At 58.1% G+C, this 57,671-nt stretch carries 54 protein-coding genes and 2 tRNA genes (1 of these 56 running past the window's edge); 16 read left to right on the top strand and 40 right to left on the bottom strand.

Going from position 1 to position 57,671, the window contains the following annotated elements; genetic code table 11:
• Positions 1–434: the final stretch of an iron-containing alcohol dehydrogenase gene (locus BM344_RS00290; protein WP_091984618.1), read on the top strand. The gene continues 754 nt to the left of window position 1, outside the view; the window shows 434 of its 1,188 coding nt (coding positions 755–1,188); the start codon falls outside the window, past its left edge; its stop codon occupies positions 432–434.
• A 183-nt stretch (positions 435–617) separates the two neighbouring features.
• The gene (locus BM344_RS00285; protein WP_091984616.1) at positions 618–1,388 is read left to right on the top strand and encodes a substrate-binding periplasmic protein; all 771 of its coding nucleotides are present in this window, start codon (positions 618–620) and stop codon (positions 1,386–1,388) included.
• Positions 1,389–1,422: 34 nt separating this feature from the next.
• On the opposite strand, the gene BM344_RS00280 is transcribed toward BM344_RS00285, so the two are convergent.
• Both BM344_RS00280 and BM344_RS00275 read right to left on the bottom strand, forming a co-directional pair.
• Positions 1,423–3,909 (bottom strand): ABC transporter permease, encoded by a 2,487-nt coding sequence (locus tag BM344_RS00280; RefSeq protein ID WP_091984613.1) that lies wholly within the window; start codon positions 3,907–3,909, stop codon positions 1,423–1,425.
• Complete coding sequence (locus BM344_RS00275) at positions 3,909–4,643, bottom strand: ABC transporter ATP-binding protein (RefSeq protein ID WP_091990627.1); 735 nt, start codon at positions 4,641–4,643, stop codon at positions 3,909–3,911. Before BM344_RS00275 ends, BM344_RS00280 begins: the two co-directional genes overlap by 1 nt.
• Positions 4,644–4,715: 72 nt before the next feature.
• Here BM344_RS00275 and BM344_RS00270 point away from each other — a divergent pair, with 72 nt between their 5' ends.
• Positions 4,716–5,351, top strand: coding sequence for an arylesterase (locus BM344_RS00270; RefSeq protein WP_091984610.1), 636 nt, complete (start codon positions 4,716–4,718; stop codon positions 5,349–5,351).
• Here the strand turns inward: BM344_RS00270 and BM344_RS00265 are convergent.
• Positions 5,348–6,259, bottom strand: a complete 912-nt coding sequence (locus tag BM344_RS00265) for a YheT family hydrolase (RefSeq protein ID WP_228143510.1) — start codon at positions 6,257–6,259, stop codon at positions 5,348–5,350. The genes BM344_RS00270 and BM344_RS00265 overlap by 4 nt on opposite strands.
• A gap of 129 nt (positions 6,260–6,388) precedes the next feature.
• On the opposite strand from BM344_RS00265, the gene BM344_RS00260 reads away from it, so the two are divergent.
• Positions 6,389–6,464 (top strand) — tRNA-Asn (locus tag BM344_RS00260).
• A 56-nt stretch (positions 6,465–6,520) separates the two neighbouring features.
• Here BM344_RS00260 and BM344_RS00255 read toward each other — a convergent pair.
• Positions 6,521–7,810: a M18 family aminopeptidase gene (locus BM344_RS00255; protein ID WP_091984608.1), complete on the bottom strand. Its 1,290-nt coding sequence runs from the start codon at positions 7,808–7,810 to the stop codon at positions 6,521–6,523.
• A gap of 133 nt (positions 7,811–7,943) precedes the next feature.
• On the opposite strand from BM344_RS00255, the gene BM344_RS00250 reads away from it, so the two are divergent.
• Both BM344_RS00250 and BM344_RS00245 read left to right on the top strand, forming a co-directional pair.
• Positions 7,944–8,432 (top strand): hypothetical protein, encoded by a 489-nt coding sequence (locus BM344_RS00250; RefSeq protein ID WP_091984605.1) that lies wholly within the window; start codon positions 7,944–7,946, stop codon positions 8,430–8,432.
• A 104-nt stretch (positions 8,433–8,536) separates the two neighbouring features.
• A complete protein-coding gene (locus BM344_RS00245; RefSeq protein WP_091984603.1) occupies positions 8,537–9,157 on the top strand; it encodes an outer membrane beta-barrel protein in 621 nt (206 codons plus the stop codon).
• Positions 9,158–9,179: 22 nt separating this feature from the next.
• Here the strand turns inward: BM344_RS00245 and rlmKL are convergent, their stop codons facing one another.
• Positions 9,180–11,354 carry a bifunctional 23S rRNA (guanine(2069)-N(7))-methyltransferase RlmK/23S rRNA (guanine(2445)-N(2))-methyltransferase RlmL gene (gene rlmKL / locus BM344_RS00240; RefSeq protein WP_091984600.1) on the bottom strand — a complete coding sequence of 725 codons (2,175 nt, stop codon included), beginning with the start codon at positions 11,352–11,354 and terminating at the stop codon, positions 9,180–9,182.
• Positions 11,355–11,694: 340 nt separating this feature from the next.
• On the opposite strand from rlmKL, the gene rmf reads away from it, so the two are divergent.
• Positions 11,695–11,907, top strand: coding sequence for a ribosome modulation factor (gene rmf / locus BM344_RS00235; protein ID WP_091984597.1), 213 nt, complete (start codon positions 11,695–11,697; stop codon positions 11,905–11,907).
• A gap of 173 nt (positions 11,908–12,080) precedes the next feature.
• Here rmf and BM344_RS00230 read toward each other — a convergent pair whose 3' ends face one another.
• On the bottom strand, positions 12,081–13,100 hold the full coding sequence (locus BM344_RS00230) for a quinone-dependent dihydroorotate dehydrogenase (RefSeq protein WP_091984595.1): 1,020 nt from the start codon (positions 13,098–13,100) through the stop codon (positions 12,081–12,083).
• Positions 13,101–13,511: 411 nt separating this feature from the next.
• Here BM344_RS00230 and BM344_RS00225 point away from each other — a divergent pair, with 411 nt between their 5' ends.
• The gene (locus BM344_RS00225) at positions 13,512–14,672 is read left to right on the top strand and encodes a cation diffusion facilitator family transporter (protein ID WP_091984592.1); all 1,161 of its coding nucleotides are present in this window, start codon (positions 13,512–13,514) and stop codon (positions 14,670–14,672) included.
• A gap of 15 nt (positions 14,673–14,687) precedes the next feature.
• Here BM344_RS00225 and BM344_RS00220 read toward each other — a convergent pair whose 3' ends face one another.
• Positions 14,688–16,187: a RimK family protein gene (locus tag BM344_RS00220; protein WP_091984589.1), complete on the bottom strand. Its 1,500-nt coding sequence runs from the start codon at positions 16,185–16,187 to the stop codon at positions 14,688–14,690.
• A 199-nt stretch (positions 16,188–16,386) separates the two neighbouring features.
• Here BM344_RS00220 and rimI point away from each other — a divergent pair, with 199 nt between their 5' ends.
• On the top strand, positions 16,387–17,499 hold the full coding sequence (rimI, locus tag BM344_RS00215; RefSeq protein WP_091984586.1) for a ribosomal protein S18-alanine N-acetyltransferase: 1,113 nt from the start codon (positions 16,387–16,389) through the stop codon (positions 17,497–17,499).
• Positions 17,500–17,668: 169 nt separating this feature from the next.
• Here the strand turns inward: rimI and uvrB are convergent, their stop codons facing one another.
• On the bottom strand, positions 17,669–19,726 hold the full coding sequence (gene uvrB / locus BM344_RS00210) for an excinuclease ABC subunit UvrB (RefSeq protein ID WP_091984584.1): 2,058 nt from the start codon (positions 19,724–19,726) through the stop codon (positions 17,669–17,671).
• A gap of 198 nt (positions 19,727–19,924) precedes the next feature.
• Here uvrB and BM344_RS00205 point away from each other — a divergent pair, with 198 nt between their 5' ends.
• Both BM344_RS00205 and BM344_RS00200 read left to right on the top strand, forming a co-directional pair.
• A complete protein-coding gene (locus BM344_RS00205) occupies positions 19,925–21,109 on the top strand; it encodes a pyridoxal phosphate-dependent aminotransferase (RefSeq protein WP_091984581.1) in 1,185 nt (394 codons plus the stop codon).
• A 71-nt stretch (positions 21,110–21,180) separates the two neighbouring features.
• Positions 21,181–21,256: transfer RNA gene (locus tag BM344_RS00200), tRNA-Asn, on the top strand.
• Between the two features lie 467 nt (positions 21,257–21,723).
• Here BM344_RS00200 and pyrF read toward each other — a convergent pair.
• From pyrF to purU, 12 genes are all read right to left on the bottom strand, one after another.
• The gene (pyrF, locus tag BM344_RS00195) at positions 21,724–22,434 is read right to left on the bottom strand and encodes an orotidine-5'-phosphate decarboxylase (protein WP_091984578.1); all 711 of its coding nucleotides are present in this window, start codon (positions 22,432–22,434) and stop codon (positions 21,724–21,726) included.
• A 31-nt stretch (positions 22,435–22,465) separates the two neighbouring features.
• On the bottom strand, positions 22,466–23,635 hold the full coding sequence (gene lapB / locus BM344_RS00190; protein WP_091984576.1) for a lipopolysaccharide assembly protein LapB: 1,170 nt from the start codon (positions 23,633–23,635) through the stop codon (positions 22,466–22,468).
• Complete coding sequence (locus BM344_RS00185) at positions 23,635–23,937, bottom strand: LapA family protein (RefSeq protein WP_091984573.1); 303 nt, start codon at positions 23,935–23,937, stop codon at positions 23,635–23,637. The genes lapB and BM344_RS00185 overlap by 1 nt, the downstream gene beginning before the upstream one ends.
• 59 nt (positions 23,938–23,996) lie before the next feature.
• Entirely contained in the window at positions 23,997–24,293 is a 297-nt protein-coding gene (locus BM344_RS00180) for an integration host factor subunit beta (RefSeq protein WP_008172061.1), read from the bottom strand.
• Positions 24,294–24,427: 134 nt separating this feature from the next.
• On the bottom strand, positions 24,428–26,122 hold the full coding sequence (gene rpsA, locus BM344_RS00175; protein WP_091984571.1) for a 30S ribosomal protein S1: 1,695 nt from the start codon (positions 26,120–26,122) through the stop codon (positions 24,428–24,430).
• A 128-nt stretch (positions 26,123–26,250) separates the two neighbouring features.
• Positions 26,251–26,931 carry a (d)CMP kinase gene (cmk, locus tag BM344_RS00170; RefSeq protein WP_091984568.1) on the bottom strand — a complete coding sequence of 227 codons (681 nt, stop codon included), beginning with the start codon at positions 26,929–26,931 and terminating at the stop codon, positions 26,251–26,253.
• The gene (locus BM344_RS00165; protein WP_091984565.1) at positions 26,931–29,159 is read right to left on the bottom strand and encodes a bifunctional prephenate dehydrogenase/3-phosphoshikimate 1-carboxyvinyltransferase; all 2,229 of its coding nucleotides are present in this window, start codon (positions 29,157–29,159) and stop codon (positions 26,931–26,933) included. Before BM344_RS00165 ends, cmk begins: the two co-directional genes overlap by 1 nt.
• A gap of 28 nt (positions 29,160–29,187) precedes the next feature.
• Entirely contained in the window at positions 29,188–30,312 is a 1,125-nt protein-coding gene (gene hisC / locus BM344_RS00160; RefSeq protein WP_091984562.1) for a histidinol-phosphate transaminase, read from the bottom strand.
• A gap of 23 nt (positions 30,313–30,335) precedes the next feature.
• The gene (gene pheA, locus BM344_RS00155; protein WP_091984559.1) at positions 30,336–31,433 is read right to left on the bottom strand and encodes a prephenate dehydratase; all 1,098 of its coding nucleotides are present in this window, start codon (positions 31,431–31,433) and stop codon (positions 30,336–30,338) included.
• Positions 31,434–31,435: 2 nt separating this feature from the next.
• Entirely contained in the window at positions 31,436–32,518 is a 1,083-nt protein-coding gene (serC, locus tag BM344_RS00150) for a 3-phosphoserine/phosphohydroxythreonine transaminase (RefSeq protein ID WP_091984556.1), read from the bottom strand.
• Between the two features lie 47 nt (positions 32,519–32,565).
• Complete coding sequence (gene gyrA, locus BM344_RS00145) at positions 32,566–35,157, bottom strand: DNA gyrase subunit A (protein WP_091984553.1); 2,592 nt, start codon at positions 35,155–35,157, stop codon at positions 32,566–32,568.
• 126 nt (positions 35,158–35,283) lie between these two features.
• On the bottom strand, positions 35,284–36,138 hold the full coding sequence (purU, locus tag BM344_RS00140; protein WP_091984550.1) for a formyltetrahydrofolate deformylase: 855 nt from the start codon (positions 36,136–36,138) through the stop codon (positions 35,284–35,286).
• 143 nt (positions 36,139–36,281) lie between these two features.
• Here purU and ggt point away from each other — a divergent pair, with 143 nt between their 5' ends.
• From ggt to ftsH, 3 genes are read left to right on the top strand one after another with little or no spacing between them, the layout of a single operon-like run.
• A complete protein-coding gene (gene ggt / locus BM344_RS00135) occupies positions 36,282–38,045 on the top strand; it encodes a gamma-glutamyltransferase (protein WP_091984548.1) in 1,764 nt (587 codons plus the stop codon).
• 53 nt (positions 38,046–38,098) lie between these two features.
• Entirely contained in the window at positions 38,099–38,347 is a 249-nt protein-coding gene (locus BM344_RS00130; RefSeq protein ID WP_091984545.1) for a thiamine-binding protein, read from the top strand.
• Positions 38,344–40,257: an ATP-dependent zinc metalloprotease FtsH gene (gene ftsH, locus BM344_RS00125; protein ID WP_091984542.1), complete on the top strand. Its 1,914-nt coding sequence runs from the start codon at positions 38,344–38,346 to the stop codon at positions 40,255–40,257. Before BM344_RS00130 ends, ftsH begins: the two co-directional genes overlap by 4 nt.
• 9 nt (positions 40,258–40,266) lie before the next feature.
• On the opposite strand, the gene BM344_RS00120 is transcribed toward ftsH, so the two are convergent.
• The 5 genes from BM344_RS00120 to cysP form a co-directional block, all read right to left on the bottom strand.
• On the bottom strand, positions 40,267–40,992 hold the full coding sequence (locus BM344_RS00120) for a ZIP family metal transporter (RefSeq protein WP_091984539.1): 726 nt from the start codon (positions 40,990–40,992) through the stop codon (positions 40,267–40,269).
• Positions 40,993–41,073: 81 nt separating this feature from the next.
• A complete protein-coding gene (locus BM344_RS00115) occupies positions 41,074–42,165 on the bottom strand; it encodes a sulfate/molybdate ABC transporter ATP-binding protein (protein ID WP_091984536.1) in 1,092 nt (363 codons plus the stop codon).
• 9 nt (positions 42,166–42,174) lie between these two features.
• Positions 42,175–43,005: a sulfate ABC transporter permease subunit CysW gene (gene cysW, locus BM344_RS00110; RefSeq protein ID WP_091984533.1), complete on the bottom strand. Its 831-nt coding sequence runs from the start codon at positions 43,003–43,005 to the stop codon at positions 42,175–42,177.
• A 1-nt stretch (position 43,006) separates the two neighbouring features.
• Positions 43,007–43,879 carry a sulfate/thiosulfate ABC transporter permease CysT gene (gene cysT, locus BM344_RS00105; protein WP_091984529.1) on the bottom strand — a complete coding sequence of 291 codons (873 nt, stop codon included), beginning with the start codon at positions 43,877–43,879 and terminating at the stop codon, positions 43,007–43,009.
• 18 nt (positions 43,880–43,897) lie between these two features.
• Positions 43,898–44,932 carry a thiosulfate ABC transporter substrate-binding protein CysP gene (gene cysP, locus BM344_RS00100; protein ID WP_091984526.1) on the bottom strand — a complete coding sequence of 345 codons (1,035 nt, stop codon included), beginning with the start codon at positions 44,930–44,932 and terminating at the stop codon, positions 43,898–43,900.
• 499 nt (positions 44,933–45,431) lie between these two features.
• On the opposite strand from cysP, the gene BM344_RS00095 reads away from it, so the two are divergent.
• On the top strand, positions 45,432–47,066 hold the full coding sequence (locus tag BM344_RS00095; protein WP_167363193.1) for a sensor domain-containing diguanylate cyclase: 1,635 nt from the start codon (positions 45,432–45,434) through the stop codon (positions 47,064–47,066).
• Between the two features lie 444 nt (positions 47,067–47,510).
• Here the strand turns inward: BM344_RS00095 and BM344_RS00085 are convergent, their stop codons facing one another.
• The 8 genes from BM344_RS00085 to BM344_RS00050 all read right to left on the bottom strand — a co-directional run bounded on the left by BM344_RS00085 (position 47,511) and on the right by BM344_RS00050 (position 51,664).
• Positions 47,511–47,774: a Txe/YoeB family addiction module toxin gene (locus BM344_RS00085; RefSeq protein ID WP_091984517.1), complete on the bottom strand. Its 264-nt coding sequence runs from the start codon at positions 47,772–47,774 to the stop codon at positions 47,511–47,513.
• On the bottom strand, positions 47,771–48,013 hold the full coding sequence (locus BM344_RS00080) for a type II toxin-antitoxin system Phd/YefM family antitoxin (protein ID WP_058092928.1): 243 nt from the start codon (positions 48,011–48,013) through the stop codon (positions 47,771–47,773). Before BM344_RS00080 ends, BM344_RS00085 begins: the two co-directional genes overlap by 4 nt.
• Before the next feature lie 156 nt (positions 48,014–48,169).
• The gene (locus tag BM344_RS00075) at positions 48,170–48,523 is read right to left on the bottom strand and encodes a hypothetical protein (protein ID WP_091984513.1); all 354 of its coding nucleotides are present in this window, start codon (positions 48,521–48,523) and stop codon (positions 48,170–48,172) included.
• A 66-nt stretch (positions 48,524–48,589) separates the two neighbouring features.
• Positions 48,590–49,429 carry an IS3 family transposase gene (locus BM344_RS00070; RefSeq protein WP_265734096.1) on the bottom strand — a complete coding sequence of 280 codons (840 nt, stop codon included), beginning with the start codon at positions 49,427–49,429 and terminating at the stop codon, positions 48,590–48,592.
• Positions 49,430–49,440: 11 nt separating this feature from the next.
• Positions 49,441–49,812: a transposase gene (locus tag BM344_RS00065; RefSeq protein ID WP_091984507.1), complete on the bottom strand. Its 372-nt coding sequence runs from the start codon at positions 49,810–49,812 to the stop codon at positions 49,441–49,443.
• Between the two features lie 101 nt (positions 49,813–49,913).
• Entirely contained in the window at positions 49,914–50,561 is a 648-nt protein-coding gene (locus BM344_RS00060) for a class I SAM-dependent methyltransferase (RefSeq protein ID WP_167363192.1), read from the bottom strand.
• Positions 50,562–50,571: 10 nt separating this feature from the next.
• Positions 50,572–51,231: a hypothetical protein gene (locus BM344_RS00055; RefSeq protein ID WP_139229610.1), complete on the bottom strand. Its 660-nt coding sequence runs from the start codon at positions 51,229–51,231 to the stop codon at positions 50,572–50,574.
• Between the two features lie 127 nt (positions 51,232–51,358).
• Positions 51,359–51,664 (bottom strand): NIPSNAP family protein, encoded by a 306-nt coding sequence (locus tag BM344_RS00050; protein WP_091984497.1) that lies wholly within the window; start codon positions 51,662–51,664, stop codon positions 51,359–51,361.
• A gap of 169 nt (positions 51,665–51,833) precedes the next feature.
• Between BM344_RS00050 and BM344_RS00045 the strand changes: the two genes are divergently transcribed.
• Positions 51,834–52,877, top strand: coding sequence for an IS110 family RNA-guided transposase (locus tag BM344_RS00045; RefSeq protein WP_091984494.1), 1,044 nt, complete (start codon positions 51,834–51,836; stop codon positions 52,875–52,877).
• Between the two features lie 477 nt (positions 52,878–53,354).
• Here the strand turns inward: BM344_RS00045 and BM344_RS00040 are convergent, their stop codons facing one another.
• The 7 genes from BM344_RS00040 to BM344_RS00005 all read right to left on the bottom strand — a co-directional run.
• Positions 53,355–53,729, bottom strand: a complete 375-nt coding sequence (locus BM344_RS00040; RefSeq protein WP_091984490.1) for a hypothetical protein — start codon at positions 53,727–53,729, stop codon at positions 53,355–53,357.
• Positions 53,730–53,801: 72 nt separating this feature from the next.
• Positions 53,802–54,281 (bottom strand): hypothetical protein, encoded by a 480-nt coding sequence (locus BM344_RS00035; protein ID WP_091984487.1) that lies wholly within the window; start codon positions 54,279–54,281, stop codon positions 53,802–53,804.
• A gap of 103 nt (positions 54,282–54,384) precedes the next feature.
• Positions 54,385–54,753, bottom strand: a complete 369-nt coding sequence (locus tag BM344_RS00030; protein WP_139229609.1) for a hypothetical protein — start codon at positions 54,751–54,753, stop codon at positions 54,385–54,387.
• Between the two features lie 102 nt (positions 54,754–54,855).
• Complete coding sequence (locus BM344_RS00025; RefSeq protein ID WP_091984482.1) at positions 54,856–55,302, bottom strand: hypothetical protein; 447 nt, start codon at positions 55,300–55,302, stop codon at positions 54,856–54,858.
• A 243-nt stretch (positions 55,303–55,545) separates the two neighbouring features.
• Entirely contained in the window at positions 55,546–55,860 is a 315-nt protein-coding gene (locus BM344_RS00020) for a hypothetical protein (protein WP_091984479.1), read from the bottom strand.
• Between the two features lie 989 nt (positions 55,861–56,849).
• Positions 56,850–57,116 (bottom strand): hypothetical protein, encoded by a 267-nt coding sequence (locus tag BM344_RS00010; protein ID WP_091984473.1) that lies wholly within the window; start codon positions 57,114–57,116, stop codon positions 56,850–56,852.
• Positions 57,117–57,215: 99 nt separating this feature from the next.
• Positions 57,216–57,671: hypothetical protein (locus BM344_RS00005; RefSeq protein WP_208603358.1), on the bottom strand; the 456-nt coding region annotated here is incomplete at its 5' end.

The following is a 57,671-nucleotide window of genomic DNA, read 5'->3' as shown; positions in this document are numbered from 1 at the left end:
CCATGGCCGGTATTGCCTTCTCCAACTCCATGGTCGGCCTGGTGCATGCGCTGGGGCACGCCACCGGAGCCATCTGCCATCTGCCGCACGGGCTCTGCATGAGCCTCTACCTGCCCTACGTGCTGGAATACAACCTGGAATCGGTTCGGGCGCCCCTCGGCGAACTTTTGCTTTATCTGGAAGGCCCGGAAGTGTACGCGGCCACTCCCGCCAGCCGTCGCGCGGAGGCGAGCATCTCGGCCATCCGCAAGCTTCGCGATGCCCTTTACAAGCGCTGCCAGTTGCCACGTACCTTGAAAGAAGCCGGCAAAGTAACCGAGTCGCAACTCGACCATATCGCGGAGATGGCGCTGGACGACGGTTCCATCATGTTCAATCCCAAAGAAGTGACTCTGGAGGATGCCCGTTCGGTCCTCCGACGGGCCTGGGCGTAACGGATACCAAGGCGTCCCGGGGAAGTTGAAGCCGAGGGCCTCTGACCCGGGACCGCGCCGTTAAGATAGAACTGAAATCATTGAAATTGGCCCGTAAAGCGGGGACAATCACGTTTTCTGGCAGGGATGTTAGCCGGGTTCGTTTTCCAACTACAGTTCTGATCCGTAGAGAGCCCCTTCAGCATGAAGAACCGAACATCCCGACTTGCGCCCCTGTTCGTCAGCGCCCTCCTCGTTCTGGCGTCGCCCTTCGTGAGCGCAAACGGAAACACAGATCAATTCCGCGTCTTTCACTTCAATATTTCTCCCAATGGCTACCCGCCGTATCTGATCGTGGATGGAAACGAGCCCTCGGGCATCATGTGGGATGTAGTGGCCACCATCTGCCAACGTCTTGGCTACGGGGTGAAGCCGGAGCAGATTCCCCGCAAGCGGGTAGACCAGATGCTTCTGGAAGGCTATATCGACGGAACGCCCAGGGCCAGGGAGTGGGTTGAGAATCCGGAGCGCTTCCTGTTCACAGACCCGGTAGTAGACATTGAAGAGGTTTTCTTTGTACCTGGCTCCGCCCCGTTTTCCTACTCCAGCCCGGAAGACCTGATTTCAAAAACCATTGTGACTCACCTGGGCTACCGGTATCCGCCACTGGAGCCGTACTTCGAGGACGGCAAAATTCGCCGTTTCGACGTATCCAGAGACCGGGACATGTTCACCTTTGTGCTGCATGGAGAACGCTTTGACGCCGCTGTGGCCGACAAACTCGTTGGCAAGTGGATCCTTCGCAACGAGGGTCTTCAGAAGCAGTTCAGTATTACCAGCGAAAGCATCAGCAATTACGGTTTCCGTTTGATGCTGCGGAAGGATTGGCAGGCCTTCGCCAACGATTTCAATGCCGAGCTCGCCCGCATGAAAGCGAACGGAGAACTGGACGCCATTCTGGCCAACTACCGTTAATCTACCTGCAAGCCCGGGCTCAGGCCTCCTGGAGTCATTCCAGGCGCCTGAGCAGGAGCATCGGCGACACGCTCAGTACCGGCCTGAGCTGCCAGCGTCCGAAAATGGCCAGCACCAGAGCACTGACCAGAGGAATCGGCAGCACCACATGCCAATGCCACTGGAACGTACCCTCGAACATCCGGAACTGGAGCGCCCACACCGCAGCCTCGGCGGCCGTCACCCCCAGTAGTCCGGCAAAGCCCCCCAGCAAGGCAAACTCCAGCATGGTGCTACGCACCAGCAGATTCTGGCGGCCGCCCAGGGTTCTCAGCAATGCGCCTTCCCGCTGTCGGTCTCTCAGGGTAGCGCTGACGACCGCCGCCATAACCACAAGCGCGGCGGCCAGGATCAGCGCCAGGATGGCTTCGATGGCCTGGGTCACCTGCCGGACGATTTCCTGGATACGCTCGATGATGTGATCAATCTCCAGGACCGACACCGTGGGGAACTGCCGGGAAAACTCGTTGAGAGCATCCTTGCGCTCCCGCGGCAGGTAGAAACTGGTAATCCAGGTGGCCGGCATGTCTGTCAGGCCACCCTCCGGCGGAAAAGCCATGTAGAAGTTAGGCTTCATACTGTCCCACTGCACGGTGCGAATGCTGGTCACCTTCTCGGTCACTTTCTCCGAGCCAATGGTGAATGTCAGCTCGTCACCCAGCACCAGTCCCAGCCGATCGGCCAGTTCGGCTTCCACCGACACGCCACGGGCCTGGCCGGGATCAAACCACTGCCCCTCGACAATCCGGTTATCCTCGGGCAGCTCCGACATCCAGGTAAGGTTCAATTCCCGGTTGAGAGCACCAACGTTTTCGTCCTTACTGACGGCCTCCTTGACCGGTTGCCCGTTCAGCTCGGTCAGCCGGCCACGAACCATCGGGTACAGCTTGTCCAGTGGCTGGCCCCGCTCCTGCCAGAAATTGTCCACCTGTTCCACGGTGTCCGGCGCGATGTTGATCAGGAAATGGTTGGGGGCGTCGTTGGGCAGTTGCGCCTGCCAGTCCGCCAGCAGGGAGGTGCGTACCAGGATCAGGGTGGCAGCCAGCATCAGAGTCATGGCGAACACGGCGATTTGCGACAGGCTGGCTCTGCGGTGCCGATACAGCCCCACCAGGGCCAGCCGCCAGGCGTTGCCACCGCCTCGAACCTTGCGCAGCGTGGCTACCAGCAACCAACCCACCAGGCCCAGGGTGCCCAGCAACAGCGCCAGACCGCCCAGCAGGGAGACCACCAGGGCCAACTCCCCGGCGTACATCCACACCAGGCCAAAGACGGCCACGATGGCGATGATCAGATCCGGCAAGGCCTCCCGGCCCGTTTCCCCGGGCTGGCTTCGCAATACCCGCATGGCCGGCACATTCCGCAGCCGGCGAACCGGCGGGTAAGCAAAGGCGAACAGCGACACGAGGGCGGTCAACAGTGCGGGAATCAGGGCGGCCGGGTCCAGCTGGAAGTCGACTGCCCGATCCAGCATCTCGCCCAGCATGCGCGTAAGCAGCCAGTACAGTGGCAGGGCAATCGCCAGTCCGCCAGCCATGCCGGCGAGGCCCCACAGCGCCAACCGCCGCAGATACAGACCGCCAATGGCGGCGCTGTTCAGGCCCAGGGTCTTGAGGAGCGCCACCGTATCTCGCTGGGAGAGCACGTACTGGCGGCTGGCCACGGCCACGGCCACTGCAGCCAGCAGCACCGCCAGGCTGCCTCCGAGCAGCAGGAAGCGCTCCGCCCGCTCCAGGGAACGGGAAAAGGTTTCGCCATCGCGCACGCCTTCCCATTCATGGCTCGGTTCCAGACGCGGCTGCAGCCATTGATAGTAGGATTCAAGAACCGACTCCTCGCCAGCAAACAGGTAGACATACTCTACCCGGCTGCCTTCCTGAATGACGCCCGTGGCCGCCACATCATCGACGTGCATCATCACCCGGGGCGCCAGGGCGGAGAGCCGGAAGCCACCATCGGGTTCGCGAAGCAATAGACCCGACACGGTGAGACTCAGATTACCCACGTCAAGAGATTGCCCGATCTGCAGGTCCAGCAGCCTCAGCAATCGTGGGTTGATCCAGACTTCGCCCGGACGGGGCCCCTGCTGAACCAACTCCCGGGGCGCAGCCGGGTCGCGCTGGATCTCAATCTCGCCTTTCAGTGGGTAGGCGTCACTGACAGCCTTGACCGACACCAGCTGGAAGTTGTCGGCACCAAAGACCATGGTGGAGAACTCCACCATTCGCCCGGTTTGCAAATTGCGGTCCGCCGCTTCCTCCAGCCAGGCGTCCGGAATCGGTCGGCCATTTTCCGCTTCCAGCTGCCGATCGGCGGCCAGGAAGGTACTGGCCGAGGACACCAGGGTGCGCTGAAGCTGGCTGGCAAACAGGGCTATGGTTGCTACCGTAGCCACGGCAATCATCAGCGCCGCCAGGACAACACGGACATCGCGCTCACGCCAGTCCCGGCGAACGGACATGAGTTTTCTTGCTGCCGCCATCAGTGCGCGACCTCCCCGGCGGTCTCGGGCTCACTGAGAATGCCGGCCTCAATCTGCAATTGCCGGTTACAGCGAGCCGCCAGATGTTCGTCATGGGTCACCATGACCAGGGTGGTGCCCTGCTCCCGGTTAAGCGCCATCAAGAGATCAGAGACCGCTTGGCCCGTTCGGTTGTCCAGGTTACCAGTTGGCTCATCGGCGAACAGGATAAGCGGATCGGAGGCAAACGCCCGGGCGATCGCAACCCGCTGCTGCTCACCACCCGAGAGCTGTCTGGGTGTGTGCGACAGACGCTCGCCAAGGCCCACGCGCTCAAGCAGCTCACGCGCCCTTGCTTCCGGCGATTCCAGCCCCGCCAACTCCAGCGGCAACATGACGTTTTCCAACGCCGTAAGGGCGGGTAGCAGTTGGAACGACTGGAACACAAAGCCGACCCGATGAGCACGCAACCGTGCCCGCTCATCCTCACTCAGTTGACTGATCACTGCGCCGTCCAGCTCCACAGTGCCATCACTGGGGGTGTCCAGGCCGGCCAGCAGCCCCAGCAGGGTGGTTTTGCCCGAACCCGACCGGCCGACGATGGCTACGGATTCTCCGCGATTGATTTCAAGATTGACCCCCTGCAATATCGTCAGCGTATCGGTTTCAAGGCGCACGCGATGCGTCAGATCCCGGACCCGCAACATGGGCCCCTGGCCATCCTGGGTGTCAGTCTCCGGGGTAACATTGGTCATCTGGTTCACGGAAGCTCCCGTCCTGGGTCAGTAAGTGGTTGTGACACACGTAAAGAGGTGTATTAGTTGTCTATGCATACGGCATTGGTGTTCGTCAGATCAATTGTTTTTCTCGCTGCAGCGCTGTTCGCGGTGCCCGTCCTGGCCAGCCAGAACACTCTTCTTATTGTGGGCGACAGCCTTAGCGCCGCCTATGGCATACCGTCCGAGGCGGCCTGGGTGCAGCTGTTGCGGAACCGTCTCGACAAGAACGGCCTCGGTAACTGGACCGTGGTAAACGCCAGCATCAGCGGCGAAACCACCGACGGCGGCGCCCGCCGCCTGCCCGAGCTGATCGAGGAAAACGCCCCTGAGGTGGTGGTCATCGAGCTCGGGGGCAATGACGGCCTGCGCGGCTTCCCGCCCCAGGTAATCCAATCCAACCTCGCGTCCATGATTGAGCAGGTTCAGGATGCCGGTGCCCGGGCGGTGCTGGTTGGCATGCAGATACCGCCCAACTACGGTCAGCGCTATACCGAGATGTTCGCCAACATCTACCCGACGCTTTCAGACCGTTACAACACGGCCCTGGTTCCCTTTTTCCTGGATGGCATTTACAACCAGGAGGGCATGATGCAGGACGACGGCATTCACCCCTCTGAACAGGCCCAGGGCAAACTGCTCGACAATATCTGGCCGGTTCTCAAACCCATCCTTACGGAGCGCTAGCCGGCAACCCCCTGAACGAACGCCAGGGCACGGCGTTCCGACCAATAAGAACCGTCACGTGCGTGCTCCACAAAACCCACGTGTCCTCCCCAGCGCGGCGCTTCCAGTCGCACATACTGTCCGAGCTGGCGTCGTGATTCCGGGAAGCAGGCAGGCGAGAGAAACGGGTCGTCTGAGGCGTTCACCATAAGTGCTGGCACGCGTATGTCCCTGAGCCGGCCCAGTGCGGAACACCGGGCCCAGTATTCCCGGGCACTTTCAAATCCGTGCAATGGGGCCGTGTAGCGATCGTCAAACTCGTGAAAACGTTGGATATCGTCGAAGCCCGATACGTCGATGAGATCGGGAAACCGCTCTGCCTTTTTCTCCATCTTCGCTTTCAGGTCACGTAGGAACCGCTGCATGTAGATTTTCCGGCTGGGTAGCGCCAACATGTCGGCACTGCCCGCCAGATCGCAGGGTACGGAATACCCCACGGCGCCGCAGATCCGACTGTCTACCCGCTCGCCCTGCTCGGCCAGGTACAGCAACGTCAGGTTACCTCCCATGCTGAAACCGGAGAGAAACAGGGCCTGATAGCGGTCAGCCAGCGCGCGATTGACAACCAGCTCCAGGTCTCCCGTTGCGCCGCTGTGATAGAACCTGGGCTGCAGGTTCATGACGCCTCCGCAGGAACGGAAATTCCACGCAAGTACATCCCAGCCTTCTCTCAGCAACGCCCGCGCGAGACCCAGCACGTAGGGTCGCTGACTGTGCCCCTCCAGTCCGTGAGAGACAATGGCCAGACGATCATTGCCCTGCCGGTACCAGTCCAGATGCAGTTCGTCGTCGTCCGGCGTCGCCAGAACTTCACACTCAGGCTCGGCCATCGGAACCTTGCGGAACAGCGTCGGCCACACTGATTGCACGTGGCCGTTCCGCAACCAGAGCGGTGGTCGATACTGGAGGATCGTGCTTTCGTACAATTTTTAGCCTTTCAGATCAGGGGCTTGACCCCGCTAGTTAAAGCGCTTAAGATGCGCGCCACTTGATGCTGTTCCCCGATAGCTCAGTTGGTAGAGCAACGGACTGTTAATCCGTTTGTCGCTGGTTCGAGCCCAGCTCGGGGAGCCACTTATTCCGAAATGCCGCCCGGTTGAAAGACCCGGCGGCATTTTTCGTTTCCGGCCTCAGAAAACCTGTTCACGCTGCATGAACTCGGTCAGCACCCGGAACAGGGTATAACCGTCTTCGGTACCGATCAGTTCACGGATGGAGTGCATGCCAAACTGGGGCACGCCGATATCCAGCGTGGTTACCCCGAGGTTACCCGCCGTCAGCGGGCCAATCGTGCTGCCGCAACCCATGTCACTGCGCACCACGAAGGTCTGGTGGGGCAGCCCCAGTTCATCGCTGATGTGGCGGTAAACCGCTGCCGAACGGCTGTTGGTGGCATAGCGCTGGTTATGATTAACCTTGATCACCGGCCCCCGGTTAAGGATGGGTCCGTGGTTCTCGTCGTGCTTGTCCATGTAATTCGGGTGGATGCCGTGGGCGTTGTCAGCAGACACCATCATCGAACGGGCGATGGCCTTGCCCTTGCCTGCGCCGGCCCAGCGGTCCAGCACGGAGGTCAGGAACGGCCCCTGTGCACCCTCGGCCGACATGCTGCCAACCTCCTCATGGTCGTTACACACCAGCAGCGCCGCTTCATCACCTGAGGTTTGCAGCAGCGACTGCAGGCCAATATAGCAACTGAGCAGATTGTCCAGGCGGGCGGAGGCGATGAATTCGTCCCTCAGGCCCACAAACGAGGCCTCCCGTGCATCGTAGAAACTCAATTCGTAACCCAGCACCTTGCGGACCGCGAGGCCCGACTCAGCCTTGATCTGCGCTGACAGCAGATCAACGAAACGGGTGGTGTCGCTTTCCGATACCTGCATGACCACTGGCGGCAAGTCGGTCTGGGCGTTGACAGTGCGGTTGCTGTTCGCTTCACGATCGAGATGAATGGCCAGGCTTGGAATAAAGGCAATCGGTTTGCGGAAGTCCACAAGTGTGTCCCGCACCTGACCATCTTCGTCGAGCACGGTTACCCGACCGGCCAGGGACAGGTCACGGTCAAACCAGGGGTTGAGGAGGACGCCGCCATACACCTCAACGCCCACCTGGAAAAAGCCCTTGCGGCGAAGCTCGGGATTGGGCTTGACCTTCAGGCAGGGGCTGTCGGTGTGTGCGCCGACCATGCGAACGCCCGATGTGGCTACATCGCGGCTGCCGGTTCGAAAGGCAATGATCGACGAGCCATTGCGAATCACGTAATAGCCCTGCCTGGCCGCAAGGGACCAGTCTTCACGCTCGTCAAGCGCCTGGAAACCGGCGGCATCAAGCCGCTTTTTCATGGTATCTACCGCGTGCCAGGGGGTTGGCGATGCGTTCAGAAACCTCAGTAAATCTTTGTTGAATTCAGCGTGTTCCATGATGCCCCTGATTTGAAGATAATGGCCGCAACAGTATGGCATGAAGCCGCAATGGCTTATAGCACGTCAACGGACATCACCTATTGGCCGCTAACGCCACCCTCACCTTACCCAATACAACCGGGAGCCAAACGTGCCAGCACCGAGATTTCTCGATATCGAATACTGCCAGACGGACGATGTGCTGTTTCCCACGGCCATGGCCTGGTCCCTGGAGGACGGGCGGATGAAAACCGTGGTGATAGCGCCCTCCGACGACTGGTTGCCGGACGATGGCGACCTCGGCGATGTCGACCTGTTCTACCTGGAGGAACAGGGCGTGCCCCTGATCGAGCTTGCCCGCGAACTGCATCAGGATCTGCCTGACCAGACAGTTTACGTGGATGGCCTGGATCCGGACGAAGTCCTGGTGGACCTCATCTTCACCGCCGTAGGCCAGGAAGCGCCGTTTGAGATTGCGCCGGTCACCGAGCTGATTACCGGGCTGGACAGCGACACCCTGGAAGATCGCAGGCGCGAGCTTCTGTTCGAGGAGAGCCTTGAGCCCCAGTTGCCGGAGAACGGCGTATATGCCCTGCTCTTGCTGGCGCGGGAAGAAGGCCTGTTCGACGAGGAGTTCTGAACGGCCCCGCCCGAGACGGGGAAGTGTGACACGGGTCGACGTAACAAACCGTTACACAAGGCAGAATCAGCCCCTATTCGCCCATGTCTGGAAGCCCGATAACAATGAACAAGGCCGTGCGAACTTCCCTGGTCACCGCTGTAATCTTTACATCCGCATCCGCCCTGCTGGTTTTTGCCCCGACGGTTCTGGCCCAGGAAACGCCCAGGGCTGACAAACATTACATTGGCCTGCTGGCCACCACCTACAACCATCGGACCATCGGTGAAAACATCAAGGAGTCCGCCTGGGGGACCGGCGGCACCCTGATTGTTGGCGGCCATATTACCGACCGGTTCCACGCCGAACTGCGCGCCGGTGGCGGCTTCAAGGACGCCGAGGTACCGGATTCCGACCTTAGCCTGGCAATCGACTACTACGCCAGCTGGTACATCGGAATGCATTACCCGATCACCGAGTACGCAAACGTATACGGCCAGTTCGGCTTTTCCTACATCCACGGCGAGGGCGACATCAGCGACCCGGACAATAATCGTAACCGGCCCTTCGAGGAATTGGACGGCGAGTTCCCCGACAGCGGCTTCAGCGTCAGCTGGCTGGCGGGGCTGGATTTCGAGGTGATGGACAACACCTTCCTGGTGTTCGAGGGCGGAAAACTGTTCGAGGACACCGGCACCGACGTCAACACCTTCCAGTTTTCCGGTGGCCTTCGTTACGAATTCTGACCCACCCTGCCACCGGTAACCGTCACACCTTGTGGCGAATGTGCCAGCAGCGGTGGATCCGAGCGTTGCGCTGGAAATCCTTATCCAGGGTATCCCGGGTGACCTCAGTCACTTCGAATTCGTTCTCCAGGTCTTCCTCCAGCCGGAAACGCCGGAAGTTGTTGGAGAAGATCAGCAGGCCATCGGAACTGAGCCGGGCCATCGCCTGGCGGACCATATCCGGGTGGTCCTTCTGGATATCCAGTACGCCGGCCATCCTCGCCGAGTTGGAGAAGGTGGGCGGATCCATAAAGATCAGGTCGAAGCGCTGGTCCGCGGTTTTCCGGTCGGCAAGCCAGGCGAGACAGTCCGCCTGCTCCACACGATGTTTCGATGGCTCCGCCCCATTCAGCGCCAGATTGTCCTGTGCCCAGGCTACATACGTCTTCGACATATCCAGGCTCAGTGACCGGCTGGCACCACCCACCACCGCGTGCACAGTCGCTGCGCCGGTGTAGCAGAACAGGTTCAGGAACCGCTTGTGGGCCGCATGCTGCTGGATCCAGTGGCGCACTGGCCGGTGGTCCAGGAAGAGTCCGGTGTCCAGATAGTCCTTCAGGTTGACTTTCAGCACACCTCCGTGCTCGTGCACATTGAAGAACTCGCCGCTGACGCCCTGTTTTTCATACTGGCTGGTGCCAGTCTGTCGCTGGCGCTGCTTGCAAACCATCTCGTCGGGATCAATGCCCAGTACTTCCGGTATCACCGCCAGGGCTTCGGCGAGACGCTCACGAGCCGCGCGCTCGTCTACCGACTTGGGCGCCGCGTACTCCTGCACGTGTATCCGCCCCTCGTAGACATCAATGGCCAGTGCGAACTCGGGCATGTCGGCATCGTACAGCCGGTAGCATCCGATGCCCTGCTTCCGGGCCCACTGGCCAATGGTTTTCAGGTTCTTTTTCAGGCGGTTGCGCAGCATGGCAGCACGCTCTTCGTTGGCAATGCGGGGCGCAACTTCGCCCGGTGCTGCAGGTTGCCTCGGGGTCATCGAGCTGGTTTCGTCAATTTCAAACAGCAGCAGCTGGGCCGGCAGTTTGCCGTTGAAGAGCCGGTACTGCTTGAAGCTGCGCAGACCTATAGAGCGACCGAACTCCGGGGCACCGGTGAACACACCCAGTCGCCAGCCGGGCGTAGCCCGTTTAACGGCTTCACCCAGGGTCTGGTAGAGCCCGCCAAGTTCTTTGCGCTCACTGAGGCGTTCACCATAGGGTGGATTGGTCAGCACCAGGCCATGATCGGACCATTCGCCGTCCAGCTTCAGGTCTGCTACCGGGCGGGCCTCCACATGCACAATGCCCTCCAGGCCCGCGCGCTGAATGTTCTTCCACGCCGTCGCAACCACCCGGCTGTCCTGGTCAAACCCGGCAAAGCGGGGAATCCTGCGCTGCTTGGCCTCATGGGCCCGGCGTTCCGCTTCCTGGCGAAGCGACAGCCAGAGCTCTGGCTGGTGGCCCGGCCACTGTTCGAAACCGAACCGCTCTTGCTTGCGCCCCGGAGCGAGGTCCAGAGCCATCATGGCCGCCTCAATCACCAGGGTACCGGAGCCGCACATGGGATCGATGAAATCCCCACCGTTAGCAGCAATCTCGGGCCAGCCGGCCCGCATCAGCAAGGCGGCGGCAAGGTTCTCCTTGAGGGGCGCAATGCCCTTATCGGTACGGTAGCCCCGCATGTGCAGACTGTGCCCGCTCAAATCAATGCCGAGAGCGAGACGACCACGATTCAGCCGCGCGGAAACAACAATGTCGGGGTCCTTCGCCGCAACCGAGGGCCTTGGCCCGCCACCCGCCCGAAAGCGGTCCACAATGCCATCCTTGACGCGCTGGGCACCAAACTGGGTGTTGCGGATGGCCTCGTTCTGGCCCAGAAAGGTCACTCGGAAACTGCCGTGTACGGGAATGTGCTGTTGCCAGTCCATATGCACGACGCCGTCATAGAGCTGATCACCACTGGTGGCGTCTACCTCATCCAGGTGCAGGATGACGCGATTGGCCAGGCGCGACCACAGACAGGCCCGGTAACCGGCCTCCAGCGGCCCCTCGACCCACACCCCCGCCGGCGCGTTGCGCACCGTGGCAAGGCCGAAGGTGGCAAGTTCGTCCGCCAGAAGATACTCCACTCCCTTGGGGCAGGTTACGAAAAAGACAGGTTTGGACAAGTTCAACTCCTGGTTGATTGGACGGCTCGAAGTAAGTTTCCGGAATAGCGGCCTTTACGAAAATCCGTGCCGTTTGTTATTTCGTGCAACTATAAAAAAAGGGTCACATAGATGAAATAAATAGTGTACATGGGTGCAAAGTTCGACTTACCTTGTAAGTGACGCGTCGTTCTGGACGGCTTTGAGCCCAATATTGAGGGGTTTGAGCCCTCCGTTAACAGGATCCTGACTGCTCTGGCTTGAGCTGACAATAGTGGGTTATCCGGGATCGGATTCCACAGGTCGCAGCCACTGCAGATGTGTACACGCTTGTTCTGTTAATCCATCAGTGAGGAACGGCATGAAAAGACAGAAAAGAGACATGTACGCTCGTGCATTCAAGCGGGGTTATCTCGCTGGCGTGTCCGGAAAATCCAAAGACAGCTGCCCGATTGAACAGGCGGAAATCCGCCAGGAATGGCTCAACGGGTGGCGAGAAGGCCGCACAGATCAATGGGAGGGCATGACCGGCGTATCCGGCATTCACAGACTGGCCAACGTTACGACGGCGTGACGCCATCACAAACCCCGAATCTTAATCTGATCTTTTTCTACACAATTTGACGCAGTACCAAGAGCAACCCAAACGGGGCCTCCCGCCCCGTACCATGCGATGAAGCGCCACGGGGTTCATTCCCCGCTCGGGCCCGCTAAGCGGGCCCACCTTCGTTCTGGCGCCCCCAAAACTCAGGGCAGCCGACGAATGGCCTCGACAGATTCCCGAATCAGCGCCGGCCCCCGGTAGATAAAACCGGTGTAGATCTGTACCAATCTGGCACCCGCCCGAATCTTTTCTGCCGCACTCTCGCCATCGGTAATGCCACCCACACCAATAATGGGCAACGAATCGCCCAGCTCGGCGTACAGCCCGCGAATCACCCGTAAAGATGCTTCCCTGACCGGCGCCCCGCTAAGCCCACCGGCTTCTTCCGCATGCCGGTGCCCTGCCACCGCGACGCGACTGACCGTGGTATTGGTGGCGATAACACCGTCAATACCGGTATCGCGGAGTGCGTTGGCCACAAACCGGATGCCCTCATCGTCCATGTCCGGAGCAATCTTCACCGCCACCGGTACGTAACGACCATGCTGCTTTTCGCAGGCAAGCTGCTCATCCTTGATGGCTCCAAGCAGTCCCTTCAGGGAGTCGCCGAACTGGAGATCCCTCAGGCCCGGAGTGTTGGGAGATGACACATTGACCGTAATGTAATCGGCACGGCTGTAAACCGCCGAAATGCCCTTCCGGTAGTCGGACTCCGACTGATCATTCGGAGTGTCCTTGTTCTTGCCCACGTTGATACCGAGCACGCCCCGGTACTTGCGTTTGTCAACGCGGGCAAGCAGGTGCTCAAGACCCTCATTGTTAAAGCCCATCCGGTTGATGATGGCCTGGTGCTCCGGTAGCCGGAACATGCGGGGTTTCGGATTGCCCGGCTGAGCCAGCGGCGTGACCGTTCCCACTTCAATAAAGCCGAACCCGAGTGAGCCAAGGGCATCCAGGTGATCGGCGTTCTTGTCCAGGCCTGCGGCCAATCCGACCGGGTTGGGAAAATCCAGCCCCATAACATTCACGGGAAATGAATCTATTTTTGGCGAGAAAGCGCTCAGGATTCCGAGTCGATGGGCTACATCAAGGCCGTTCAAGGCAATATTGTGAGCTTGCTCCGGTGGCAGTTGAAACAGCAGGTTACGCAGAACGCCGTACATCTGAAAAAAAACTCCGTTGATCCAGGTGGGCGGAGTATACCGGAAGTTTTCCACAGCATCCCGGAATCGACCAAAATCGTCTCTAAATGACTGTACTGTCAGTGTCCCGAGAGCTTTTCCACGGAATCTGTGGATAACCCTGTTGAAAATCGAGGGGCAACGGTTTCCAACCCTTGATAACTGCGCCCATCTACAGATTGATCATTTTTTGACCAGTTATTTTCTTCTTTAAATTCATGTAGTTATAAATTTTTTCGATGGGTATCGACAATTCCTAAACAAAATGTTACTCGGTCACCGTTCTGCAATGATGTGTATAAATCACACAATACACCGCCTTTTGGGCCACCCCGCCACAAGTCTCTGGAATAACGCTATACTGGCTTCTCCTCGTTGTGTCCGGAGTGGTCCATGGAAGAGTCGATTTCACCCGCCCAACAGCATAGGGAGAACCTGGCCTCGGAAATGAAAGCCGCGTCCAGGGTCACCATTATAGGAATGATTCTCGATGCTGTACTTGGCGTAATTAAAGTCATTTCAGGCGCTCTTTTTAATTCCCAGGCATTGATCGTGGACGGAATCCACTCGTTCAGCGACGTGGCCTCGGACCTGGTGGTGCTTGGGGTCATGAAGGTGTCCCGCCAGGAACCGGACCAGGACCACCCCTATGGTCACCAGCGCATCGAGACTTTCGGCACTCTGGTACTTGGCAGCATACTGATCGCGGTTGGCGCCGCCCTTGCCTGGGACAACACCCTGAGGCTGCTGGAAGGAGGCATTGATACGGTACCCGGATGGCCGGTTCTGGTTGCCGCAGCCGTTTCCGTGGGCAGCAAGGAATGGATCTACCGCTACACCCGCCATGTCGGCCTGAGGATTCGCTCAGACCTGATCATTGCCAACGCCTGGCACAGCCGTACCGACGCTTTCTCCTCGGTGGTCGTGCTGGTATCAACTGCAGGCGCCATGCTGGGCATGGTGTGGCTGGATGTGTTGGCCGCTGTGGTGATCGCAGCAATCATCATTCACATCGGCTGGAAGTTTACCTGGGACAGCGTAAAGGAGCTGGTGGATACCGGCCTGTCCCGGGAAGATACGGAGATGCTGAAGACCATTGCACGGGACACCGACGGGGTCCGTGATGTCCATGAGCTGCGCAGCCGACGCATGGGCCACGATATTCTCCTCGACATACACCTCGTGGTACGCCCCGAAATCAGCGTCTCTGAAGGGCACCAGATCGGTATGCGCGTTGTGGCAGGCATGCGAGACGCCCTGGACAACATTCGCAGCATCAATTTTCACATTGATGCCGAGAACGACGAGGACCAGCCGGTTACCTCCGAACGCTTGCCCTCCAGGGAGGAAATCCGATCGATCCTGGCGGCCCAGCTTGGAGCGCTCCCCCACCACAGCCGGCTTCGCTTGCATTATCTGAAAAACCGGGTTCATCTCGAACTCTTCCTGGAAGAGCCCGAGGCGGACACCCCGTTCAACGCTGCCAACATCAAGGCCCGCCTCGGTGACTACCCGTGGTTCGGCAGTGTCCGGGTCTGGGTCGCTGGCCCGTGAGTGTGAGACCGGCCCCTAGCGGCGCCGGTTTTCTTCCATCCTGGAAAGAAATTCCTGCATGATCAGGGTATAGAGTTCACCGCCGAGGAAACGGTCTTCCACACCGGCATCGATGCTGGGATTGTCGTTCACTTCGATGACAGCCACCCGATTGCCCGACTGCTTGATATCAACACCATAGAGGCCGTTGCCGATCAGTTTGGTGGCATTCAGAGCAGCTTGAATCACGTTTCTGGGCACCTCGTAGGTAGGCATGGTTTCAAAGCCGCCGCTCTCGCTTTTCGACTCACCGTGCTGGTAGATCTGCCAGTGCCCCTTCACCATCATGTATTTGCAGGCATAGATGGCTCTGCCACCCAGAACGCCGATGCGCCAGTCGTAATCGGTGTAAAGATATTCCTGGGCCAGCACCAGGGCGGACTGTTTGAACAGATCCCGTAGCCCGGCCCGCAGGGATTTTTCGTCTTCAGCCTTGGTCACCCCCCGTGAAAAAGCACCATCGGGAATCTTGATCACCACCGGGAAGCCCAGTTCACTGATCACCTGCTCCACCGCGTCCTTCTGATCCTTCGACAGGATCAGGGTTTTCGGCGTGGGCACCTTGTTGTTTTTCAGAAGGTCAGCCAGGAACACCTTGTTAGTGCATTTGAGGATGGAGACCGGATCGTCGATCACCACCATACCCTCGGCATCCGCCTTGCGGGCAAAGCGGTAGGTATGATGGTCGATGGCGGTGGTTTCGCGGATAAACAGGCCATCGTATTCTGGCAGACGCATGTAATCCCGGCGGGTAATCTGCTCCACGTTGATACCCAGCTTTCGGCCGGCCTTCTCGAAACGCTTGAGCGCCACCTTGTCGCTCGGCGGCATCTCCTCTTCCGGGTTTACCAGCACCGCCAGATCGTATCGATAGCGGCGACGGGTACGCGGCTTGCGCCATACCATGCTGCTGAACCGGTCGAGTGCTGCCGCGAAGGCATCCTGCTCGTTCTCACCCAGGTCGGCCGGCGCCGCCGGTTTCATGGATTCGATCTGCCATTGCTTCCGCCGCTTGAAGACCACCTCGAGAATGGGGCATGGGAAGCGCTCGAACAGGGCTCGGGCCACCGGCTTGAGATCCGGGTGTTCGGCCTGTCCAAAATAAGTGCGTACCTTAACCTCGTGGGTGGCTTCCCGATCGTCGCTGGCCGGATCAATCGCCGAACCGGCGGCATCCAGCCAGTTGATCACGCTGGCGTCCAGCTCTTCCAGCTCCAGGGAAAACAGCCCTTTCCGACTCAGATCGTTCAGTGTCATCACCGAGGGCACCACATGATGGCCTCGGGCTTCCGCCAGCAACGAGCAATAGTAGCCCCGGCTGAGGTAGCGGGCACTCTGACACAGGTTGATCACCCGAACCCGACTGGTGGGCGGTGCAGAGAATTGCAGGTACTGATCGAAGGTCAGCACATCTTCACTGGGATAGTACGGTGCCCAGTCTTTGGCTCGGTCGACTACAATGAGCAATCGGGACATGCAGGATGTTCCTCCCTGGAGGTTCTTCTGTGATTATTTGCCGCAACAATACGCTGCCGGGCAGTCTCTCACAATCGGCGAATAATGCGTGCTTTTACGCATACTTGCGCTATTTGAGTATTGCTGTCTCTCACCCATAATAGCCCAGTAAGGGAAGCCTACCAGCATGCCCGCACGTTTCTTCTTAAGGCCCCACCTGATGCCCGAACTTCACATTCGCCAAGCCACCGGCAAAGATCTCGATGCCCTCGTCAAGCTGGAGAACCGGTGTTTTACCGAAGACCGGCTCTCCCGACGCAGCTTCCGCCGTTTCCTGGAGATGCCCAGGGACCGCCTGATCGTCGCCGAGTCCGATGGCGAATTGGTGGGGTATTGCCTGGTGCTTATGAGCGCAGCCACGCGCCTGGCGCGGATCTACTCGATTGCCGTCTCGCCCTCTGCCCGAGGCCAGGGCGTTGGCGAGACCCTGGTACGCGAGGCTGAAAAGGAAGCGGCCGATGCAGACCGGATTATCATGCGGCTTGAGGTTCGGGAGGACAACACCGGTGCCATCAACCTCTATAAGAGGCTCGGTTACCGGCAGTTTGGTACTTACCGGGATTACTACGAGGACCATGGCAACGCGCTGCGGTTCGAACGACGCATTCTGTTCTACGAGCCGTCCCGGGATTATCCGGCGGTGCCCTACTATCCCCAGACCACGGAGTTTTCCTGCGGCCCGGCAGCGCTGATCATGGCAATGGCTTCTCTTGATGAGCAGCAGACCCTGACTACCCTGGAGGAGCTGAAGATCTGGCGCGAGGCGACCACCATTTTCATGCTGGCCGGCCACGGCGGCTGCGGTCCTCACGGGCTGGCGCTCGCGGCCTGGAATCGGGGCTTTGAGGCCAGTGCCTGGATCAGCATGGAAGGTGCCCTGTTCAAGGATACGGTCCGCAACGACGACAAGAAGCGCGTGCTGGAACTGGTACACGAGGGCTTTCTGCATGATATCGGCCAGACCGGCATCAAGCTGCACCACGATCCCCTGACCCTGGAGGCCATGGAGCAGGCCCTGCACGAGGGGCAGATACCGGTGATCCTGATCAGTACCTGGCAGTTGAACCGCAGTCGGGTGCCTCACTGGGTGACGGTGTGTGCCATGGACGATCAGTTTGTGTATCTGCACGATCCGGAAATTGATGTTGAAGCCGGGGAGACGGTGGTCGACAAGCAGTATTTGCCGGTGGACAAACGGGTGTTCAGTCAGATTTCAAAATACGGGCGGAACCAGCCTTTGCAGGCTGCAGTGATTGTGGGGCCTAAACGGTAACCTCTCCATCGATGCTTGGGCCTAGGTGGCTGCAACGGGCGGGTAGCTCCGGTCAGAAAACGCCCGTGAATACGTCCCTGTAGGGCTCGGTCGCGCCATCCATGGCGCTCCACGTTTCTGACCGGAGCTACCCGACCGTCGCGAATCCAGTCTTGGAGTAAACCTGCCTTTAACCCGTTCGCAGCGCCGCTTCCTTGAGCTCTGCGATCTCATCCCTCAGCCTTGCAGCCGTCTCGAAGTCCAGATCCGAGGCGGCCTTGTACATGTCGTCTTCCAATCTGGTGATCTCTTTGAGCACTTCTTCCGGCGATTTGTTGCCGGCCTTGGCACGGTATTGCTCGGCTTCCTCAGCCGCTTTCTGGCCCGGACGCTCAGCCTTGCGTTTGCCGCGCCCGCCACCGCTTGCACCTTCCATGATGTCGGCGATTTTCTTGTTCAGGCCCTGGGGCGTGATGCCGTGCTCTTCGTTGTGGGCCTGCTGCTTGGCGCGACGGCGTTCGGTTTCGTCGATGGCGCGCCGCATGGAGCCGGTGATCTGGTCGCCATAGAGAATGGCTTTGCCGTGGACGTTACGGGCGGCCCGGCCGATGGTCTGGATGAGGGAGCGGTCGGAGCGCAGGAAACCTTCCTTGTCGGCGTCCAGGATGGCCACCAGGGAGACTTCGGGCATGTCCAGGCCTTCCCGGAGCAGGTTGATACCGACCAGCACATCGAATTCACCGCGGCGCAGGTCGCGGATGATTTCAACCCTCTCCACCGTGTCGATGTCGGAGTGCAGGTAACGCACCTTGATATCGTGCTCCATCAGGAAGTCGGTCAGGTCTTCCGCCATCCGTTTGGTCAGCGTGGTTACCAGCACCCGTTCCTGCACCTTCACGCGGGCATGGATTTCCGAGAGCAGGTCGTCCACCTGGGTGGAGGCGGGGCGCACTTCGATTTCCGGGTCCAGCAGGCCGGTGGGCCTAACCACCTGCTCCACCACCTGTCCGGCGTGCTCCGCTTCGTATTTGCCCGGGGTCGCCGAGACGAAGATCATCTGGGGCGCGATGCGCTCCCACTCTTCGAATCGCATGGGCCGGTTGTCCAGCGCCGACGGCAGCCGGAAGCCATACTCTACCAGGGTTTCCTTGCGCGAACGGTCGCCCTTGTACATGGCTCCAATCTGGGGAATAGTCACGTGGGACTCGTCCACCACCAGCAACGCGTTGGGCGGCAAGTAATCGAACAGCGTGGGCGGCGCTTCCCCGGGGCGCCGTCCCGAGAGGTAGCGGGAGTAATTCTCGATGCCGTTGCAGTAGCCCAGTTCCAGCATCATCTCGATGTCGTAACGGGTGCGTTCTTCCAGGCGCTGGGCTTCCACCAGGCGGTTGTTGTCGCGCAGCTGCTGCAGGCGCTCGTCCAGTTCCACCTTGATGTGTTCCACGGCGTCGAGCACGGTCTGGCGAGGGGTCACGTAATGGGATTTCGGGTAGATCGTCACCCGGGGCACCCGGCGCAGCACCTCACCAGTGAGCGGATCGAAGTAGCTGAGGTTTTCCACTTCGTCATCAAACAGTTCAATGCGGATGGCCTCTTTTTCCGATTCCGCCGGGAACACGTCAATAACGTCACCGCGAACCCGGTAGTTGGCCCGATGAAACTCGATGTCGTTACGGGTGTACTGCAGCTCGGCCAATCGGCGCAGGATAAAGCGCTGGTCAATCTGATCGCCCCGATCCAGGTGCAGCATCATCTTGAGGTAGGACTGGGGGTCACCCAAGCCGTAGATTGACGAGACCGTTGCCACGATGATGGCGTCCGGGCGTTCCAGCAGCGCCTTGGTGGCCGATAGGCGCATCTGTTCGATATGTTCGTTGATGGAGGCGTCTTTTTCGATGAAGGTATCGGAAGACGGCACGTACGCCTCGGGCTGGTAGTAGTCGTAGTACGAGACGAAGTACTCCACCGCGTTGTCCGGGAAAAACTCCCGGAACTCGCCGTAAAGCTGTGCGGCCAGGGTCTTGTTGTGGGCCATGATGATGGTGGGCCGCTGGACTTCCTCAACCACGTTGGCAATGGTGAAGGTTTTGCCGGAGCCGGTCACCCCCAGAAGGGTCTGGTGCGCGAGACCGGAGTGGATACCGTCAACCAGGCCTTCGATGGCTTTGGGCTGGTCACCGGCTGGCTGGTAGGGTGAATCAACCCTGAACACGCCTTCTCTGGCAGCAGTGGACTCTTTCTTGGCCATAATTGGCGGATAACCTCCGGATGTCTGGCACGTCCCGGTAAATCGGGCGTATACCTTCTAGAAATTTAGCGATATGCCGGCTTCATGATACCATCACTGCGATCGACGGCTGGGCGAAAACCAGCCAGTGCCAATCTGGCTCCGTTTCAAAGCCCGCCGGTCGCAGCCTAATCAGACGCAGCTTTAAGGAGCGCAAGTTTGGACCTTCAACTTTCCAGCCGAGTACAGGCGATCAAGCCTTCCCCTACCCTCGCAGTCACCAACAAAGCCGCAGAATTGCGTGCGGCTGGCCAGGATATCATTGGCCTGGGCGCCGGCGAGCCGGACTTCGATACCCCCGATCACATCAAAAAGGCCGCCATTGAGGCCATCAACAACGGCCAGACCAAGTACACCGCCGTTGATGGTACGCCGGCCCTGAAGAAAGCGATTATTGCGAAGTTCAAGCGGGACAACGGACTGGAATACGAAGCCAACCAGATACTGGTTAGCAGTGGTGGCAAACAGAGCTTTTTCAACCTCGCCCTCGCCACCCTGAATCCGGGCGACGAAGCCATCATTCCGGCCCCCTACTGGGTTTCTTACCCGGACATGGTTCTTGTGGCCGAAGGCAAGCCGGTGATCATCGAGACCGGCGCCGACACGCGCTTCAAGATCACTCCGGAACAGCTGGAAGACGCGATCACCGAGCGCACCCGTCTGTTCGTGATCAACAGCCCGTCCAACCCCAGCGGTATGGCTTACACCCTGGAAGAGTTGAAGGCGATTGGCGAAGTGCTCAAGAAGCACCCCAACATCATGATCGCCACCGACGACATGTACGAGCCGATCCTCTGGACAGGCAAGCCGTTCTGCAACATCCTGAACGCAACCCCGGAGCTGTACGATCGCACCTTCGTGCTCAACGGCGTATCCAAGGCCTACTCCATGACTGGCTGGCGCATCGGTTACGCGGCTGGCCCGGCGAAGGTTATCGGGGCCATGAAGAAGATCCAGTCCCAGAGCACCTCCAACCCGGCCTCCATCTCCCAGGCCGCTGCCCAGGCAGCGCTCGACGGCGACCAGGCCTGCGTTGGCGAAATGGTCAAGGCCTTCAAGGAGCGCCACGACTGGCTGGTGGGCGCCCTGAACAAACTGCCGGGCGTTGAGTGCCTGAACGGCGACGGCACCTTCTACGTGTTCCCGAGCTTCCAGGGCGCCATCGATGCCGACTCCAGCGTGAGCAATGACGTGGAGTTTGCCGAGAAGCTTCTCACCGACGCCGGCGTGGCGCTGGTACCCGGCTCGGCCTTCGGCTGCCCTGGCCACATGCGTCTGAGCTTTGCGACCAGCATGGAAAACCTGGAAAAGGCCATCGAGCGTCTGCAGAAAGCCCTGGGCTAAAAAGTTCGGAGGCAGGGGTTGACGGGGCGGTATAGCCAACTTAATATACGCGCCTCGTCACACGACGACGTTCCCCGATAGCTCAGTTGGTAGAGCAACGGACTGTTAATCCGTTTGTCGCTGGTTCGAGCCCAGCTCGGGGAGCCACTATTCTGAAAGCCCGCTAATTCTTTGAGTTAGCGGGTTTTTTATTGGCTTCTTTTTGGTTTTGCTCTCGAGACTGACCTTGGACTTTTGGTCGCGGTAGCTGTCTCTGCACTAGCCTGCTTGCTTGGGGGGCTGTGGCGTGGGGGCGCCCTCCCAAAAAACGCTACGAGCACATCCATGTGCGCTTGGCTGTGGCCATCCATGGCCACAGACATTTTTGGGAGGGCGCCCCCACCCCACCGCTCAAACTTCTGAGATATCGTAGAACGACCTTTGACTCGGCTTTAGCGTAGCTCGACATACCCTTGATGTCCGAACGGGGCGGCAGGCGGGTCTTTCCAAAACTGTAGAGGGCCATGGATGGCCCGATTCAAGCGCACATGGATGTGCTTGTAGCGTGTTTTGGAAAGACCCGCCTGCCGCCCCGCCGCCCAAACCCGAAGGCTAGGGCCAGAGTCAGCCATACATTAAACGGCAAGCACCTCAGAGTGAATGGCCTCCAAGGCAGCCAGAGGATCCGGCGCCTGGGTAATCGGGCGGCCAATTACCAGGTAGTCGGAACCGGCCTTGAGGGCATCCGTGGGGGTCATGATGCGCTGTTGGTCGCCCTTGTCGGCGGTCAGAGGGCGAATGCCCGGGGTCACCAGCTTGAAGTCGGCGCCCTGCTCTGCCTTGAGCTTGGGGGCTTCCTGCGCTGAGCAGACCACGCCATCGAGGCCGCAGTTTCTGGTGAGGGTTGCCAGGCGGGAAACGTGGGCTTCCGGGGAATCGGTGATGCCGATACCCGCCAGGTCGTCAGCGTTCATGCTGGTCAGCACGGTAACGGCAATCAGCATTGGCCTGTCGGCACCGAAGGCTTCGAGTTTTTCCCGGCAGGCGGTCATCATTCTCTCGCCGCCAGAGGCGTGAACGTTCACCATCCAGACTCCGAGATCAGCGGCAGCTGCGACGGCCGCGGAGGTAGTGTTGGGGATGTCGTGGAATTTCAGGTCCAGGAACACCTCGAAACCGCGCTTCTGAAGATCTTCCACCAGTTGCGGACCGGAGCGCGTGAACAGCTCCTTGCCCACTTTCAGGCGACACTTCGCCGGGTCCAGTTGGTCGACCAGCGCCAGGGCGGGCTTCTGCGAGGGAAAGTCGAGAGCGACGATGATCCTGGGATCGTTTGCGGTTTGCACGGTATTGTTCCTGCGGAGATTTGGTAAAGGTTTATTCGGCTTCAACGCCCTGAATTGGACGAACCGTTTCCCACTGCTTGCAGCTCGGGCACAGCCAGTGGAGCTGACGCCCCGAGAAGCCACAGCTCACGCAGCGGTACACAGGACGGTTGGCCAGGATCAGGTGGCCGATTCGGCTCACCAGCCGGCCTTCGTCTGTGGTCATCCCTTTCTCGTAGCCGGCCATTTCCACGAGGCGCAACAGGCCTCGCACGCTGGGTCGGGTTTCCAGTTCCTGTCGGAGCAGGTCGATGGCCGCCGGCCTGCCCGAGGCCCGCTCAACCGATTCTACCAGGGCCAGCAGCAGACTGGTGCTCGGGTAGCTCTCATACAGCTTGCGAAGCTTCCTGGCCAGTCGGCCGATATCGCCGTGCTCACGTTCGAGCTTCATCAGCCGGTCAATGGCTTCCGGGCCAAACTCGGGGTTCTGGTCAAACACTTTGAAACATTGACCGCCGGCCTCCCGGTAGCTGCCCTGACGGACCAGCAACTTCATAAGAATCAGTGTGGCACGAACACAGGACCGGTCGTATTCCAGGGCCTCTTTCGCCAATTTCTGGGCGGCCCAGCGATCGTCGTGCTTCAGTGCTTCCTCCGCGAGTTCGCAGGTCAGGTATGCAAGTACCTTGAACATCGCCGGATCGGCGTCACCCTTGGTCAGCGTGCGGGCCACTTCGGCGGCCTTGCCCCACTCTTTCTCCTGCTGGTATAGATCGATCAGTTGCTGTGCGGAATGGCGGCCATAGTCCCGGTCACCCATCAACTGGTGTAGCAAAGCTTCGGCACGGTCCAGCAGGCCGGCGTTGAGGTAATCCCTTGCCAGTTCCAGCGTAACCTGCGGAGAAAAACGTGGCGGCAGCTCTGGCCGGGCTAACAGGTTCTGATGGATCAGGATGGCCCGGTCGGTCTCACCCTTGTTGCGGAAGTGGCTACCAATAGACAGGTGGAGACTGACGGTATCCTTGTTTACAGCGAGGGATTGGACAAAGTTTTCGACCGCCTGGTCGGAGTAATTGGTAAAGAGGAACTGCAGTCGATCCCTGACGGATTCTTCATCGGAAATCGTTTTTCCCGAACGGTTATCGCTGCTGCCAAGCCGGCCCACCAGCCAGCCCACTGCCACCGCAACTGTCAGCAGCAGCCACTGAAGTACCATGTCCATTAAAGAGTCCGGTCGTTCTGGGCCCTGGATTTTTCCAATGCCTGCTCGGCGCGATCAAGTCGTTTCTGCAGTGCACGACGCGACACTGATGTGCGCACGGTCGCCAAGGTGGTGATCAGCACGCCCACGAGGGCGCCTATCACGAATGCCATGATAATCCAGACCGCAACGCCGTGGGGCTGGGTTTCAAACAGTAGGAAATTAAGGGAAACCGCCATTTGATTGTTGAGCGAAAACACCAGCGCCAGCAGAATCAGGAATAACACCAACAGAATAAGGATAATCTTCTGCAATCCTGCCATAGCAATAGCGCTCCAGTAGGGCCAATCGACCCGAATTGTACCTGTTCCCCGGTCGGCGATTAAAACCCTTTCTTCAAGCTGTCGTTAACCTGCTCTCTCAGCTCTTTGCCGGGCTTGAAGTGAGGCACATACTTGGCGGGCAACTGAACGGCTTCGCCTGTCTTGGGATTTCGGCCGGTGCGGGCCGCCCGGTGATGAAGAGAAAAACTGCCAAACCCGCGAATCTCAATTCTCTGCCCATCAGCAAGGGATTGGGACATGTGCTCGATAATGGTCTTTACAGCCAGTTCCACATCTTTCACAGAGAGCTGGGTTTGCTTGGAGGCAATCAGCTCGACCAGTTCGGACTTCGTCATGAGGCGTTTCCCTCTATCATTTTTATTCGGCCGTGGGTTACCGGGTTCCCATGACTACCTAGTTTAGCCAAACCAGAAAAAAACACAAAAAAAACGGGCTCTTAGAGCCCGTTTTTTTCGTACCAACCGGAACTTTATTCCTTGTTGGCGTTTTGCTGCTGCATCTGCTCCTTGATGAGATCACCGATAGTGGTCGCACCAGAAGAGGTTTCAGCCGCCTTGCTCCGCACGTTTTCCAGAGCCTGCTTGTCGTCCTCAACGTCTTTGGACTTCACAGACAGGTTGATAATGCGGTTCTTGCGGTCGATGCTGATGATCTTCGCTTCAACTTCTTCACCCTCTTTCAGCGCGTTGCGTGCGTCTTCGACACGATCACGGCTGATTTCAGAGGCCTTCAGAACGGCTTCAACTTCGTCGTTCAGGGCGATGGTGGCTGCCTTGGCATCCACGGAAGAAACGGTGCCCTTAACGATGGAGCCCTTGTCGTTCAGTTGAACGAACTCGGCGAACGGATCACTTTCCAGCTGCTTGATGCCCAGGGAGATACGCTCACGCTCAGGATCAACAGACAGGATAACGGTCTCAACCTCGTCACCCTTCTTGTACTCGCGAACGGCTTCTTCGCCAGTCTCGTTCCAGCTGATGTCAGACAGGTGAACCAGTCCGTCGATGCCGCCGTCCAGACCGATGAAGATACCGAAGTCAGTAATAGACTTGATCTTGCCGGAGATGCGGTCGCCCTTGTTGAAGTTGCTGGAGAACTCTTCCCACGGGTTGGCTACACACTGCTTGATACCCAGGGAGATACGACGACGCTCTTCGTCGATATCCAGAATCATCACGTCCACTTCGTCGCCAACCTGGACAACCTTGGACGGATGGATGTTCTTGTTGGTCCAGTCCATTTCGGACACGTGAACCAGGCCTTCAACACCTTCTTCCAGCTCGGCAAAGCAGCCGTAGTCAGTCAGGTTGGTAACGCGGGCCTTGACCTTGGAACCTTCCGGGTAACGACCCTTGATGTCGACCCAGGGATCTTCGCCCAGCTGCTTCAGGCCGAGAGATACGCGGTTGCGCTCACGGTCGAACTTCAGGACCTTGACGTTGATCTCGTCGCCCACGTTGACGATTTCGCTCGGATGCTTGATGCGCTTCCAGGCCATGTCAGTGATGTGCAGCAGGCCGTCAACACCACCCAGATCCACGAACGCGCCGTAGTCGGTCAGGTTCTTGACGATACCCTTGATTTCCAGACCTTCGGTCAGGGTCTCGAGCAGAGCTTCACGCTCGGCACTGTTTTCAGCTTCCAGAACGGCGCGGCGGGAAACAACCACGTTGTTACGCTTCTGGTCCAGCTTGATAACCTTGAATTCGAGTTCCTTGTTCTCCAGGTGCGCGGTATCGCGAACCGGACGAACATCTACCAGCGAGCCAGGCAGGAAGGCGCGGATACCAGCCAGATCGACGGTGAAGCCACCCTTGACCTTGCCATTGATAACGCCCTTGACCACTTCCTCAGCTTCGAAGGACTTCTCGAGTACCTTCCAGGCTTCTGCACGCTTGGCTTTTTCGCGGGACAGACGGGTCTCACCGAAGCCGTCTTCCACAGCGTCGAGAGCTACATCGACAACATCGCCGATAGCAATTTCCAACTCGCCTTTTTCGTTCAGGAACTGGGAGGCGGGGATAACGCCCTCGGACTTCAGTCCGGCGTTAACGGTGACCCAGTCGTTGTCGACGTCAACTACGGTTCCCTGGACAATGGAACCCGGTTGCATGTCAATTTCTTTCAGGCTTTCTTCAAAAAGATCTGCAAAGCTCTCGCTCATTATGAGTCCTATATGATCAACGCAAGTGTGCTCCGTGCCACCAGCAACACGGTCTGTTAACGATTCCGGAGGCAGCCTGTGGCTGGCAGTTGCGCTACATCCGGCCTTTCAACAACAAAAAGGTGTAGTCAGGCCTGGCCTGCTGCGGCCATACACCTGTCCAACACCTCTTCTATACTCAACCCCGTAGAATCAATGACTTGCGCATCATCCGCGGGCTTGAGAGGGGCGGCGGACCGGTTCATATCCCGCTCGTCGCGCACCCGTATCTCCTCTAAAAGGGCGTCAATATTAACATCGACACCCGCGTCCTTCAACTGACTGTAGCGCCGTCTGGCCCTCTCCTCGGCGCTCGCAGTGAGGAAGATCTTCACCGGCGCATCGGGGAAAACCACCGTGCCCATATCGCGCCCGTCGGCCACCAGCCCGGGTGCCTTGCGGAAATCCCGCTGGCGCTGCAACAGGGCATCGCGAACCGGCTGTATTACCGCCACTTTAGACGCGTTGTCGCCGGCCGACTCGGTGCGGATTTCCGCGGTCACATCCTGCCCCGCCAGAATCACCTTCACGGGTTCACCTGCCGGCGTGGGCTCGAACTCTACGTCCAGACCCGCCGCAACCTGCACCAGGCCGGGCTCGTCATCCAGGGCAACACCCTGACGCACCGCCGCAAGCGCCGTAAGCCGGTACAGGGCGCCACTGTCGAGCAGATGCCACCCGAGCCTTCGGGCGAGCATCTGGGTAATCGTGCCTTTACCGGATCCTCCGGGCCCATCGACGGTGATCACCGGAGCGCGGCTATCGGCCATCACTCACTCCCCTCGGCTTTGATATTGATCCCGGTTTCGCGGGCAAGTTCCACAAAGCCCGGAAAAGAGGTTGCCACATTGGCGCAATCGTTGATCGTGATATCGCCGGCAGCCCGCAGGGAGGCCACCGCAAACGACATGGCAATCCGATGATCCCCATGGCTGTTCACAGTGCCGCCACCGATCGTTTGACCCCCATCGATCACGATGCCATCCGGCGTAACGGTGGTTTCAACACCCAGGGCCGCAAGGCCATCGGCCATCACCTGGATGCGATCACTTTCCTTGACTCTCAGCTCCTCGGCGCCGCGAAGCACGGTGCGACCGCGAGCACAGGCGGCCGCAACAAACAGCACCGGGAACTCATCAATGGCCAGGGGCACCTGGTCCTCGGGGATGTCGATGCCCTTGAGCTCGGCGGAACGCACCCTCAGGTCCGCCACCGGCTCGCCGCCGATTTCGCGCTCGTCCAGCACCTCAATGTTGGCGCCCATCAGGCGCAGGATATTGATCACCCCTACCCGGGTCGGGTTCATACCGACGTGGCGCAGCACCAGGTCCGAACCAGGCGCGATACTGGCGGCAACCAGGAAAAACGCGGCTGAGGAAATGTCGGCGGGGACATCAATGTTGGTGGCGGTCATCTTGCCGCCGCCACTGACGCTCGCCGTCGCTCCATCCCTATGTACGTGATAGCCAAAGCCGGCCAGCATACGTTCGGTATGGTCCCGGGTCGGTGCCGGCTCGGTGACCGAAGTGCTGCCCTCGGCGTAAAGGCCGGCCAGCAGCAGGCAGGATTTCACCTGGGCACTGGCCACCGGCATTTCATAATGGATGCCGGTCAGTTTCTGGCCGCCGTGGATTTTCAGTGGCGGCCGGCCACCGTCTGCCGTATCAATCACCGCGCCCATGGCCCGAAGTGGCTCAGCCACCCGCCCCATGGGGCGACCGGACAGACTGGCATCACCGGTCAGCTCCGAGTCGAACGGCTGCGCCGCCAGCAAGCCGGCAAACAGGCGCATGGCGGTGCCGGAGTTGCCGAGATACAGCGGTCCCCGCGGTGCCTGCAGTCCGTGCATGCCGACGCCGTGAATCCGCACGAAGCCGTTATCCGGGCCTTCGATGGTCACGCCCATGTCCCGGAACGCCTGAAGCGTGGCGAGGCTGTCCTCACCCTCCAGAAATCCCTTGACCTCGGTTACCCCATCGGCGAGCGCACCAAGCATGATGGACCGATGAGACATGGACTTGTCGCCGGGAACGCGGATATCACCGGTAATCGCGCCGCCGGGCTGAAGACGGAACCTGACCTGTTTAGCACTGTTGTTTGTCACGTAAGCCTGTCCTGAGAGCATCTTGGAAAAATGTTCACGCGCCGCCTTGGCGCGACTGAAAACCCGCAGCAGCGTGGCACTGTCCTGATTGGCGATGGCCGTGCGCAACTGCTCGAGGTCGTGGGTAAAGTGATCTATCACCCGCAGAACCGCCTCGCGGTTCGACAGAAAGATATCGTGCCACATCACCGGATCACTGGCAGCAATCCGGGTAAAGTCCCGGAACCCGCCGGCAGCGTAGCGGAAAATGTCCATGTTCTCGTCTTCCCCGGCCAGGGTATCCACCAGCGAGAAAGCGATCAGATGTGGCAGGTGGCTGGTGGCGGCCAGCACTTCGTCGTGATAGGCCACAGACATGGTCAACACAGTGGCCCCGCAGCCTTCCCAGAGGGCCTGCAAACGCGCCAGGTGGGATTCGCTGACGTTGTCCGGCGGCGTGAGAATCACCTTGTGGTTGGCGAACAGATTGGGGTTGGCGGCCCGGATGCCGCTTTTTTCGGAGCCGGCAATCGGATGGCCGGGAATCACCAGCGGCGACTGGGAGCCAAATACTGCCTCCACATCGGCCACGAAACTGGATTTGGTGCTGCCAACATCGGTCAGCACTGCCCCCGGGTCCAGCGCGGGACGCACCTGTTCAAGCACCGACCGGGTCGCCCGCACCGGCACGGCCAGAATCACCAGGTCGGCGCCGCGCACTGCATCGGCCACCGTTGGCGCGATTTCGTCGACAACGCCAAGCTGCTGCCCCAGGCGCAGGTCCTCTTCACGCTGGTCGGAACCAACCACCGTAACCGCAAGCCGGTTGCGGCACATGGCACTGGCCAGGGAGCCGCCAATCAGCCCGAGGCCAATCACGGCAACCCGCTGGAAGAGTGGTTCCGACCCGCTCATATCAATCGTTTACCCTTGTCGTTCACTCTTAATCACTCAAGCCCGACGCCGTCAGGGCCTTCGCCAGGGCCTCAATGAAGCGCTCATTCTCTTCTGGCAGCCCGACCGACACCCGCAAATGGCGAGGCATACCATAGCCGGCTATCGGGCGCACAATAACCCCGTGAGCCAGCAGGGTCTGGTAGACGCCCATGGCGTTCTCGCCCACTTCCACCGCAATGAAGTTGCCAGCGGAGGGTATGAAGCTCAATCCCATGGCGTCGAACGCCTGCTCGAGCTGGCGCAACCCGGCTGTATTCACCTCCCGTGATCGCTGCAGATAGGCGTCATCGTCCAGGACCGCAGTGGCGGCGGCCAGAGCCACAGTATCGACGTTGAAAGGCTGCCGCACGCGGTTGAGCACATCCGCAATGGCCGGTGAGCTGATACTGTAACCGACGCGAAGCGCGGCCAGCCCCCAGGCTTTGGAGAAAGTGCGACAGACGATCAGGTTCGGGAACCGGGACAACAGCTCCACGCCGTCCGGATAGTCATCGCCGGTGAGGTACTCGCAGTAGGCCTCGTCCAGCACTACCAGAACGTCCTCGGGAATCTTTTTAAGGAAGGCCTCAACGGCGTCGGCCTTGTGTACAGTTCCGGTCGGGTTGTTAGGATTGGCGACAAACACCAGGCGCGTGCGATCGGTGACTGCCGCAGCCATGGCCTCCAGATCATGCCCCCACTCCCGCGCCGGCACCGATATGCCCGTGGCACTGATAGCCTGGGTCACCAGGGGATACACGGCAAAGGCGTACTGGGAGAACACCACTTCCGAGTCGGCATCCGCAAAACAACGGGTGATCACCTCGAGCACATCGTTGGACCCATTGCCCAGGGTAATCTGGTCCATACCCACACCCAGCCGCTTTGACAGGGCCTGCTTCAGGTTGAAACCGTTGCCATCGGGATACAGGCAAAGCTCGGCAAGCGCCGCTTGCGCCGCCGACAGGGCTTTTTCGCTGGGCCCGAGCGGGTTCTCGTTGCTGGCGAGTTTGATGATCTCGGCGGGATTCAGGCCCAATTCCCGGGCCAGCTCCTCAATCGGCTTGCCCGGCTGGTAGGGCGACAACGCCCGCACACCGCGAACAGCCAGGCTCTGGTAATCAATGGCCATAATACGTCCTCGACCTGCTTTGCTCAGAGCACGCCAATCGGGTAAGACCCAAGGCGTTTCAGTTCAACGGCTTCCTCGTCCACTTCCGCCAGCACCTTGCGAACCTGCTCGTCTTCCACATGCCCTTCAAAATCGATATAGAACACGTAGGCCCAGGTGCCGCTGGGTGACGGACGGGTTTCTATTCGCGTCAGACTGATGCCATGGCGGTGGAACGGCTCGAGCAGCTTGTAAAGCGCCCCCGGCTTGTTGCGCATAGACACCAGAATGGAGGATTTATCGTGGCCACTGGCCGGTACCGCTTCACGGCCGATGATCAGAAAACGGGTAGTGTTGTCCGGGCGATCCTCGATGCTGCTTGCCACCATGTCCAGCCCATAGAGCTCTGCCGCCATGTCACCGGCAATCGCTGCTGTGCCGGGCTCGGCGGCAGCACGGCGGGCCGCCTCCGCATTGCTGGACACGGTCACCCGCTCAACGCCGTAGCGATGGGTATCCAGCCACTGGCGGCACTGGGCGAACGACTGCTGATGAGAGTAGATACGGGTAATTTCCTGGTCGGCATGCTTGGGCGACACCAGCAGATGGTGGTGAATCCGCAGTTGGACCTCACCACAGATTTTCAGGGGTGAGGACATGAACATATCGAGGGTGTGGTTGATCATACCCTCGGTGGAGTTCTCCACCGGCACCACGCCGTAATGGGCCGCCCCCGATTCCACTTCCCGGAACACGGCGTCGATGGCGGGCAGCGGAACGCTGATAACCGAATGCCCAAAATGCTTGAGCGCCGCCGCCTGGGTGAAGGTACCGATCGGCCCCAGGAAGGCGATGTGCATGGGCTTTTCCAGTGCCAGGCAGGCGGACATGATTTCCCGGAACAGCCGGGCCATTTCCTCACCAGACAACGGACCCGGATTCTGCTCCTTGATCCGCCGGAGCACCTGGGCTTCACGCTCTGGGCGGTAGAAGAACACGTCCTGCCCCGGATTGGCGGCCATTTTCACGTGGGCCACTTCCTGGGCACAGTTTGCCCGGGCGCTGATCAGCTCCATGATCTTCTGGTCAATCCGGTCGATTTCGTCCCTCAGCTCCGCGAGCCTGGTCTGCTCATCGCTCATGATCAGCCACGCTCCTTCGCAAAGTCGGTCATGTAATCAATCAGCGCATCCACACCGGCCTCAGGCATGGCGTTGTAGATGCTTGCCCGCATGCCACCCACCGAACGGTGGCCGGCCAGGTTCAGCAGGCCACAAGCATTGGCGCCCCTGAGGAACTCACTGTTAAGAGCGTCGTCCGCCAGGGTAAACGGCACGTTCATCCAGGAGCGGAAACGCGGGTCGATGGGGTTGGCGTAGAAGTCGCTGTTGTCAATGAAATCGTAGAGCTTGCGGGCTTTGCGCAAGTTGATCTCACCCATTGCCTGAACGCCGCCCTGCTCTTTCAGCCATTTGAACACAAGGCCCGCCAGGTACCAGCTGTAGGTGGCCGGCGTGTTGTACATGGAGTCGTTATCCGCAATCACCTGATAGTTCATCATGGTGGGAGTTTCCTTCCGGGCCTTGCCCAGCAGGTCCTTGCGGATAATCACCACCACCAGACCAGAGGGACCGATGTTTTTCTGGGCGCCGGCGTAGATCAGCCCAAACCTCGAGACATCCACCGGACGGGACAGCATGTTGGAGGACATGTCGGCCACCAGAGGCACATTGGGGCTGTCCGGCACAAAGTCGAACTCCAGGCCACCAATGGTCTCGTTGGGCGTGTAGTGCAGGTACGCGGCCTCAGCGCTGGTTTTCCAGGCGGCCTGGTCCGGGATAGTCGTAAAACCACTGTCCTCGGAGCTGGCTACCACGTTCACCTGGCCGTAGCGGCTGGCCTCGGCAATGGCCTTCTTCGACCAGATACCGGTGTTCACGTAATCGGCACTGCCCTTGTCGCCCAGGAGATTCAGGGGAATGGTGGAAAACTGGCTGGACGCCCCGCCCTGCATGAACAGCACGGCGTAATCGTCAGACACGCCGGCCAGTTCACGCAGATCCTTCTCTGCAGTTTCGGCAATCTGGACAAACTCGTCGCTGCGATGGCTCATTTCCATCACCGACATGCCGGTGCCGCGCCAGTCGAGCATTTCATCCCGCGCCTGACGAAGCACGCTCTCCGGCAAGGTGGCCGGACCTGCACAAAAGTTATACGCCCTGCTCATTTTCCGTTGATCTCTCCAGTCTCGCTGACTCTCTCGGTTGCGCCGGCTTACTCTTCGCCGGCGCCTTCCTCGTTGGCTTCGTCGTTCTCGCCGTCGATGTCTTCATCGTCGGTTTCGGCAATCCGCTCAACGCCCACCAGGCGCTCGTCTTCCTGGCTGAGCTTGATCAGGCGAACACCCTGGGTGTTGCGGCTGAGAACGGACACTTCATCGGTACGGGTACGCACCAGCGTGCCCTTGTCGGAGATGAGCATCATTTCATCACCCTCGAACAGCTGCAGGGCCGTTACCAGGTTACCGTTACGCTCGGAACACTGCATGGCAATGACACCCTGGCTGCCACGGCTGTAGGTCGGGAACTCATCAATGGCCGTGCGCTTGCCGTAACCGTTCTCGGAGGCGGTCAGAATCACACCACCTTCCTGCGGGATGATCAGCGACACCACATGGTGGCCCTGCGGCATGCGAATGCCGCGCACGCCTCGCGCTGTCCGGCTCATCGGGCGCACCGCTTCCTCGTTGAAACGAACCGCCTTACCGGCACTGGAGAACAGCATCACTTCGGCATCGCCCTGAGTAATGGCGGCACCGATCAGCGTATCGCCCTCGTCGAGGGACAGTGCAATCAGGCCGCTGCTGCGCGGACGGGAGAAGTTCGGCAGCGGGGTCTTCTTGACCACACCGGCGGAGGTGGCCATGAGTACAAACTGATCTTCCGGATAATCCCGAACCGGCAGGAAGGTGGTGATACGCTCACCCTCTTCCAGCGGCAGGATGTTGACCATGGGCCGGCCACGGGAGGCCCGGCTGGCACGCGGAATCTCGAACACCCGCAGCCAGTACACCTTGCCGCGGTTGGAGAAGCACAAGATGGTGTCATGGGAGTTGGCCACCAGCAGCTTCTCAACGAAATCTTCATCCTTCATGGAGGTAGCCGCCTTGCCGCGACCGCCCCGGCGCTGGGCCTGGTAATCCTCGACTGCCTGGGTCTTGGCGTAACCACTGTGGGAAATGGTCACCACCAGGTCTTCTTCATCAATCAGATCGGCAATGGTCAGATCACGACGGGAGCTGGTGATCTCGGTACGGCGCTCGTCGCCAAACTCGGAGACAATGGCTTCCAGCTCTTCACGGATGACCTGGAGCAGGCGCTCCGGATCGCCCAGGATATCCAGCAGATCGGCGATCTTCTCAAGGATTTCCTTGTACTCGTTCTGCAGCTTCTCGGTTTCAAGACCGGTCAGGCGGTGCAGACGCAAATCCAGGATTGCCTGGGCCTGCTCCGGCGACAGATGATAGAGACCATCGCGCAGACCGTAGATTTCCGGCAGGTCGTCCGGGCGGCAGGCATCCTGGCCGGCACGCTCAAGCATGGCCAGCACACCACCAGGTGCCCAGCCCTTGTCGACCAGTTTTTCCTTCGCCTCGGCCGCCGAAGGTGACGCCTTGATCAGCTCGATCACTTCATCGATATTGGCCAGGGCAACCGTCAGGCCTTCCAGAATGTGGCCGCGTTCACGCGCCTTGCGCAATTCGTAGATGGTGCGGCGGGTGACCACTTCCCGGCGGTGGCGGATAAAGGCATCCAGCAACTCTTTCAGGTTCAGGGTCTTGGGTTCGCCGTTGATCAGGCCAACCATGTTGATCCCGAACACAGTCTCCAGCTGGGTGTGGGCAAACAGGTTGTTGACCACTACGTCCGGGTTCTCACCGCGGCGCAGCTCGATCACCACCCGGATGCCTTCCTTGTTGGACTCGTCCCGCAGCTCGGAAATACCTTCAACGCGCTTTTCCTTCACCAGCTCGGCGATCTTCTCGATCAGTCGGGCCTTGTTCAGCTGGTACGGCAGCTCGGTGATGATGATGGCGTCGCGGTTGGTCTTGTTATCGTGCTCGATCTCATGACGGGCACGGATGTAGATACGGCCACGGCCAGTGCGGTAAGCCTCAACGATACCGGCACGGCCATTGATAATGCCCTGGGTCGGGAAATCCGGGCCCGGGATGAACTCCATCAGCTCATCGACGGTAAGATCCGGATTATCAATCAGCGCCAGACAGCCGCTCACCACTTCCTTGAGGTTGTGGGGCGGAATATTGGTGGCCATGCCCACGGCGATACCGGAGGAACCGTTCACCAGCAGGTTGGGTACCCGGGTGGGCAGAACCTCGGGAATCCGCTCGGTGCCGTCGTAGTTATCAACGAAATCGACGGTTTCCTTGTCCAGATCCGCCAGCAGGGAGTGGGCGATCTTCTCCATGCGGATCTCGGTGTAACGCATGGCGGCGGCGTTGTCGCCGTCGATGGAACCGAAGTTGCCCTGGCCATCCACCAGCGGATAACGCAGGGAGAAAGGCTGAGCCATACGCACGATGGTGTCGTAGACTGCCGAGTCGCCGTGGGGGTGGTATTTACCGATAACGTCACCCACCACACGGGCGGACTTCTTGTAGGGCTTGTTCCAGTCGTTGTTCAGTTCGGACATGGCGAACAGCACACGACGGTGAACCGGCTTGAGACCGTCCCGTACATCCGGGAGGGCCCGCCCGACGATCACGCTCATGGCGTAATCGAGGTAGGACTGCTTCAACTCGTCTTCAATATTGACCGGCAGGATCTCTTTGGCTAACTCACCCATCGAGAAAGGTTCCTTTGCGTTATCTGGAAGTCGTATCAGGGCCGTGCTCCGGCCCCATAGTTATTCTTCAACAAGCCGCCAAGTCTACCACAGTCGCGCCCTGTCAGGGGCAACTGTGAGGCAGCCTTAATCAAACACCACTGTCTTGTTTTCGAAGGTGATTACCCGGTCTTCAATGTGCGAGCGCAGCCCCCGGGCCAGCACGTTCTTTTCCACATCCTTGCCCAGGCGAACCATGTCCTCGATGGAGTCGCTGTGGGTAATGCGGATCACGTCCTGCTCGATGATCGGGCCCTCGTCGAGGTCCTGGGTAACATAGTGGCAGGTGGCACCAATCAGCTTCACACCGCGACTGTAGGCCTGATGGTAAGGGCGCGCACCGGCGAACGACGGCAGGAAGCTGTGGTGAATGTTGATCACCTTGCCAGCGTATCTCTCGCACAGCTCGCCGGGCAGAATCTGCATGTAGCGGGCCAGCACCACCACGTCGGCTTCGTATTTCTGGAACAGCTCGTCGATGTGGGCAAAGGCCTCAGCCTTGTTCTCCTTGCTCACCGGCACGTGGTGGTAGGGAATCTCGTGCCATTCCACCATCCGGCGGAGGTCATCGTGGTTGGAGATGACCGCCACGATCTCGGCGTTGATTTCCTTGCTGTGCCAGCGGTGCAGCAAGTCTGCCACGCAGTGGGATTCCTTGCTGCACATGAGAATGACTTTCTTCGGCCGTGCGGAGTCAGCAATGTGCCAGTTCATGTTGAACTCGCGGGCAATCGGCTCGAAAGCCGCCCGGAACTGGTCAAGGCCGAACGGAATCGAATTAGCCTTGATCTCATGCCGCATGAAGAACCAGCCGGTCTGCGTGTCCGAGTGGTGGCTCGCCTCGGTAATCCAGCCGTTGTAGGTGGACAGGAAATTACTCACCTTGGCGACAATCCCGACCCTATCCGGGCAGGAAATCACAAGACGATAGGTATGCTCCATGGAAGCCTTTCCTTAACTGAAATTCGGGAAAGCAGGTGTGTCAGGGAATCACCGCCAGCGGCGCCAGCAGGTTAACGGTACGCACCTATGAAAATGACCGGCTATCATAGCCTATCTGAACGCCAGAAACGAGGAATGGAGATATGGACAGAGGCCTCTACCAACGCGCAAACGGAAACCCTGCCAGGGTCCGCTCAGGCCGCCTCGCGAGGATCGCGGCGATGATGCTTCTGATCGGTTCAGGCCAGGCCGCCGGCCAGGCCATTCTGGAGGGCGAACGCTTCCACCCGGTCACCGCCAGCCAGGGCATGGTGGCGACCAGCCATACTCTGGCAACCGAAGTGGCGCTGGAGGTGTTGAAGAAAGGCGGCAATGCAGTGGACGCCGCAGTTACCGCCGGCTTTGCCCTGGCCGTTACCCAGCCCCGCTCGGGCAATATCGGCGGCGGTGGTTTCATGCTGGTTTCCCCGGGAGACGGCTCCGCTCCCGAGGCCATAGACTATCGGGAAAAAGCACCGGCGGCCGCCACCGAAACCATGTTCCAGGACGATGCCGGCAACGTGGTACCCAACCGCAGCCGGTTTACCCACCTGGCCGCGGGCGTGCCCGGCACCGTCGCCGGGTTGGCGCTGGCCCTGGAGCGCCATGGGACCATTTCCCTACAGCAGGCGCTGGCGCCGGCCATCAAGCTGGCGCGAGAAGGCTTTATCGTGCCGAGACGCTTCACCGAGGGGCTGGAGGAAGCACGGGGGCGCCTTGAGCGCTGGCCGGCCACGCTCAGCACCTTCTACAAACCGGATGGCAGCGCCTGGCAACCCGGCGAGCGCTTCCGCCAACCGGAGCTGGCCGCCACCCTCCAGCGGATCTCCGACCAGGGCGTGAAAGGTTTTTATGAGGGCGAAACCGCACGGCTCATTGCCGCGGAGATGGAACGCCACGGCGGCCTGATCACCCTTGAAGACCTGAAAAACTACGAGCCGGAAGTGCGCCAGCCGGTGCACGGCACCTACCGGGGCTACGACATCTACTCGATGTCACCGCCCTCCTCCGGCGGCACCCACATCGTGCAGATCCTGAACATCCTGGAAGGCTATCCCATGGCCGAGTTCGGGCATAACTCCGCTGACGGCATCCACCACATGGCCGAGGCCATGAAACTGGCCTACGCCGATCGCTCCAAGTATCTGGGCGACACCGATTATGTGGAGGTGCCGCTGCTAGGCCTGACCAGCAAGGCGTATGCCGAGTCGCTTCGCAAAGGTATCGACCCGCAGCGTGCGACACCGGCCAGCGAGATCGGCCCCGGTGACCCAACGCCCTGGGAAAGCCCGGAAACCACCCACTTCTCGGTGGTGGACAAATGGGGCAACGCGGTCTCCAACACCTACACCATCAACTTCAGCTACGGCTCGGGCATTACCGTGCAAGGCGCCGGCTTTCTGCTCAATAACGAGATGGACGACTTCAGTGCCAAACCGGGCGTACCCAACGCCTACGGCCTGATTGGCGGTGAAGCCAACAAAGTGGAGCCGGGCAAACGCATGCTCAGCTCCATGTCGCCTACCATTGTCCGGAAAAACGGCCAGAACTGGCTGGTGACCGGCAGCCCAGGCGGCTCAAGAATCATTACCACAACCTTGCAGGTGATCCTCAATGTGATTGATCATGGGATGAACATACAGACCGCCGTCAGCGTGCCCCGCATTCATCACCAGTGGCTGCCGGACGAAATCCGTATTGAGCAGGGCATCAGCCCTGACACCGTCCGCATTCTGGAAGAACGGGGCCACACGGTGGTCGGCGGATCTGCCATGGGCGCCATCCAGAGCATCCTCAGGGAGGAGGACGGGACCCTCCACGGCGGGGCAGATCCAAGGAGAAGCACCTCCTCCGCCATGGGTTACTGAAACACGATTGAGACCGGCAATTGACCAGGGTCACAACCCTGAAAGGAGGCAGCATGTATCTTTCTGTACAACTGAGCTGGTATCCGCTCAACGAAGAGTACAAAGAGCCCATTCGTAACCTGATTGCCAGGCTTGAGCAGACCGGTCTGGAGATTTACCCGGGCCGAATGAGCACGGAGATTTTCGGCGACTACGACGAGGTGATGTCCGTACTCTCGGATACCATGAAGTGGTCCTTTGAAACCTACGGCAAATCGGTCTTTGTGGCGAAGATCATGGAGGGCGATCGGAGACCCAGATGACAACACCCGAAGGTCCGGGCAATTCCAGGCGAAGCCCGGACGATAACCGGCAACCGGTAGTGCCGAACCAGTATTCGTTCCTGTGGCTCAGTGCCGCCATTTTCCTGATGGTGCTGTGGCTGCAGGATGGCAACCAGCCCCGGCTCCACGAGCTGGCCTACTCCGAGTTCAAGACAGCGGTTACCAACGGCCAGGTGGCCGAGGTGACCCTAAGGCAGGAAACCATTACCGGCCTGTTCACCGACAGTGGCGCCGCCACCTTCAGCGCCGACAGACCGCCCACTGCCAGCAGCCCCGGGTTTCGAACCATTCGTCCTCCCATGGAAGATCCGGCCCTGCTCGGCCTTCTGGAAGACCACCAGATCACCATTCGGGCGGCGCCGTCCGGCCTGCCCTGGTGGCAGGAAATGATCCGCAGTTTCCTGCCCTGGCTCCTGTTCCTGGCCCTGACGTTCTGGTTCTGGGGCGCGGCACAGAAACGCATGACCCAGGGCGGCGGCCCGTTCAACTTCGGACGCTCCAAAGCGCGACGGGCCCGCCGGGAAACCTCCACCACCACCCTGAATGACGTGGCCGGCATCGAGTCGGCGAAACGGGAAATCGGTGAGATTATCGACTTCCTGAAAGCCCCGGAGAAATACCGCGCCCTCGGCGCTGTCATGCCCAAAGGCGTGCTGCTGGTCGGCCCGCCCGGCACTGGTAAAACCCTGTTGGCCCGGGCCATCGCCGGCGAGGCCGAGGTGCCCTTCTACAGCATCAGCGCCTCGGAATTCATCGAAATGTTTGTGGGCGTGGGTGCGGCCCGGGTACGGGACATGTTCGAGGAAGCCCGCAAAGACGCGCCGGCTCTGATTTTCATTGACGAACTGGATGCCGTTGGCCGCTCCCGGGGTGCCGGCCTGGGTGGCGGGCACGATGAGCGGGAACAGACCCTGAACCAGATCCTGACGGAAATGGACGGTTTTGAAGCCCATGAGAACGTTCTCGTGCTGGCGGCCACCAACCGTCCCGATGTGCTGGACAGCGCCCTACTTCGCCCCGGCCGGTTCGACCGCAAGATCACCCTCGACCGCCCCCACAAAAACGCCCGGTCTGCCATTCTCCAGGTACATGTACGCAAAGTACCACTGGCCACTGACGTGGACCTGGAACAGATCGCCGCACGCACCATTGGCTTCTCCGGGGCCGACCTGAAAAACCTGGTGAACGAAGCTGCGCTCACCGCCGCCCGGGAAAGCCTCAAGGAGGTGAACAACCACTGCTTCGAGCTGGCCCGGGACCGGATCATCCTTGGTGAGGAACGGGACATGCAGCTTTCGCCGAAAGAGCGCGAGTCAGTGGCCTACCACGAATGTGGCCATGCCATCATGGCCTACTACATGCCTAATGCCGATCCCCTCACCCGGGTGACCATCATCCCTCACGGCATGGCCATGGGCGTCACCGAGCAGACGCCCCGGGAAGACCACTACACCTACACCGAGAGCTACCTTCGGGACCGCATCAAGGTCATGCTTGGCGGTCGCTGCGCGGAGAAGCTGATCTACGGAGAGGTCAGCACCGGCGCCCAGAACGACCTGAAAGAAGCCACCGCCCTGGTGCGGAAGATGATCGGACAGTGGGGCATGAGCGAGAAAATCGGCCCCCTCGGCCTCAACATTGGCGAGGAGCACGTGTTCCTGGGCCGGGAAATGGGCCTGCCCCGGGAGTTCAGCGAAAAGATGGCCGAGCTGGTGGATACCGAAATCCAGTCGCAGCTCCTGGCCCAGGAGAAAGCAACCCTGGACTTCCTGAAGGAGCACCGCCGCCAGCTCGAAGCCCTGGCCCGTGCGGTACTGGAGCACGAGACCCTGTCGGCCGAGCAGATCGGCGACATTCTGCAAAAAGAGGACGCGCGGAAGATTGCCTGAACAGCCGGATCAGACCTGGCCCACCAGGTCATGACTGAACAGGGCAAGGCAGAAACCCACCACGGCGCCCAGGGGCGGCCCCCAGTGCTTGTCCAGCCGCGACTGCGGCGCAATGTCCTGGAAAATCAGGTACAGGATGCCCCCTGAAGCGAACAGCATGATCGCGCCCAGGGCAAAGGGGCGGCCGGTCAGGAAGAAATAGCCCAGCAAACCGGCGAGAGGCCCCGTAATCACCAGGCAGCTCATGAAGATCAATGTCTTTCGAGAAGTGTAGCCGGGCAGGCAGACAATTTCCCGATAGGCGTTAAAGCCTTCCGGAAAGTTCTGCAGTGCAATCAACAACGCCATCAACGCAGCGGTTTCCGGGCTCACGACCGCGAGGCCACCCAACGCAGTGGCCTCTGGAATGAAATCGAGCATGACGCCCATCAGCTGCGGCGATTCCCGGCGCTTCAGGCCCAACGCCCGCTCAATCAAAAAGAAAACGAACCCGCCCAGAATGATGGTAGGAATGGCCCAGAGCGAGTCGCCCATACTGGCCTGCCCCTCGGGAATCAAAACCACCGCCACAGCGCCCAGCAGAATGCCGCCGCCGAGGGCAATCAGGAAGTGGCGGAACTCCTCATCCAGCCAGTTGGGGCGGATCCGCTCGAAACTGGCCAGCAACCCGCCCAGGGGAATACAGGCACCGGCCAGTACGGTAAGGCCAACGATGTGTAAGACATGCTCCAGCATGGCAGGTTCGTGCTCCGGAAACGTGGCGTTTACTGAGGCAAGAGCCTAGCAGGTTCTGGCGAGCCTGGTGTCCCAGGGACACTAGCGCCACTCGAGCGTCTTCGGTTCCGTTGCGTGTTCGCAAAACAGGTGCCCCACATCGGGAATCGCGAAGCAACGATCGCCGCGCTGGGGTTGGCGGCTGTTGAATTCGGTGTGGCTGATGCCCACCTCCCAGATCTCCTCGCTCTCCCAGCCATCGGGCTTGAGTTCAATGCGCACCTCGGCACCAATCAGATTGATGGCCTCAATCCGGAACGGCAGATGGGCGCTGTCGCTGGCGTGCTGGGCCAGGCGTACCTCGTGGGGTCGGAGGTAGAGTTGGCCATCGTCGTTCTCACAACTCCGGGGCAGGCGGATCCAGGCCTCACCCTGACGCATCACGCCATCCTGTATGCGGCCCGAAAGCACGTTCACCTGGCCCAGAAACTCAAACACAAACCGGCTGTCTGGCCGACCGTAGAGCTCCAGGGGCGTATCCACCTGTTCAATCCTGCCGTTGCTCATTACCACGACCTGGTCGGAGAGCTCCAGAGCCTCTTCCTGGTCGTGGGTTACAAACACGCTGGTGAAGTGAAGCTCATCGTGCAGGCTGCGCAGCCAGCGGCGCAGGTCCTTTCGTACCTTGGCGTCCAGCGCGCCGAACGGCTCATCCAGCAGCAGTATCTCGGGCTTCATGGCCATGGCCCGAGCCAACGCGATTCGCTGTTTCTGGCCGCCAGACAGCTGCGCCGGATACCGGTTGGCCAGGTGCTCCAGCTGCACCATCTCCAGCAGTTCCTGTACCCGCTTGCGGATCTCGGGTTTGGACGGGCGTTCGCTGCGAGGCAACACATCCAGGCCGAAGGCCACGTTCTGGGCCACGGTCATGTGGCGGAACAGAGCGTAATGCTGGAACACAAACCCGACGCGACGGTCACGCACGTGCAGGTTGGTCACGTCTTTGCCACTGAAACGGATGCTGCCCTGCTCCGGGGTCTCCAGGCCGGCAATGATACGCAGCAGCGTGGTCTTGCCGGAACCGGACGGCCCCAGCAGCGCCGTCAGCTGACCATCCGGGATGGTCAGATTGATATCATGCAGGGCCTGGAACTTGTCGAAAAACTTGTTGATACCCTGTATCTCGATACTCATGGAGAACCCTTAATTACGACTCTGACGCCACTCAATGATGGCCTTCACGACAAGAGTAAGCAGCGCAATGCCCGCCAGCAGGGACGACGCGGCAAAGGCCCCGACAATGTTGTAATCCTGGTACAGCAGCTCCACCTGCAGCGGCAGGGTATTGGTTTCGCCCCGGATATTACCGGACACCACCGATACCGCGCCAAACTCCCCCACCGCCCGGGCATTGGTGAGAATCACGCCGTACAACAGCGCCCAGCGAATGTTGGGCAGTGTGACCCGGCGGAACAGCTGCCAGCCAGAAGCGCCAAGCACCACGCCGGCCTCTTCCTCTTCCCGACCGTGCTGCTGCATCAGCGGAATCAGTTCCCGGGCCACGAACGGACAGGTGACAAACACCGTCACCATCACAATGCCCGGCCAGGAGAACATCAGCTGGATATCGTGCTCACCCAGCCACTGCCCGATCCAGCCATTGCTGCCATACAGCAACAGGTAAAGCAGACCGGCCACTACCGGCGATACCGCAAACGGGATATCAATCAGCGTTGCCAGCAGCTTTCGCCCTGGAAAGGTAAAGCGAGTAACCAGCCAGGCCAGGAAAACGCCGAACACCAGGTTCAGCGGCACCGTCAAAAGAGCGACCAGGAGGGTCAGGCCGATGGCGTGCAGGGTGTACTCGTTCAGGATGTTGCTGATGTAACCGCCCCACCCGTCTGCAAAGGCCTGCACGAAAATCAGCACCAGTGGCATGAACAGAAGCAGCACTGTCATGCCAACTGCCAGGCCAATCAGGGTGCGGCGCACCAGCGGTGTATCGCCCACACGGCGATGTTTGCGGGTTGCCATATCAGCCTCCGTGCAGGCGCTTGAGATAGCGCCCCTGCCAGACATTGATCGCCAGCAGCAACAGCAGCGACACCGTCATCACCACCGCCGCAATGGCACTGGCCGCCGGGAAATCGTATTCCTCCAGGCGCACAAAAATCATCAGGCTGATCACTTCACTGATGTACGGAGAATTGCCGGCAATAAAGATTACCGCGCCGTACTCGCCCAAGCTGCGGGCAAACGACAGGGCGCCACCCGTCACCACCGCGGGCCAGAGCATGGGAAACAGGATTTTCCGGAACACCGTCAGATCCGAGGCACCGAGGCTCATGGCCGCCTCTTCGTCTTCCGGCGCCAGTTCCTCAAGCACGGGCTGAACGGTGCGCACGACGAACGGAACACTGGTGAAAGCCATGGCCACAACAATCCCCAGGGGCGTGAACGCCACCTCTATACCCAGTTCCGCCAGGTACTGACCGTACCAGCCGCTCTCCGCGAACAGGGTGGCCAGGGTGATACCTGCCACTGCCGTTGGCAATGCAAAAGGCAGGTCCATAATGGCGTCAAGCAGGCGCTTGCCGGGAAACTCGTACCGCACGAGCACCCAGGCCAGAAGCAGACCAAACACGCAGTTGAACAGCGATGCCGCCAGCGCCGCCAGTGCCGTAACCTTGTAGGAGGCGACAACCCGGGGATCGGTGATTACAAACCAGAACTGCTCCCAGCCCATGCCTGCGGCCCGGATGAACAGACCGCTGATGGGTAGCAGCAGAACCAGACTGATAAAGAAAAGCGAAATGCCGAGGCTCAATCCGAACCCCGGCAGCACGCGCTTGGTGGCAGAAGCGCTCAGCCTTTTGGCCGGGCGCTCTGCGGTTTCAGTGGTAGCCATGGATCAGTTGAGCATCCCTTAGCGGCGACGTTGCAACTGGTCCAGTTTTCCACCGCTGGCAAAGTGGGTTTCCATCGCGTTCTCCCAACTGCCGGCAATGTCCTGGATCGGCATCAGCTTCAGCTCGGGGAACTTCTCGGCCACTTCCTTCTTCACCGTCTCGTTATGTACCCGGTAATTGAAGCTGGCCAGAAGGCGCTGCGCCTCTTCCGAGTACAGGTGCTTGAGGTAGGCCTGAGCAACGTCTTCAGTGCCCTTCTTTTCGATGTTCTTGTCAATCCAGGTAACCGGGAACTCGGCCAGGAAGCTTACCTTCGGTACCACCACCTGAAAGTTCTTGTCCGGATTCAGTTCCGGAATGTTGTTCACTTCAGACTCGAAGGTCAGCAGCACGTCACCCAGACCACGCTCAACAAAGGTGGTGGTGGCGCCACGACCGCCGGAGTCGAACACCTTTACCTGGCCGAGCAGATCGCTCAGGAAGGCATCAATTTTCTCCTGATCGTCGCCAAACCGGTCCTGGGCATAGCCCAGAGCGGCCAGATAGGTGTAACGGCCGTTACCAGACGTCTTCGGGTTCGGCATGATGAGCTCAACGTCTTCGCGCACCAGGTCGTCCCAGTTCTGGATGTTCTTGGGGTTACCCTCGCGCACCAGGAACGCCATGGTGGAGTAGTAGGGTGAGCTGTTGTTGGGCAGGCGAGATGCCCAGTCTTCGGGAATCAGGTTGCCACGCTCGGCCAGGATGTTGACATCTGTCACCTGATTGTAAGTTACCACGTCGGCATCAAGACCCTGCAGAATGGCGCGCGCCTGTTTGGAAGAGCCAGCGTGGGACTGCTGGATGTTAACCGACTCGCCAGTCTTCTCTTTCCAGTAGTCCTGGAACAGAACGTTGTACTCCGCAAACAGTTCACGGGCGATGTCGTAGGAAGAATTAAGAAGCTCACGCTCCTGGGCAGTTGCTTGGCCCGAGAGCGAGAAAGCCAACGCCAGCGCACTGAACCACAGCCCTTTGCGCGCCTTTGAACCGGAAAAACTTGAATTTGGCATACTGGGCATAGCTCCCTGTTGACAAAGAATCTTGATATGCACTGAGAGAATAAGAGTCGTGCTTGGTTAGAACGCAAAGATAAGGTAGGAGTGTAGGAAGAACAATGCCCGCACTAGATAATTTACGACTGCCTTAAAAACGTTTGGTTATAACTCCGAAGAACCATGGTGATGGCGGATCCGTCAATGAACGGCATTCCGAGGAGTAGCCTCGCTCACCTGACCTTTCCCCGAACGCACCAGAAAAGTGCACAAAGGAACAAAATGACAAGCCCGGCACAGGAGTAATTTGCGCTTGCCAGCTACACTGATAAAACAAAGGCGAGGGAAAGCGGGCATTTTCAGGTATCAAGGGATCGTTCCATTAACAAAGGACGGGACATCAGCTATCAGAACCCTGAACACGCTCAAAGTTCGACTAGTACTGTCTTTCGGCCTCCTGATCCTGGCTGCCACGACCGTTGGCACCTGGCTGACCAGCGATCTGGCGGTGAACGCTTTGCGCAAATCCACGGGGCAGAACCTGCAGGAAGTCTCGGTTCAGCTCCGGGATAAAATCGATCTGGATCTTCATGAGCGTTACAGCGATCTTGCCGTAGCCGCGGCGCTCTCCAGCCAGCAACTCCTGAAACAGCAAACCGGTGATATCACCGTTCTTCTCAATGCACTGGCGGCAAACTTCTCGAGTTACGCCTGGATAGGCCTGACCTCTGCCGACGGCACAGTTCTGGCCAGTACCGGCAACCTCCTTAAAGGCATGGATGTCAGTCATCGCCCCTGGTTCCAGGAAGTCCGTGACGGCCCTTATCTGGGTGACGTGCATGAGGCACTGTTGCTCGAGGAAAAACTCAACAACGATACCGGCGCGCCCCTGCGCTTTGTGGATGTGGCCGTGCCGCTGCAGGATGCCGACGGGAACTTCAACGGCGTACTGGGCGCCCATCTGTACCTGGACTGGGTGGCCAGTATCGGGCAATCCCTGCTGTCTCCCCTGCAGGACCGTCTGCAGGCAGAGCTGATACTGGCCGACAAGAACGGTGTGGTGATGATCGGCCCCGAGGGAAGCGTCGGGCAAAAACTGAATGAGCAACTCCTGCAGGCAGCCAACTCCGACATTCCAGGATACGTCACCCTGCCCATGGCCATGACCGGCGAAGACAGCACCGAGCCCTACCTCGTGGGGTACAGCCGTCTGCGCGATCGTGAGGAGTACGCCACCCTCAACTGGCTTGTACTCGTACGAAAGCCAGCCATCGAAGCCTTCCAGCCCGCCCGGGCACTGCGCAACACGCTGATTTATGGCGGCGCACTGTTGGCCCTGATGCTGATTACCTTTGCCGTTTTCACCGCCCGGCGCACCACACGCCCGCTGTTGCAGATGGCACGCGAGGCTGACCGCATCGACTTCAACAACCCCTCCTCGCTGATACAGCTGCGAGACGACTACGAGGAGGTGCGGGTACTCTCATCCGTGTTGCGGGACCTGCTTCATAGGCTGGCCCGGAAAACCCAACAGATGAACGATTTGAATGCCAGCCTGGAACACCGGGTATCCGAGCGCACCCGGGCACTTGAGGACGCCAATCGGCTCCTGGAGGAAACTGTGCGCACCGACGCACTGACCGGCCTGAACAACCGCCGCTACTTCTTCGAACTGGGACGGACGGCCCTCAAAAAAGCCATACGCGCCGGCAAACCCGTTTCCGCCATCATGTTCGACGCCGACATGTTCAAGAAAATCAACGACACCTATGGCCACGCCGTGGGCGACAAGGCGCTGATTCACCTCAGCGTTATGGCCCAGGAGGCCCTGCGCGACACCGACATACTGGCCCGCCTCGGCGGCGAGGAGTTCGCGGTATTGCTGGAGAGCACTGAAGAGAGTATCGCCGGCGAGGTGGCCGAGCGCCTGAGAAGCACCATCAACGGCAAGCCCCTGCCCCTGGAAAGAGGAGAGCTGACGATAAGTGTCAGCGCTGGCGTTGCGTGCCTGTATCCAGAGGGCGGCGATGACCTGGACAGCCTGCTGGCGCAAGCGGATAAAGCGCTGTATGCGGCAAAATCGGGCGGACGGAACCAAGTGGCACTCTATTCCCGGCTGGACGATCATTCGGCCTCACCGGGTTTGGCGTGACTGGCCTACTCTGGCAGCCAGTTCAGTGTCGCTGACTGCGAAAACAAATTTGCCACACAGGCAAGAGCCGACATGCTTGGTCGTAGGGTTCCCTTCTATCAAGCCCGCTATTAAGCCCGATTTTCGAGGGCCCAAGGTTCTATGGTTCAGACTTGAGCACTTCCGCCCGATCCCTCTTGTATTCCTCATAGGACTTAGTGGAACGTTCGATGCATTCTTCATACTGAGCGGGCGGCACACCGACACATTCTTGTCGGGCGTTCCGCTGCATATTGTCATACACAGCTTTGCCGCTACAGCCAGCCAACGAAACACTCACCAACAGTGAATACAAAATCTTGCTCACGGCTCATCATCCATGTGGTGCGTAACGCGAAGCTTTGCGGTAATTCTGGAACCGCGAAGCGGTGGAAAAATTGTCCGGCAACAGCGGCTGGTTATGCATCATTCGTAATGGCTCCAGAGCCTGAGGACTTTCACCACTTGCTCGTCCTCGAGCACTTGGTAGACAAGACGATGCTGAATATTGATGCGGCGTGAATAGCCCCCCGCAAGATCACCAATGAGCTTCTCAAACGGAGGCGGCTTGCGGTATGGATCTTCAGCTATCAGCGCTAACAGTTCCTGGGCTTTTGGTTTGAGGCCGCTGGAGGCCAACTTCTTTGCATCTTTCTGGGCTTGCTTGGTGTAAACCAACTTCCATGTCACCAGTCCAGCTCCTCATCGCATTCATCCACAGGGGTATCCATCCCCTCACGAATAGACTCCCGCATACCTGGTACGGAGAGCAGGTAAAGTGTTTCCTGAATTGCAGACCAGTCTTCCTCGGAAACCAGGACGGCTTTGTTCCGCTTACCCATGATGACGATTGGTTGGTGGGACTCGGCGGTCTCGTCGATCAACCGATATAGGTTGCTGCGCGCCTCAGTTGCTGTGATTCCGGTCATGACGCACCTCTTGCGTGTTTAACTTTTAATCAAGTGTACGCCTATAAGTACGTACGTCAAGACGAACGTAATGCATAACGCTGAAAGTAACCGGCGCCGGAGCGCAGCGGAGGATACCAAAAGCGACTTGCTTTTGGCGTCCGGTTGACTGCCTTGTTATGAGCCTGGCCTGCCACCGCGGGCCTCGACCTTACTGACTATAAACTCGATGAAACCGGCTTTACGCTCTGCCTGAATTTTTGTGTTTTTGTTCCAAACCAGCATAAGAAACCCGAATATAAAAATGATCTTCGAATTATCTCCTACACCAAGTTTTTCAAAAACTTCCCCAAGCTGACCTTCGCTCATAGCGCCGACAGAGCCTCTATTCTTGTGGTACCACTTAGTCAACTTGGTGAGATGAAAATAATCTGCCTCAGGTATTTCAAAAGCTAGTGCGCCCGACTCATTAAAGATCCGCAGGAATTCGTCAACACTGTGAGAAACTTCGTCGAATTCAACTCGCTTCATTGCCCTGCACACCGCTCATAACGCCCGGCTCACGCGCCGTGATCTTGCACCACTTTGGTGGACACTTTAGGCACTGAGCTTTTCATACTCTTCCGGGGATTGGTAGCCCAGGCTCGAGTGCAGCCGCTCGCTGTTATAGAACATCATGTAGTGAATAATTTCCGAGACCGCTTGCACTTTCGTGTCGAATAATCGCTTGTGCACCAACTCAGCTTTCAGGGTGTGGAAGTAGGACTCCATGACCGCGTTGTCCAATGGATTGCCTTTGCGGCTCATGCTGCGAACCATCCCGGCCTTCTCCAGCAGTTCCCGGTATTCGTGCGCGGCGTATTCGATTCCTTGATCAGAATGGAACAGGCAACCCTGTTCTGGCATTTCGTTCAGCAACGCCATGCGCAACGCACTCTTGGTCAATTCACTGTTGCGGCGACTGCTGAACGACCAGCCCACCACTTTGCGACTGAACAGATCAATGATGGCTGCGTGGTACAGCCAGCCAGTGCGGGTTTTCAGATAAGTGAAATCCCCAGCCCACTGCTGACCGCAGCCGCTCGGTGCTTCACTGCCTTTGAGTTGATTGCCGGCGGAGCTGTAAAACGCGTGCTGCCCGGGCCGCCAAACATACAGTCCAGTTGTAGAGGCTTTAATCTCTAAAGTCCTCATCAACCGATTCACCCGTCGACGACTGCAAGGGAGGCCCTGCTGACGCAACGCCTGATGCACTCTTGGTGCGCCATAGGCCCGGCGATAGCCCTGGTGCAATTCGATAATGGCGCCCTTGAGGACCTCATCCTGCTGTCGATGAAGGCTGATAGGGCGAGTGAGCCAGGCATAAAAGCCGCTGCGAGACACACCGAAAAACAGGCAGAGGCGCTTGATACTGAACTGATCCCGGTTCTTCTCGATAAACTCAAAAATCAGCGACGGTTTTTCTCGAAGAACCGACGCGCCTTTTTTAGGAGGTCTATTTCCTCCTGGCGGGCATTCAGCTGTTTTTCCAGATCCTTGATGCGCTTCTTCGCCTTTGCCAGCTCGTCTTCCGCGGCGGCTTCAGAATCCGGTGGAGGGTTCACCCGTTTCGGAGAGGGCTTCTGCTTTTTCATGTGTTTGTTTTCAACCAGCGTCCCGTTGCGATGCTCCATACACCAGCGGTACAGCATGACTGGATGTATCCCTAGCCCCTCCGCAATATCCTTGGTTTTAACGTTAGGGTGATTAGCCAGTTTAACGGCCCGCAGCTTGAACGCCAGGGTGTAACGATCGTAGTTTCTCTTGTGGGTCTGCCCCATGGTGGGCCCCCTCTAGTGTTCGGTAAAAGACCGTCCACTAAAGAGGTGCAAGATCAGCCGGTGCGGAGCGCAGCGTAGTACCGGTCAGATTCACCCACTTGTTAACGGCATGGAGATGCTTCAGTGAAGGTTGTTTCACCTGCACACCAAGACCGATTTATGTAAAAGCCATTTTCTCTTAGGAGGTTCTCTATATTTTTCTTACCCAAGATCCCATAATATGAATACCCCCGCTTTCCTTCATACAAGTACCCATACAAAAGCCTTTCTCCTAACTCATATCGTTTAAAGTAGGAGCTTCTGTGCTGGTTTACAAAAACAGCCATCCCCCCTGCTTTTAGCAGCCGCCTTATAGACCCCACGACTTGTGTTAGGGTAGCCGGACAGGGTATCGCTGAAAGCACATTGGTACAGGTGACCACATCATATTTTTCGAAATGGTTGTCTATTTCCTCTGACGAAATAGTTTGACAGTTACTATAATTAGAACGGACAAATGCGCGAACAGTTGTTTTTCCCCCTCTTACCACCTGCTCACGATTTAATTGAACAAAAGAATCAACAAAAGTAACAGTTGAAGCAACCTCCACAAGGGTGTCGGAGTATCTGAGTTTACCACAACCAAAATCTAGCAATTTTGGCCGGCCTTCCAACGACGCTAAATAAAAATCAACTGCGGCCGACTTTTGGCTCGCAGGTTTTGCGGCATTCTCTGACCGAATTTCAACCCCATCAACAAGATAACGCACAATTATTAGCCTAGCCTCTCATATATAATCTTATAGCTTGCTCTGAAATCTGATCCGCCTGGTCCTTAGACTTCTGGGTAACCACAAAAAACCAATGGAGAGAAGCAACGCTTAAGACCATAAATAGATAAACGAGAAGACCCTTGCTCGGCAGCTCGAATTTTGAGATCCCTAGCACCAGTACGGTCACAGTTACAACCAAAAGATGTTCAAACAATACCCAAAATTGCAATGCATATCTCCAAAAGATATGCACATAGTGCTGATCTATATTTTTCACCTCTGGATAATACAATTCAGCCATAATTTGTTTTACGCGGCTTCGCGTAAGATGATCATCAACTTCGGCACGCTCTAACATTGGCTTTACGATGAAGTATTTATCCCAGATAAACCTAACAAGGAAAAACTTGGATAATTTATTATGGACTTCAAACAATGTGCTAAGAAGCCAAGCTAATCCGGCACCAGCAAGTGGAATCGCCCCAAAAGAAAGGCACCACTCGATCAGCTCTTCATAATCCTTTACCGGTGGTATAAGCGCATCATCCACTTCAATTTTAGGAATCACGCCAAAAAACCTCAGAGCCACGAGAAAGATCAACGTTGTCAGGAACGTCAGCTTCCCTAGCTTTGAAAGCATCTGGTTGTAATTCTCTGGTGAAGGCATACCTTTTTTCTCTTCAACGTTTGCTTCTGAACTACTTGCGCGTTAACGCTTGCATAAGCGGCGCCCGACTAGGGCGTCCGGTGGAGGCCCGTCGGGCCGGAACAGACTTAATGCACTTGTTACAAGCTTACTCAAAAACCGGCCTCATAAAACTGCGTTCACAGCTTAGTACACAACGAGTTTCTTCAGCGTATTTGAAGGCGGCTTGGCAATCCGAGTCTTTGAACGAGGCCTCACGGTACTTTTCATAGGCTGCCAGAGATTCGAACGTGAATAGTGCGATGGCGATATTGTTGGCACCCTCGGAAGGCAAGAAATACCCATGGTGCTGACCGCCGAACCTCTGAACCAAAGGTATCCACATCTTAGAATAGCGCTCGAACTCGGCGGCTTTGTAGGGGTCTATAACGTACTTTAGGTAACAGGTAACCACTTGAACTCCCTTTCAGTTGGCCTTGTAACGCCAGTGGTAATGGGCGCCAACGGAGCGCAGCGTAGTTGGCGTCCCGTTGACCACCTTGATACTGATTGAGCCTTCTCCCCAGCCTAGCGGCGGACCGCTAAGCTGGAAGGCGACCAAGCACAACAAAGGGAGAAGACTCATGAATTTCTACAATAGCACTCACCGTCACTTCTGTGGAATCGACCTCCACGCCCGCAGTCTTTATGTGTGCGTCATTCACCACTCCGGCGAAGTACTACTGCATAAGGAAATCAAAGCCCAGCCTCAGGCGTTGCTGGACTTGCTTGCCCCATTCCGCGATGACTTGGTCATTGGCGTCGAGTGCATGCATTGCTGGTACTGGCTCTCGGATCTGTGCGAGGAACACGGCATCCACTTTATTCTGGGGCACGCCCTGTACATGAAGGCCATTCACGGGGGTAAAACCAAGAACGACCGCATCGATTCGTTCAAGATCGCCATGCTCATGAAGGGCGGTAATTTCCCGTTGGCCTACGTGTACCCCAAAGAGATGCGGGCGACCCGTGACCTGCTGCGCCGACGCTCCCGCATCGTTCATCACGGGGCGATGCTCAAGGCCCATGTGGTGAACACCACCAGTCAGTACAACCTGCCACCGACTAAACTGAACCTGAAGAACCGGGGCCATCGGAAGCAGGCTCACGCCGCCTTTGCCGACAAGGATGTGCAGCGCAACATCGATCTCGATCTGGCTCTGATCGATTGTTATCACCAGCAGCTGAGCCAGCTGGAATGGCATCTGGAGCAGCAGGCCAAACAGCACGATCCTACATCCCTCAGTGTGCTTCGCAGCATTCCCGGCATCGGTCGCATCCTGGCACTGACCATCCTTTACGAGATCGGCGACATTCATCGATTTGAGACGGTTCAGAAGTTCGCGTCTTACGCGCGACTGATCAAGTGCAAAGCCGAATCGGCAGGAAAGGTCTATGGCACTCAGGGCAACAAGATCGGCAACGCGCATCTGAAGTGGGCCTTCTCGGAAGCGGCCGTGCTGTATCTGCGCGGCAATGAAAAGGCCCAGCGCTATCTACAGAAACTCCAGAAGCGCATGAACAAGGCCAAAGCCCTGTCGGCGCTGGCCCACAAGCTGGGTCGGGCCGCCTACTTCATGCTCAAGCATCAGAGGGTCTTCGATGAACAACGGTTCCTGAAGGGTTAGTCACGCCACGGGGTGAGAATGATGTCTAACTGGATCAGGCAGGAAGATGACCGAAAACCGGGCGTCCGCAGACTGGCACTCGATGCCCAGCCGGTTTTCTATCACCGACGTTGAAGCCAGAGCACCTTGATTAGCCACCCCGTGGGCGTGCCTTTTAATACCATGAGCCAGCGTACTTGCACCGGTGCTGAGCCTGAACCTAACTGGAGCCTTGCAGCCCGTCCCTTGAATAGTGCCAGCGACCGGTTAACCGATGAATGTCTGGTGCCCCTGATCCACCGATGGAACGACTGATCAGGCAGTGGCCGAAAGCCACGTAAGTGAGCCCCTATATGTGTTTGCTGTAAGTACCTGACAGCCTAGCGAGACTCGCGAAGATAGGTGCTCTGGTTCATGGATTTAAATTGGCCGCTGGCGCGGCCAAAAAAATGACTATTGCCTATTGATCGGAAGAAGGCTCATATGTGTTAAGTATGTTCATTCCATCCCCCACTGCTCAAGATCTGAAACAGGGTTTGGCAATCTCCCCTCTAGCCACTTTGCGCAGGTACCGGGCCTGAATTCAGGATCATGACTCTCGATAACCCAAGACAAAAACTCATCTGGGCCACCATTCATGTATGGAGGTGGCGATACCGGCTGAAAGGACGTTGGCAACCTTTCATTTACTGAGAGGTAGTTGAGTACATGCCCTAGCTCTTGCACCGTTTGCCAAGCCAACGGGTGTTCAATATTGATAGTGAACTTTACCCACCACCTGCCTTCATCGTCTGCACCGTGGCCGATTGACCCTTCAATTGCAGGGATCTGTTTGAGGTAATCGGTAAGCTTCGTAAATGCTCGATCGTCCATTAGATACACTTAACGCCGTGGTAATGGGCGCCAACGGAGCAACGCTTAGTTGGCGTCCCGTTGACCACCTAGTTACGAGCGCAGATCGCGCAGATCAAAGTCATGTAGACGAAGTGCGACCTTACTCTCTAACAGTTCCTCTTCGAGAGCTTCTGCCTGGAGCGCCAGTTGCTCAAGCTCCTCGAATTCAATGATTTCATGCTCTTTCTTGTCCGATGCAATTGCTTCGGTGAGATTATGCTCTCCGTCAAAAAGGCAAAGTACAAGTGGATTGTGAGCTACAGCATTTCGCTTCTCTGCTAGCTTTTTAGCCTTTTCCAAATTCCTCGTAAATGCTTCAACTTTGTCAGCCGGCGCATCTTGCTCTTGCGCGAGGTCGACAATTAAATCCACTCTTTGTCCAAACCTCATATTCATAACATGACGGTACACAGGGGCTTTGAGCCATTCTTTGAGGGTCTGTAGGGTCAAACTCTCCATAGCCGCAAAAGCAATCAGAAAGCGACCAACCAATGTTGCCCATTTGTGATCAAGATCTACGATCTTCGCCATGGCTTTCCCTCACTCGTAACGCTTTTGTTTAGCGGCGCCCCGACAGGGGCGTCCGGTGGAGGGCCGAAGGCCCGTAACGAACTACAACTACTGGTTATGTGAGTCAGAGACTCTCGTAGTGGCTGATAAACGCATCGAGAGCTGCCTGGCTTTCAATGGTTACTTGGTAGTTCGCTTTGTGCAGCCCACCGGAGAAAACTCTCTCCAACGCGGTAGAAACATCTTTTCCCGAAATTCGCTGAACTTCAGAAAGTCCAGCAATCTGAGGTGGCTCCCTGTCCACTCGCACGAATAACCCTGTTGTGGTCTTTGGGTCAAAAGCGAACTCTGTTTTTTTGCCCAATTTAAGCTTATAGGACCAAAACTTGTCCGTGTTGTCCTTTCGGTGGAGAGCAACCCGATCCGGGATTGAATCGAGATAGATAACGGCTTCCTTTCCCGTGATCTTCATCGCTACCTCAATAGATTTCACGTGCGGTAAACACATAACGCCCATGTTAAGCGGCCGGTTTGGAGTGCAACGGAAAACCGGTCCGGTGGAGGCCGTCAGGCCGGAACGTACTTGAACTACTGGTTAGCTGTGCGACTGTGCACGTAGGATCCCCCTTAGACCAACCCCAAGAACGACTAGTCCCGATAAACAGCTCAGCACGCCAACCGCAAGCCAGATGTTTTTCATTTTCTGGTAGTGCATAGCGAGCCGCATTGCCTTTTGATTCTCGACCTTAAGCAAGTTTGCCCTATTTCCCCACTCGGTGGCCCCCGGATCTAAAGCTCTCATTTTTTCTTTCGTTTCTTGCTCATCACAGTCCTCACCTTGTTCGACGCAGGATCTACGCAATGCAATCTGTTCGTTCACCCGGCGAGCAAATTCTGAGTACACATAAGAGAATTCCTCAGTATCCGCCATGAATTCTATCTTTTTCACTTCCGCTGCATCGTAGGCAGACCATGGCTGGTTAAAGCCATAGGCCAACAGAGCAATTCCGGCTGCAACCAATAGTTCATTCAGATATTTCATAGGATCATGATCTACAGCTAACGCCCTGCTCACGTGCCGGTTTGGAGCCGCGAAGCGGCGGAAAATCGGTCGCGGTGCAGCCGATTGTTACAGTCTTCCAAACCAGTACTGCGAACTTCGCCGGCTATGTGCAATAGCCAGAACCTGAAAGCCATGAGTCTTCTATCGGTGATAGATAGCGGGAATCTGTGAAGGAATTAATCAGCGAAACTAGTCACACCCACACCTGGTGAACCCGCTCGATTAACTTGCCTTTTTAAGAAAACGCCAGCCAATCAAACCAGCACCTGCCAGCAAAAAGAAAACATTCACAGCGACAAACGGAACCGGATCGCTTTCCATGGTCCACATTTCCCGAACAGTGTAACTGTTAAGCAGGTTGTACACCCTTTGGCTGCCAATCATTTCACCGCTCATGAAGTTACCCGCACCGACCAATATCAGGCCAACCCCAAACATTGGATCGATAACTGTGCGCATACGCTCCATGTTCTGCTTCTTAACCAGACAGATCACAACCATGGCAACAAGAAGAATGATGTAGCCTAAGATGTTCACGGCATGCTCCTTTTACGGTTTAAGCAGTTCAGAAGGCCGCTTGGTAGGGCCTTGATTTGTGGGATTCTCAAGCCCACTCCCTCAGTTAAGTGCAAATTCCCCAGAAACAACGACTTGTAACGCCTGGGCTAAGCCGCCGGTACGGAGCGCAGCGTAGTACCGGTCGGCTTGAGCCCCTGGTTAAAGGTCTGAAGCGGGCTACTGGATTGTGGCGGTACCAACAATTTGCGCCCCATTCATGAGTCTTATTTTTGTACCTGATACAAACTGATCAGATAAGTCTCTCGGATAGCTAGCATTTAACCACCCTTCTTGCGTGCTACCCGGGTAAACCAAAGTCTCAAAATCGATTTGCCCCCAAAACTGGCGGTCACTTTGAGACAGATACATGTCGGGACGCCAATTCTCGCCAGGAACCACCGGATTAACACGACCGCCACTGTCCGTTTGGGTTAGCTCAACTAACACCTTCATAGGTTGGCGGGTCTTCTCAAAATCCTCTGATCTCATATGACCTTTAACGCCCTTGTTTAGCGGCGCCCATGTAGCGCAGCGAAATGGGCGTCCGGTGTAGGGCCGCCAGGCCCGGAACGTACTACAACTATTTGTTAAGTAATTGAATGCATGGGCTAAAATGCCACCGAGGCTATAGCTTACGCTCATACTTTAGAAGCCCACTTTTGCGGGCCAACCACCTAGGCAACACAACAATGTGCCGCCCGTTTCCGAGATCTTGAATTTCTGAAATCTGAGAGATGGGCAAGACATACGACTCACCGGCTAGGCTCGCCTGATAGAGGCTGCCATAGTCAAAATGCCCGCCAGTGACCGTATAGGAACGCGGCGCGGCCTTTCGGATCATTACTTCGATCGCACAAGTTTCGGTCATAAACACTTAACGCCAGCGCACAACGGCGCCCTTGAAATGGAGGCGCAGCCGCAATGTAAAGGGCGTCCGGCGGCCACCGGCCGCGTATTGATGCGCCTTGTTATAGCTTGGGCTTGAGGGCATGATCCACAGCCTCTTTTAACCAACATATACCGAAAGCTAACACACCACACACAGCGATTGCTTGGGCGTAGATCATCAACGCATCGGCAAAACCGTGAAACTGGATGAAGCCAGCGACTCCAGATTCTCCGATTACCTCTCCGGATTCGCTGTACTCCCTTACCGGACCGACAGTGACAAACAGAAAAAAGGTCCAGGGCAAGGCCAAACCGACAATAAGGCTTGTGAGGAGTTTCGATTTCAAGCTACCAACTTTCCCTTTGGTTTGTGGCTATAACGCCGGTGGTAATGGGCGGCTACGGAGCGCAGCGTAGTAGGCGTCCCGTTGACCACTTGGTTAAATTCAATCCGAGACTTTCGCTGCCGTCGCTATGTAACAATGGCCCTCGTACTCTCCAAGTGGCAGGCTCATCGAACTCTGATGTATACCACCCTCACCGTCCGTCTCTTCTGCAAAATGAATAATGAGCTCTTTCTCGGGCTTTAGGTTTATTTTGTAGCGTACGCCGTTCATCTCATACTCGGTCAAACCGTCTTCCGGGAAGTCGACAATCTCAGTGCCAACAACGGTTTTTTCGAAGTTCCGCTCAAAGCTTCGTTTAATTGAATCACGGGTGAACTCGTCGACTCCCTCCATGTAATACATGTCGAGCACGCTGGAAATTTCCCCTGATGAAACTGCCTCGCCAACCATTTGGGCAAAGTCACTATCACAGCCTGGTGGTGGCTCAGAGCAAGCAGACAAAACAACTGTAGAAGCCAAAAGAAAATGTTTCATATTCCTCCCTGAATTTAACGC

This window comes from Marinobacter gudaonensis, assembly GCF_900115175.1.
GTDB lineage: Bacteria > Pseudomonadota > Gammaproteobacteria > Pseudomonadales > Oleiphilaceae > Marinobacter > Marinobacter gudaonensis.
This window is presented reverse-complemented; position numbering and strand designations above follow the sequence as displayed.

Bases quoted from the DNA above. Each gene is read 5' to 3' on its own strand.
- cysW (WP_091984533.1), bottom strand. From the start codon at position 43,005: ATGGCAACCCGCAAACATCGCCGTGTGGGCGATACACCGCTGGTGCGC.
- cysP (WP_091984526.1), bottom strand. From the start codon at position 44,932: ATGCCAAATTCAAGTTTTTCCGGTTCAAAGGCGCGCAAAGGGCTGTGG.
- pheA (WP_091984559.1), bottom strand. From the start codon at position 31,433: ATGAGCGATGAGCAGACCAGGCTCGCGGAGCTGAGGGACGAAATCGAC.
- BM344_RS00285 (WP_091984616.1), top strand. From the start codon at position 618: ATGAAGAACCGAACATCCCGACTTGCGCCCCTGTTCGTCAGCGCCCTC.
- BM344_RS00065 (WP_091984507.1), bottom strand. From the start codon at position 49,812: ATGGGGCAGACCCACAAGAGAAACTACGATCGTTACACCCTGGCGTTC.
- BM344_RS00120 (WP_091984539.1), bottom strand. From the start codon at position 40,992: ATGCTGGAGCATGTCTTACACATCGTTGGCCTTACCGTACTGGCCGGT.
- BM344_RS00280 (WP_091984613.1), bottom strand. From the start codon at position 3,909: ATGGCGGCAGCAAGAAAACTCATGTCCGTTCGCCGGGACTGGCGTGAG.
- BM344_RS00025 (WP_091984482.1), bottom strand. From the start codon at position 55,302: ATGAAATATCTGAATGAACTATTGGTTGCAGCCGGAATTGCTCTGTTG.
- rpsA (WP_091984571.1), bottom strand. From the start codon at position 26,122: ATGAGCGAGAGCTTTGCAGATCTTTTTGAAGAAAGCCTGAAAGAAATT.
- rimI (WP_091984586.1), top strand. From the start codon at position 16,387: ATGCCCGAACTTCACATTCGCCAAGCCACCGGCAAAGATCTCGATGCC.
- purU (WP_091984550.1), bottom strand. From the start codon at position 36,138: ATGGAGCATACCTATCGTCTTGTGATTTCCTGCCCGGATAGGGTCGGG.
- BM344_RS00075 (WP_091984513.1), bottom strand. From the start codon at position 48,523: ATGAAGCGAGTTGAATTCGACGAAGTTTCTCACAGTGTTGACGAATTC.
- BM344_RS00270 (WP_091984610.1), top strand. From the start codon at position 4,716: ATGCATACGGCATTGGTGTTCGTCAGATCAATTGTTTTTCTCGCTGCA.
- BM344_RS00220 (WP_091984589.1), bottom strand. From the start codon at position 16,187: ATGTCCCGATTGCTCATTGTAGTCGACCGAGCCAAAGACTGGGCACCG.
- BM344_RS00225 (WP_091984592.1), top strand. From the start codon at position 13,512: ATGGAAGAGTCGATTTCACCCGCCCAACAGCATAGGGAGAACCTGGCC.
- BM344_RS00040 (WP_091984490.1), bottom strand. From the start codon at position 53,729: ATGGACGATCGAGCATTTACGAAGCTTACCGATTACCTCAAACAGATC.
- lapB (WP_091984576.1), bottom strand. From the start codon at position 23,635: ATGGACATGGTACTTCAGTGGCTGCTGCTGACAGTTGCGGTGGCAGTG.
- BM344_RS00165 (WP_091984565.1), bottom strand. From the start codon at position 29,159: ATGAGCGGGTCGGAACCACTCTTCCAGCGGGTTGCCGTGATTGGCCTC.
- hisC (WP_091984562.1), bottom strand. From the start codon at position 30,312: ATGGCCATTGATTACCAGAGCCTGGCTGTTCGCGGTGTGCGGGCGTTG.
- BM344_RS00115 (WP_091984536.1), bottom strand. From the start codon at position 42,165: ATGAGTATCGAGATACAGGGTATCAACAAGTTTTTCGACAAGTTCCAG.
- BM344_RS00035 (WP_091984487.1), bottom strand. From the start codon at position 54,281: ATGGCGAAGATCGTAGATCTTGATCACAAATGGGCAACATTGGTTGGT.
- BM344_RS00255 (WP_091984608.1), bottom strand. From the start codon at position 7,810: ATGGAACACGCTGAATTCAACAAAGATTTACTGAGGTTTCTGAACGCA.
- BM344_RS00230 (WP_091984595.1), bottom strand. From the start codon at position 13,100: ATGTACGGCGTTCTGCGTAACCTGCTGTTTCAACTGCCACCGGAGCAA.
- gyrA (WP_091984553.1), bottom strand. From the start codon at position 35,157: ATGGGTGAGTTAGCCAAAGAGATCCTGCCGGTCAATATTGAAGACGAG.
- uvrB (WP_091984584.1), bottom strand. From the start codon at position 19,726: ATGGCCAAGAAAGAGTCCACTGCTGCCAGAGAAGGCGTGTTCAGGGTT.
- BM344_RS00180 (WP_008172061.1), bottom strand. From the start codon at position 24,293: ATGACGAAGTCCGAACTGGTCGAGCTGATTGCCTCCAAGCAAACCCAG.
- BM344_RS00055 (WP_139229610.1), bottom strand. From the start codon at position 51,231: ATGCCTTCACCAGAGAATTACAACCAGATGCTTTCAAAGCTAGGGAAG.
- cysT (WP_091984529.1), bottom strand. From the start codon at position 43,879: ATGGCTACCACTGAAACCGCAGAGCGCCCGGCCAAAAGGCTGAGCGCT.
- cmk (WP_091984568.1), bottom strand. From the start codon at position 26,931: ATGGCCGATAGCCGCGCTCCGGTGATCACCGTCGATGGGCCCGGAGGA.
- BM344_RS00045 (WP_091984494.1), top strand. From the start codon at position 51,834: ATGAATTTCTACAATAGCACTCACCGTCACTTCTGTGGAATCGACCTC.
- ftsH (WP_091984542.1), top strand. From the start codon at position 38,344: ATGACAACACCCGAAGGTCCGGGCAATTCCAGGCGAAGCCCGGACGAT.
- serC (WP_091984556.1), bottom strand. From the start codon at position 32,518: ATGAGCAGGGCGTATAACTTTTGTGCAGGTCCGGCCACCTTGCCGGAG.
- rmf (WP_091984597.1), top strand. From the start codon at position 11,695: ATGAAAAGACAGAAAAGAGACATGTACGCTCGTGCATTCAAGCGGGGT.
- BM344_RS00130 (WP_091984545.1), top strand. From the start codon at position 38,099: ATGTATCTTTCTGTACAACTGAGCTGGTATCCGCTCAACGAAGAGTAC.
- BM344_RS00080 (WP_058092928.1), bottom strand. From the start codon at position 48,013: ATGACCGGAATCACAGCAACTGAGGCGCGCAGCAACCTATATCGGTTG.
- BM344_RS00275 (WP_091990627.1), bottom strand. From the start codon at position 4,643: ATGACCAATGTTACCCCGGAGACTGACACCCAGGATGGCCAGGGGCCC.
- BM344_RS00245 (WP_091984603.1), top strand. From the start codon at position 8,537: ATGAACAAGGCCGTGCGAACTTCCCTGGTCACCGCTGTAATCTTTACA.
- BM344_RS00185 (WP_091984573.1), bottom strand. From the start codon at position 23,937: ATGGCAGGATTGCAGAAGATTATCCTTATTCTGTTGGTGTTATTCCTG.
- ggt (WP_091984548.1), top strand. From the start codon at position 36,282: ATGGACAGAGGCCTCTACCAACGCGCAAACGGAAACCCTGCCAGGGTC.